This window comes from Catenuloplanes indicus, from assembly GCF_030813715.1.
GTDB lineage: Bacteria > Actinomycetota > Actinomycetes > Mycobacteriales > Micromonosporaceae > Catenuloplanes > Catenuloplanes indicus.
Genome location: NZ_JAUSUZ010000001.1, coordinates 2390557 through 2448227 on the forward strand (window position 1 = coordinate 2390557; position 57671 = coordinate 2448227).

The 57671-nt window shown below is 71.8% G+C and carries 44 protein-coding genes (2 of these 44 only partly in view); 19 read left to right on the plus strand and 25 right to left on the minus strand.

Features of this window, described 5'->3' with window-relative positions; translation table 11 throughout:
• Positions 1-257 carry the 5' portion of an SIR2 family NAD-dependent protein deacylase gene (locus tag J2S42_RS10815; protein WP_307238139.1) on the minus strand. It extends 511 nt beyond the left edge of the window, so the window shows 257 of its 768 coding nt (coding positions 1-257); its start codon is at positions 255-257; its stop codon lies beyond the left edge, outside the window.
• 97 nt (positions 258-354) lie between these two features.
• Between J2S42_RS10815 and J2S42_RS10820 the strand changes: the two genes are divergently transcribed.
• Positions 355-771, plus strand: coding sequence for a hypothetical protein (locus tag J2S42_RS10820; protein ID WP_307238140.1), 417 nt, complete (start codon positions 355-357; stop codon positions 769-771).
• Between the two features lie 89 nt (positions 772-860).
• A complete protein-coding gene (locus J2S42_RS10825) occupies positions 861-1034 on the plus strand; it encodes a hypothetical protein (protein WP_307238142.1) in 174 nt (57 codons plus the stop codon).
• A 14-nt stretch (positions 1035-1048) separates the two neighbouring features.
• Here the strand turns inward: J2S42_RS10825 and J2S42_RS10830 are convergent, their stop codons facing one another.
• The 3 genes from J2S42_RS10830 to J2S42_RS10840 all read right to left on the minus strand — a co-directional run bounded on the left by J2S42_RS10830 (position 1049) and on the right by J2S42_RS10840 (position 6638).
• A complete protein-coding gene (locus J2S42_RS10830; RefSeq protein ID WP_307238144.1) occupies positions 1049-1963 on the minus strand; it encodes a DUF2332 domain-containing protein in 915 nt (304 codons plus the stop codon).
• Between the two features lie 193 nt (positions 1964-2156).
• On the minus strand, positions 2157-4424 hold the full coding sequence (locus J2S42_RS10835; protein WP_307238146.1) for a SulP family inorganic anion transporter: 2268 nt from the start codon (positions 4422-4424) through the stop codon (positions 2157-2159).
• Between the two features lie 255 nt (positions 4425-4679).
• Positions 4680-6638, minus strand: a complete 1959-nt coding sequence (locus tag J2S42_RS10840; protein ID WP_307238148.1) for an anthranilate synthase family protein — start codon at positions 6636-6638, stop codon at positions 4680-4682.
• 250 nt (positions 6639-6888) lie between these two features.
• Here J2S42_RS10840 and J2S42_RS10845 point away from each other — a divergent pair, with 250 nt between their 5' ends.
• On the plus strand, positions 6889-8628 hold the full coding sequence (locus J2S42_RS10845; RefSeq protein ID WP_307238150.1) for an ABC-F family ATP-binding cassette domain-containing protein: 1740 nt from the start codon (positions 6889-6891) through the stop codon (positions 8626-8628).
• Positions 8629-8667: 39 nt separating this feature from the next.
• On the opposite strand, the gene J2S42_RS10850 is transcribed toward J2S42_RS10845, so the two are convergent.
• From J2S42_RS10850 to J2S42_RS10875, 6 genes are all read right to left on the minus strand, one after another.
• The gene (locus J2S42_RS10850; RefSeq protein WP_307238151.1) at positions 8668-9831 is read right to left on the minus strand and encodes an ABC transporter ATP-binding protein; all 1164 of its coding nucleotides are present in this window, start codon (positions 9829-9831) and stop codon (positions 8668-8670) included.
• 6 nt (positions 9832-9837) lie between these two features.
• Complete coding sequence (locus J2S42_RS10855; RefSeq protein ID WP_307238152.1) at positions 9838-10704, minus strand: carbohydrate ABC transporter permease; 867 nt, start codon at positions 10702-10704, stop codon at positions 9838-9840.
• Positions 10704-11600 carry a carbohydrate ABC transporter permease gene (locus tag J2S42_RS10860; protein ID WP_307238154.1) on the minus strand — a complete coding sequence of 299 codons (897 nt, stop codon included), beginning with the start codon at positions 11598-11600 and terminating at the stop codon, positions 10704-10706. Before J2S42_RS10860 ends, J2S42_RS10855 begins: the two co-directional genes overlap by 1 nt.
• Complete coding sequence (locus J2S42_RS10865; RefSeq protein ID WP_307238156.1) at positions 11597-12859, minus strand: ABC transporter substrate-binding protein; 1263 nt, start codon at positions 12857-12859, stop codon at positions 11597-11599. Before J2S42_RS10865 ends, J2S42_RS10860 begins: the two co-directional genes overlap by 4 nt.
• Positions 12860-13008: 149 nt before the next feature.
• A complete protein-coding gene (locus J2S42_RS10870; RefSeq protein WP_307238157.1) occupies positions 13009-13977 on the minus strand; it encodes a Ppx/GppA family phosphatase in 969 nt (322 codons plus the stop codon).
• Positions 13978-14733: 756 nt separating this feature from the next.
• Complete coding sequence (locus J2S42_RS10875; RefSeq protein WP_307238160.1) at positions 14734-16026, minus strand: PA0049 C-terminal domain-containing protein; 1293 nt, start codon at positions 16024-16026, stop codon at positions 14734-14736.
• A gap of 190 nt (positions 16027-16216) precedes the next feature.
• Here J2S42_RS10875 and J2S42_RS10880 point away from each other — a divergent pair, with 190 nt between their 5' ends.
• Positions 16217-16510, plus strand: coding sequence for a hypothetical protein (locus J2S42_RS10880; protein WP_370879376.1), 294 nt, complete (start codon positions 16217-16219; stop codon positions 16508-16510).
• Positions 16511-16552: 42 nt separating this feature from the next.
• Here the strand turns inward: J2S42_RS10880 and J2S42_RS10885 are convergent, their stop codons facing one another.
• Positions 16553-19162 carry an MGH1-like glycoside hydrolase domain-containing protein gene (locus J2S42_RS10885; RefSeq protein ID WP_307238164.1) on the minus strand — a complete coding sequence of 870 codons (2610 nt, stop codon included), beginning with the start codon at positions 19160-19162 and terminating at the stop codon, positions 16553-16555.
• A 130-nt stretch (positions 19163-19292) separates the two neighbouring features.
• Here J2S42_RS10885 and J2S42_RS10890 point away from each other — a divergent pair, with 130 nt between their 5' ends.
• The 4 genes from J2S42_RS10890 to J2S42_RS10905 all read left to right on the plus strand — a co-directional run bounded on the left by J2S42_RS10890 (position 19293) and on the right by J2S42_RS10905 (position 25266).
• On the plus strand, positions 19293-21194 hold the full coding sequence (locus J2S42_RS10890; RefSeq protein WP_307238166.1) for an amylo-alpha-1,6-glucosidase: 1902 nt from the start codon (positions 19293-19295) through the stop codon (positions 21192-21194).
• Between the two features lie 161 nt (positions 21195-21355).
• Entirely contained in the window at positions 21356-22699 is a 1344-nt protein-coding gene (locus tag J2S42_RS10895) for a glycosyltransferase family 4 protein (protein WP_307238168.1), read from the plus strand.
• Between the two features lie 104 nt (positions 22700-22803).
• On the plus strand, positions 22804-24684 hold the full coding sequence (gene glgB, locus J2S42_RS10900) for a 1,4-alpha-glucan branching protein GlgB (protein ID WP_307238171.1): 1881 nt from the start codon (positions 22804-22806) through the stop codon (positions 24682-24684).
• A gap of 87 nt (positions 24685-24771) precedes the next feature.
• Positions 24772-25266: a DinB family protein gene (locus J2S42_RS10905; protein ID WP_307238173.1), complete on the plus strand. Its 495-nt coding sequence runs from the start codon at positions 24772-24774 to the stop codon at positions 25264-25266.
• Between the two features lie 442 nt (positions 25267-25708).
• On the opposite strand, the gene J2S42_RS10910 is transcribed toward J2S42_RS10905, so the two are convergent.
• Both J2S42_RS10910 and J2S42_RS10915 read right to left on the minus strand, forming a co-directional pair.
• Entirely contained in the window at positions 25709-26380 is a 672-nt protein-coding gene (locus tag J2S42_RS10910; RefSeq protein ID WP_307238175.1) for a response regulator transcription factor, read from the minus strand.
• Entirely contained in the window at positions 26377-27903 is a 1527-nt protein-coding gene (locus J2S42_RS10915; protein WP_307238176.1) for a sensor histidine kinase, read from the minus strand. Before J2S42_RS10915 ends, J2S42_RS10910 begins: the two co-directional genes overlap by 4 nt.
• A gap of 228 nt (positions 27904-28131) precedes the next feature.
• Between J2S42_RS10915 and J2S42_RS10920 the strand changes: the two genes are divergently transcribed.
• The 3 genes from J2S42_RS10920 (at position 28132) to J2S42_RS10930 (ending at position 30854) form a co-directional block, all read left to right on the plus strand.
• Positions 28132-28590 (plus strand): DUF1707 SHOCT-like domain-containing protein, encoded by a 459-nt coding sequence (locus J2S42_RS10920; protein ID WP_307238178.1) that lies wholly within the window; start codon positions 28132-28134, stop codon positions 28588-28590.
• 152 nt (positions 28591-28742) lie between these two features.
• Positions 28743-29555, plus strand: a complete 813-nt coding sequence (locus J2S42_RS10925; RefSeq protein ID WP_307238180.1) for a metal-dependent hydrolase — start codon at positions 28743-28745, stop codon at positions 29553-29555.
• Positions 29556-29645: 90 nt separating this feature from the next.
• On the plus strand, positions 29646-30854 hold the full coding sequence (locus J2S42_RS10930; RefSeq protein ID WP_307238182.1) for an outer membrane protein assembly factor BamB family protein: 1209 nt from the start codon (positions 29646-29648) through the stop codon (positions 30852-30854).
• Positions 30855-30878: 24 nt separating this feature from the next.
• Here J2S42_RS10930 and J2S42_RS10935 read toward each other — a convergent pair whose 3' ends face one another.
• Positions 30879-31892, minus strand: coding sequence for an aspartate-semialdehyde dehydrogenase (locus J2S42_RS10935; protein WP_307238184.1), 1014 nt, complete (start codon positions 31890-31892; stop codon positions 30879-30881).
• A gap of 190 nt (positions 31893-32082) precedes the next feature.
• Here J2S42_RS10935 and J2S42_RS10940 point away from each other — a divergent pair, with 190 nt between their 5' ends.
• The 4 genes from J2S42_RS10940 (at position 32083) to J2S42_RS10955 (ending at position 36262) form a co-directional block, all read left to right on the plus strand.
• On the plus strand, positions 32083-33129 hold the full coding sequence (locus J2S42_RS10940) for a DUF4037 domain-containing protein (RefSeq protein WP_307238186.1): 1047 nt from the start codon (positions 32083-32085) through the stop codon (positions 33127-33129).
• A 47-nt stretch (positions 33130-33176) separates the two neighbouring features.
• A complete protein-coding gene (gene lexA / locus J2S42_RS10945) occupies positions 33177-33842 on the plus strand; it encodes a transcriptional repressor LexA (protein WP_307238188.1) in 666 nt (221 codons plus the stop codon).
• Positions 33843-34022: 180 nt separating this feature from the next.
• A complete protein-coding gene (locus J2S42_RS10950; RefSeq protein ID WP_307238190.1) occupies positions 34023-35735 on the plus strand; it encodes a bifunctional 3'-5' exonuclease/DNA polymerase in 1713 nt (570 codons plus the stop codon).
• Between the two features lie 17 nt (positions 35736-35752).
• Positions 35753-36262 carry a DUF2199 domain-containing protein gene (locus tag J2S42_RS10955; protein ID WP_307238192.1) on the plus strand — a complete coding sequence of 170 codons (510 nt, stop codon included), beginning with the start codon at positions 35753-35755 and terminating at the stop codon, positions 36260-36262.
• Positions 36263-36786: 524 nt separating this feature from the next.
• Here the strand turns inward: J2S42_RS10955 and J2S42_RS10960 are convergent.
• From J2S42_RS10960 to J2S42_RS11005, 10 genes are all read right to left on the minus strand, one after another.
• The gene (locus J2S42_RS10960; protein ID WP_307238194.1) at positions 36787-37686 is read right to left on the minus strand and encodes a carbohydrate ABC transporter permease; all 900 of its coding nucleotides are present in this window, start codon (positions 37684-37686) and stop codon (positions 36787-36789) included.
• Positions 37687-37693: 7 nt separating this feature from the next.
• Positions 37694-38602: a carbohydrate ABC transporter permease gene (locus J2S42_RS10965; protein WP_307238196.1), complete on the minus strand. Its 909-nt coding sequence runs from the start codon at positions 38600-38602 to the stop codon at positions 37694-37696.
• A gap of 63 nt (positions 38603-38665) precedes the next feature.
• A complete protein-coding gene (ngcE, locus tag J2S42_RS10970; RefSeq protein WP_307238198.1) occupies positions 38666-40081 on the minus strand; it encodes an N-acetylglucosamine/diacetylchitobiose ABC transporter substrate-binding protein in 1416 nt (471 codons plus the stop codon).
• A gap of 49 nt (positions 40082-40130) precedes the next feature.
• Positions 40131-41051, minus strand: coding sequence for a MurR/RpiR family transcriptional regulator (locus tag J2S42_RS10975; RefSeq protein WP_307238199.1), 921 nt, complete (start codon positions 41049-41051; stop codon positions 40131-40133).
• A gap of 377 nt (positions 41052-41428) precedes the next feature.
• The gene (locus J2S42_RS10980) at positions 41429-42766 is read right to left on the minus strand and encodes a radical SAM protein (protein ID WP_307238201.1); all 1338 of its coding nucleotides are present in this window, start codon (positions 42764-42766) and stop codon (positions 41429-41431) included.
• Between the two features lie 116 nt (positions 42767-42882).
• Positions 42883-46221 carry an ATP-binding protein gene (locus J2S42_RS10985; protein ID WP_307238203.1) on the minus strand — a complete coding sequence of 1113 codons (3339 nt, stop codon included), beginning with the start codon at positions 46219-46221 and terminating at the stop codon, positions 42883-42885.
• A gap of 158 nt (positions 46222-46379) precedes the next feature.
• Positions 46380-47198 (minus strand): ABC transporter permease, encoded by an 819-nt coding sequence (locus J2S42_RS10990; protein ID WP_307238205.1) that lies wholly within the window; start codon positions 47196-47198, stop codon positions 46380-46382.
• Entirely contained in the window at positions 47195-48145 is a 951-nt protein-coding gene (locus tag J2S42_RS10995; protein ID WP_307248695.1) for an ATP-binding cassette domain-containing protein, read from the minus strand. The genes J2S42_RS10990 and J2S42_RS10995 overlap by 4 nt, the downstream gene beginning before the upstream one ends.
• A 122-nt stretch (positions 48146-48267) precedes the next feature.
• Positions 48268-49752 carry a CoA-acylating methylmalonate-semialdehyde dehydrogenase gene (locus tag J2S42_RS11000; protein WP_307238207.1) on the minus strand — a complete coding sequence of 495 codons (1485 nt, stop codon included), beginning with the start codon at positions 49750-49752 and terminating at the stop codon, positions 48268-48270.
• Positions 49749-51056 (minus strand): aspartate aminotransferase family protein, encoded by a 1308-nt coding sequence (locus J2S42_RS11005; protein ID WP_307238209.1) that lies wholly within the window; start codon positions 51054-51056, stop codon positions 49749-49751. The genes J2S42_RS11000 and J2S42_RS11005 overlap by 4 nt, the downstream gene beginning before the upstream one ends.
• A gap of 173 nt (positions 51057-51229) precedes the next feature.
• Here J2S42_RS11005 and J2S42_RS11010 point away from each other — a divergent pair, with 173 nt between their 5' ends.
• From J2S42_RS11010 to J2S42_RS11020, 3 genes are all read left to right on the plus strand, one after another.
• Entirely contained in the window at positions 51230-51949 is a 720-nt protein-coding gene (locus J2S42_RS11010) for a lysophospholipid acyltransferase family protein (protein ID WP_307238211.1), read from the plus strand.
• Positions 51950-52065: 116 nt separating this feature from the next.
• A complete protein-coding gene (locus J2S42_RS11015) occupies positions 52066-53013 on the plus strand; it encodes an acyl-ACP desaturase (protein WP_307238213.1) in 948 nt (315 codons plus the stop codon).
• 318 nt (positions 53014-53331) lie between these two features.
• Positions 53332-54678 (plus strand): MurL-like N-terminal domain-containing, encoded by a 1347-nt coding sequence (locus J2S42_RS11020; RefSeq protein WP_370879377.1) that lies wholly within the window; start codon positions 53332-53334, stop codon positions 54676-54678.
• On the opposite strand, the gene J2S42_RS11025 is transcribed toward J2S42_RS11020, so the two are convergent.
• Entirely contained in the window at positions 54657-56660 is a 2004-nt protein-coding gene (locus J2S42_RS11025; protein WP_307238215.1) for a globin domain-containing protein, read from the minus strand. The genes J2S42_RS11020 and J2S42_RS11025 overlap by 22 nt on opposite strands.
• Positions 56661-56917: 257 nt before the next feature.
• On the opposite strand from J2S42_RS11025, the gene J2S42_RS11030 reads away from it, so the two are divergent.
• Positions 56918-57671, plus strand: the 5' portion of a protein-coding gene (locus tag J2S42_RS11030; RefSeq protein ID WP_307238217.1) for an ATP-binding protein. It continues 4676 nt past the right edge of the window; only the first 754 of its 5430 coding nucleotides appear in the window; it begins with the start codon at positions 56918-56920; its stop codon lies beyond the right edge, outside the window.

The window sequence follows — 57671 nt, forward strand, 5'->3', positions numbered from 1 at the left end:
GCGATCGCGCGGTGTGCCGGGTTCGGCTCCGCGCCCCAGGCCGCGTGGTCCACATAGGTGCGCCAGAACCGCGCGCGGACCTGCGCGTCCGCCATGAATCGGCGGTAGGTGAACGCCTCCGCCGCCGACGGGTCCCGCGTCCACACGCCGTCCGGCCCGCGGTAGTCCGGAATCCCGGACGCGGTGGACACCCCGGCTCCGCTCAACACCGCGACCCGGCTGACGTGCTGTGCCCAGACGGGCGTCGACGCGTTCATGGCCACCGAGGCTAGGGCGCCCGGCGTACCGTGGGCGACGGAATTTCCGGTTATGACGGCCCTTCCCTATTGATGATCCGGGCGGCAGGATGTGCGCATGGGCGAACTCGTGCCGATGCCACGCCGGGGCGATCTCTTCTCCGATGTCCGCGGCGACGGTCGTGTCATGCGGGTCAGTTGCCACGACGAGAGCGGCATGATCGTGCTCTCGCTCTGGGCCGACCGTCATTGCCGCGCATCGTTCCGGCTGGACGGTGCGGACGTCCCGCGCCTGCTCGAGGCGCTCGGCAGCCTGCGTCCGGTCACGCCGTCGCAGCGGCTCGACCCGGCCCGGCAGGACCCGGCCGACCTGCTCTCCTGGGACCCGTCCGGCCTGTCCGTGTCCGCCGAGGCCGAGATCGGCGAGCCGGAGCCGCCACGCCTGCCGCGCACCGGGGCGTACGACGTGGTCGTCCGCCCGATCTCGCCCGCGCCACGCGACCCCGGCCAGTGGCCGCCCGCCGCCGCCGGCTGACCTGAGGGTTACCCTGGGTGATTGTTTCCACCGGTGGCGCGGCGTCCGGCGCGCGCTACTCTGGTGTGGCCGACGTTGGGAGGTCCCCCATGCCGACCCTGATGCTCTGGGTGTCGACGATCGCTCTGCTGGCCGTGGCCGGCCTCGCCTGGCTGTCCGCGCGCCCGCGCACCGGCCGGGTGCCGGTCGTCCGGGTGATCGACCGCGACGGCCGCGAGCGCACCCTCCCGGCCGACGACCCCCGCATCTCCCGCCACCTCTGACCGGGCGACCGGCCTCAGACGCGCCGCATGCCCTGGCCGTGCCCGCGCGTCCAGGCCAGTGGCCGCCCGTCCAGCGCCAGCATGTTGTGGTAACCGGGCGGCGGCCCGGCCGCGCCCGGCGTCAGCACGTCCGGTGCCTCGTTCGAGATCCAGTGCCCGGGTAGCGACCGCACCAGCGACACGAACGCCGCACGCGGCTCCGGCGGCACCAGATAGAGCACGGACGTGTGGAAGACGACCAGCGTCGCACCGGCCGGCGCCCGCGCGGCCAGCGACGGCAGCGCCTCCACCAGGTCACCGCGCACCAGCAGCGGTGGGTCCGCCGCCACGACCGCGGCCGCCTGACGCAGCCGGGTGCGCCGGTGCTCGTGCTCCGGCCAGATCAGCGCGTCCAGCCAGGCCAGATCCGCGGCGGAGCGCACGTCCAGCGGGTTGAGGTCGATGCCGGCCCGCCACACCACCTCCGGTCGCCGGGACGGCAGAAGATCAGATTCACAATGCAGCACCGGTACGCCGTCCCCGAGCGCATGCGGGCCGTACCGGTAGGAGTAGCGGTCCGGATAGAGGCACAGCCCCGCGGACGCGCCCACCTCCAACAGCGCCAGCGGCTGCGGCAGCGACGCCAGCACCGGGAGCAGCAGCGCACACCGCCCGGCCTCGTTCGTCTGCGTGATCCGTGCGCGCATCTCCCGCGCCACCGCGTTCCACCGCTCCACCACGAACGCCCGGAACCCCGCCCACGACTCCACCGGACCACCCAGCAGCCGCACCGTCCCGAACAGCAGGTTCGGCTGCCGCTTGGCCTCCGGCAGCCCGTCGATCAACGCCAGCAGTTCCGCGTCCCCGGCCACAGCGCGCGCCAGTCCCTCATACACCGGCGACACCCCGCACGCCTCCTGGGCGAACGCGGCATATCGAAGATCGGTCATACATAGAGCATCCCCGAGCGCGCGGCGCCCGGGGATGCGGGTGATCTGAGGGTCTGCCTAGCCCGGGCCGATGTAGGTCATGTCGACGTCCCCTCGCAGCGTGTCCCGGCCGCTCCCTCCGGACCGGCCGAGATCTACTCTACGGACGCTCTGAGCTGGGCAGATCACCAAATCGTGCCACCGTGGAAGGTGGCTAGACGGTCACCGGAGCGGTCGGCGAGAGGATGTGCAGGCGCCCCTCGGCGATGTCGAAGTAGCCGCCGCACAGCTCCAGTTCGCCGGCCGCCTCGCGGGCCGCGACCGCCGGGTGGGTGCGCAGGTTGTCCAGTTGCTGCAGCACGTTCTCCCGGCCGAGGCGGTCCAGCCGGCCCGGTCCGTCCGGCCGGGACGAGAGCCGGTCCAGGCTGTGCGAGCCGTGCCGGAGCCAGCCGCTCAGGTACGGCATGTTGCCCGCGCTCCCCGGCGTGAGCAGCGCGTCCATCGCGCCGCAGGCGGAGTGGCCGCAGACCGTGATGGTCCGGATCGGCAGCACCGCCAGCGCGTACTCGATGGCGGCGATCGTGGAGTCGTTCGGGTCGGCCTCGCCGTGGCGCGGCACCAGGTTGCCGACGTTGCGGACGGTGAACAGGTCACCCGGGCCGCTCGACGTGATCATGTTGGGCACCAGGCGCGAGTCGGCGCAGGTGATGAAGAGGTGGGTGGGCCGCTGCCCGTGGGCCAGCTCGCTGAGCAGCGGCTGGACCAGCGGCGCCACCTTCGACTGGTACTCCTCGGTGCCCTCCTCCAGCTGCCGGCGGCCGGAGAGCGTGGTGGCGAGCGGGTGCCAGGCCGCACGGTTGCGGACCGGTGGCGTGCGGCGCACCGGTCGTGGCAGCCCGGACCGGCCCGGCGCGTACCACTGTTCGAGCACCTCGTCGATGCGGACGGTCCCGCCGGCCCGTTCGTACCCGGTGCGCCAGTCGTCGATCGCGGTGACGCCGGCGTGGTCCATGAAATCGATGTTCAAAGAAAGATCAACAACGGCCTTCGCGGGTACGGCCGTGAGCGCGCGGGTCAGCGCCGGCACGCTGAGGAACGTCAGCGACCCGTCCACCGCGACCCGGACCGAGCCGTGCAGCTGCGGCGTGACCTGCACGTGGATGGACGCGAGCCGCCGGATGGTGAGCAGCAGCGCGCAGCCGAGCCCGATCAGCACGCCCTCGAACAGTCCGAGCGCCACCACACCGGCCATGGTCAGCAGGTAGACCGGTAGCTCGCCGTGCCGGTGCACGCCGCGCATGTGGGACAGGTTGACCATCTGCACGCCGATCGCGACCAGCAGCGCGGCCAGCGCGCCGAGCGGGATCAGCTCGATCGCCGGCGCCGCGGCCAGCGCGAGCGCCAGCACCCAGGCGCCGTGCATGACGGTGGAGCGCCGGCTGCGCGCACCGGCCTTCGCGTTCGCGGTGCTGCGCACGATCACACCGGCCACCGGCAGGCCGCCGAGCAGACCGGCGGTCAGGTTCGCGGCGCCCTGTCCGGCCAGTTCCCGGTCCAGGTTGACGCGCGGGCCGTCGTGCAGCCGGTCGACCGCGACCGCGCAGAGCAGCGACTCGACGCTGGCGACCAGCGCGACCGCGACGACCGCGCCGGCGATCGACGTCCAGCTGCCCTCCGGCCACTGTGGCGTGACGAGCGCGCCGAGCGGGTCCGCGGGCAGGTCGACGCGGGCCACGTCCCAGCCGAACACGGCCGCGACGCCGGTACCGGCCGCGATCGCGGCGAGCGGCGCCGGTACGACCCGGAACCGCTCCGGCAGCCGCGGCCAGGCGATCAGCACGGTCAGCGTGAGCAGGCCGGTGGCGACGGTCAGCGAGTGATTGTGAATGAGCTGACCGGGCAGCTCACGAAGGTTGTCCAGCGCGGAGCTCTGCGGCGTACCGCCGAGCACGATGTGCAGCTGGGAGAGTGCGATGACCACGCCGACACCGGCGAGCATGCCGTGGATGACCGCGGGCGAGACCGCGAGCGCGGCGCGGGCCACCCGGAACAGGCCGAGCAGCAGTTGCAGCACGCCGGCCCCGGCGACGATCGCGCAGGTGGCGGCCCATCCGTAGGACTGCACCAGGCCGGCCACGATCACGGTGAGGCCGGCCGCGGGGCCGCTGACCTGCACGGCCGAGCCGCCGATCAGACCACCGACGATGCCGCCGACCACGGCGCTGATCAGGCCGGCGACCAGCGGTGCACCGGACGCGACCGCGATGCCGAGCGAGAGCGGCACGGCGATCAGCACCACGACCAGCGAGGCGCCGAAGTCACCCCGCCAGGTCCAGGCCTTTGTGGAACCGGGTTCGCCGGTAACGGGCGGGCCGTGCGCGCCGTCGGCCGCCGGTGGCGGGTCCGGATCCCCGGCCGGGAGCTTGCCGTCGCCCTGCGCGACAACGCTCCCCGATACCCTTAAATGCTTAAAAATCGCCATACTCCACCTTCTTTACGTACGTAAGGTGCGGTCCTTACGTGCGCACAGAGTAGCGACCAGGGGTTGATGGAGTAGGCGGATCCGCGCCGAATCGTGGCACGTTAACCCGGGATTAATCCCTACGTATCAGCAGAAGCTTGATACAAGCCGCGAACTACCTGATAACTGCCTGAAACCGAAGGTCCGAGCGGGGGCTCTCAAACCCGCCCGGACCTTCGGCGACCCCGGCATCATCAGGTGCCGCTATCAGACCTGCTACCCGCGAACCGCCGGAATATGCGAATCGGAAACCGATTTCTGCGTGGGAGCGCTTCCGGTTTCCAGCAGCGCGGTCAGCAACTGGGTCAGCACGGCCAGGCCGTCCTGGCTGAGCACCGACTCAGGGTGGAACTGCACGCCGGCGAAACCCGGCCCGCGCAGCGCGTGCACCGCGCCGTCCGCCGTGTCCCGGGCCAGCTCGACCGGGCCGTGCGGCGTCGGCAGCAGGTCCACGCCGGACAGAGCGGTGTAGGTGGAGTAGAAGCCGACCCGGCGCATCGTCCCGAAGAGTGAGATGTCACGCTGCATCCCCTGATAGGGCGCGTCCCTGCGGTGCAGGGGCAGACCCAGCATGCTGGACAGCAACTGGTGGGAGAGGCACACGGCCAGCATCGGCCGGCCGCCGGCCAGCCGGTCCGCGATCACCGCGCGCAGCGCCACCGCCGGCGGGAACGCCGGATCCGACGGATCGCCCGGGCCGGGGCCCGGCACCAGCAGGCCGAACGAGTCCAGGTCCGTGCCGGGCGCATGCCAGGGCCGCACGGTCACGTCCAGGCCGAGCGCGCGCAGCTGATGCGCCAGCATGCCGGTGAACGTGTCCTCCCCGTCCACGATCAGCGCGCGCCGTCCCGCGAACAACGGCCGCGGCGCGGCCGAGACCCGGTCCTCGAGCCAGAACCGGGCGAGCCGGTCGTTACGGGCGGCGAGCGCACGCCGTACCGCGGGATGGCCGTGATCGTGGGTCTTGATCTGACCGGTGGCGGCGCGGGGACGGAGGCCGAGCGCGGCCAGCACGCCCGCGGCCTTGGCGTAGGTCTCCGCGACCTCGCCGGCCGGTGTCGAGTGCCGGACCAGCGTGGCGCCGACCGGGACGCGCAGCTCACCCGTGGGCGACAACTCCGCGGTACGGATCAGGATCGGCGCGTCCAGCGACTGACCGCCGTCCGCGTCCCGGCCGAGCAGCGCGAGCACGCCCGCGTAGTAGCGGCGGCCGCGGCGCTCGTGCCGCGCGATCACCCGGGCGGCGTTCTCGATCGGGCTGCCGGTCACGGTCGGCGCGAACATCGTCTCGCGCAGCACGTCCCGCACGTCCAGCGCGGTGCGGCCGGCCAGCAGATACTCGGTGTGGGTGAGGTGCGACATCTCCTTCAGGTACGGGCCCAGCACCTGGCCGCCGGCCTCCGCGACCGCGGCCATCATCTTCAGCTCCTCGTCCAGCACCATGTAGAGCTCGTCGCGCTCCTTCGGGTCGGCCAGGAACGCCCGCAGGTCGCCGCCGCCCGCGTGCCGGAACGTGCCGCTGATCGGGTTCATCATCACCAGACCGCGGTCCACGCTGACGTGCCGTTCCGGCGTCGCGCCGATCAGGTGGCGGGTGCCGGTCCAGACCATGAACGTCCAGTACGCGCCGCGTTCGCCGGTCAGCAGGTTCCGGAACGCGGCGAGCGCGGCCGTGCGCGGCGCGGTCCGGACCGTCGCGGTCCAGGTGCGGTGAATGACGAAGTTCGCGCCCTCACCGCGCCCGATCTCGTCCCGCAGCACCTCCTCGACCTTGCCGGCGTAGGCCTCGTCGCCGACGTCGAAGCCGGCGTCCCCGGTGACGATCGGCGTGTCCGGCAGCGCGCGCAGCACCTCCGCCAGCGGAAGGGCCGCCGACTCCGCGATGCGCAGGCACTCCATCGGCGTGCCGTCGTCGACCGTGTCGAAACCCCGTTCCACGATCTGCCGGTACGGGACGAGTGCCAGTGTCTGCGGCCCGATTCGATCGTCGAGCGGCAGTTGCGCGAGCGAGCCGGCGACGGTCAGCTCGCCGGTGAGGACCTCGACCTCGTCGGCGCCCTCGCGCCGGAGCAGCGCGAACGGCCGCTCGCCAAAGATGATCTCGGTGAACAATGCGGTCTCCCGTGGTTCGGGGCCGTCGCCTCGGCGGACCTCGTCGTGCCACAGGACCTGCATGTGGCGGCCGCCTCGATCGGGCGGCCGCGGTGTGGTTACGCGCGGAGCTGATGGGCCGCCGGGGAGGCGGGCCACCAGAAGTTCGGTCGCGCGGTCATGGTTGAGGAGCGTACCCGGAGAAGTCGCTTGCCGGGGGCGCGGCACGTCGCTACCGTTGATCGCGATGTGATCCGTTGACACCTCCCCGACCCGCGCCCGAGGCCGTTGCCGCCCGGCGGGTTCCCTCTCGTTATCTTCGAGGTGTCCCGGCATGTCCATGCCCGCCCTGCTCGCCCACGACCTCGTCCGTACGCTCGGCAGCCGCCGCGTGCTCGACGGTGTCTCGCTCGTCGCCGCCCCCGGTCAGCGCATCGGCCTGATCGGCGAGAACGGCACCGGCAAGACCACGCTGCTGCGCCTGCTCGCCGGCGCCGACACACCCGACTCGGGCAGCGTGGTCCGGCCGGGGTCACTCGGCTTCCTGCACCAGGAGCTGCCGTTCCCACCGGCCGCGACGCTCACCGACGTGCTCGACGACGCGTTGCGCGAGGCGCGTTCCGCGCTGGCGTCGCTGGACCGGCTGGCTGCCGCGATCGCGGCGGACCCGTCCACGATCGGCACCGCGGAATCCGGCGTGGCCGGGCTCGGCTCGCCGGAGGAGCTGCTGGCCGATTACGGGACCTGGCTGGAACGCGCGGAGGAACTGGCCGCCTGGGACGCGGACCGGCGGGCCACGCTGGTCATGGCCGGGCTCGGGCTCGGGCATCTGGCGCTGGACCGTACCGTCGGGTCGCTGTCCGGCGGCGAACGCGGGCGGCTCGCGCTGGCCGCGCTGCTGGTCCGCCGGCCGGCCGCGCTGCTGCTGGACGAGCCGACCAACCACCTGGACGACGTGGCCGCCGCCTTCCTGGAGGAGGAGCTTCGCGGCCTGCCCGGCACGGTGATCGTGGCCAGTCACGACCGGGCGTTCCTGGACGCGGCCTGCACCGACCTGATCGACCTGGACCCGGCCGCGGACGGCCCGACCCGCTACGGCGGCGGCTACACCGCCTACCAGGCCGCGAAGATCGCCGAACGGGAGCGGTGGCAGCGCCGCTTCGCGGAGGAGCAGGACGAGCTGGCATCGCTGCGCCACGCGGCCTCGGTCACCGCGCAGCAGGTCGCGCACGGCCGGCCGCCGCGGGACAGCGAGAAGATGGGGTACGGCCACACGGCCGGCCGCGTCCAGCAGCAGATCTCCCGCCGGGTCCGCAACGCGTCGCGCCGGCTGGCGGAGCTGGAACGCACCCAGGTCCGCAAGCCGCCGAAGCCGCTGTGCTTCCAGCCGTCCACGCTGGCCGCGACGTCCGCCTCCGGCCTGCTGATCTCGCTGCGCGGCGTGCACGTGCCCGGCCGGCTGTCGCTGGACCGCCTGGACGTCTCCGCCGGTGACCGCCTCCTGATCACCGGCCCGAACGGCGCCGGCAAGTCCACACTCCTCACCCTCCTGGCCGGCCGCCTCCACGACTCCACCGACGCCGCGTCCCGATGCAGCACCGACCCGGGCTTGCCGGCCGAGACCGGCGCTGTGCGCGTGGCCGGCGGTGCGGTCGTCGAGGGTGACGTGCAGCGGCGACGAGGGCTGCGGGTGGCATTGCTGACCCAGGACACGGTCTTCGACCGTCCGGATGTCCTGGCCTGCGATCTCTACGCCGCCACGCTCGGCGCGGAGCGCGCGGAGGCGGTGCCGCTCAGCTCGCTCGGCCTGCTCCCGGCGCGCGCCCGGACGTTGCCGGCCGGCGAGCTGTCGGTCGGCCAGCGCCGGCGCCTCGCGCTCGCGCTGGTGATCGCGGACCCGCCGGAACTGCTGCTGCTCGACGAGCCCACCAACCACCTCTCCCCACGGCTTGCCGACGAGCTGGAGGACGCGCTCGGCACCGCCGGCCCCGGCGCCGTGGTGGTCGCCAGCCACGACCGCTGGCTCCGCTCCCGCTGGCCGGGCCACGAACTGGCCCTGCGGGGCACCGTCTGAGCCGGCCGGGAAGGCCCAGGGCCTTCCCGGCGATCCGGTCTACAGCGTCAGATTACGACCGGTGGCGGCGTCGAACAGGTGCACCTTGTCGAGGTTGAGCCACACCCGGTGCGGCTCGCCGGAGCGGACCCGGGACTCCGCGGAGAAGCGGGTGACCAGGTTGGACGTGCCGGACGGCAGGTCGGCGCCGCCCGCGTCCGCGGCCAGCTCCTCCAGCTCGGCCGAGGTGGCCGTCTCGCCCTCGAGCGTGAAGTAGGCGTACTTGTCCGAGCCCATCGACTCGACCAGGTCGACCGGCGCGGTGAACTCGTGGCCGCGGGCCCGCTGGGCGTCGTCGATCAGCGCGGCGTCCTCGAAGTGCTCCGGCCGGATGCCCAGGATCAGCTCGGACGAGGAGAGCCCGTCCCGTACCCGGGCGGGAATCGTGATCTTTCCGAGCGGCGTCTCCAGTGAGCCGTCCGACACCGCGGCGGGCAGGAAGTTCATCGACGGCGAGCCGATGAAGCCGGCCGTGAACAGGTTGGCCGGGTGGTCGTAGAGCTCCTGCGGGTGGCCGACCTGCTGCACGCGACCGGCTCGCATCACCACCACGCGGTCGCCGAGCGTCATCGCCTCGGTCTGGTCGTGGGTCACGTACACGGTGGTGGTGCCGAGCTGTTTCTGCAGCCGGGAGACCTGGGTGCGCATCTGCACGCGCAGCTTGGCGTCCAGGTTCGACAACGGCTCGTCCATCAGGAACGCCTTCGGGCTGCGGACGATCGCGCGGCCCATCGCGACGCGCTGGCGCTGGCCGCCGGAGAGGTTCGCCGGCTTGCGGTCCAGGTAGGGCGTCAGTTCCAGAACCTTCGCCGCTTCCTCGACCTTCTTCCGGATGACCGCCCTGTCCATCTTGGCCAGCTTGAGCGGGAAGCCCATGTTGTCGCGAACGGTCATGTTCGGGTAGAGCGCGTAGGACTGGAACACCATGGCGATGTCCCGGTCGCGCGGTGCCTTGTCGTTGACCCGCTCACCGCCGATCAGCAGGTCACCGGCGCTGATGTCCTCCAGCCCGGCGATCATGTTGAGCGTGGTGGACTTACCGCAGCCGGACGGGCCGACCAGGATCACGAACTCACCGTCCGCGATTTCCAGGCTCACCTCCTCGACCGCGGTCGTGCCGTCCGGGTACCGCTTACTGATCTTGTCGAGAACGATCTCAGCCATTGACCATCACCCCTTGATCGCGCCGTTCGTCAGACCGGAGACGATGCGACGCTGGAAGAACAGCACGAACAGAATGATCGGGATCGTGATCACCACGGCGGCCGCGGAGATCGCCCCGGTCGGGTCCTCGAACTGGGACTCGCCGGTGAAGAACGACAGCGCGACCGGCACCGTGCGGGACCGCTCGGTGGAGGTCAGCGAGATCGCGAACAGGAAGTCGTTCCAGCAGAAGATGAAGACCAGGATCGCGGTGGTGAACACGCCCGGCGCGGCCAGCGGCGCGATCACCCGGCGGAACGCCTGCCCCTGGGTGGCGCCGTCCATCTTCGCGGCCTTCTCCAGGTCCCACGGGATCTGCTTGAAGAACGCGGAGAGCGTGTAGATCGCCAGCGGCAGCGCGAACGTGATGTACGGCAGGATCAGGCCGGGCCAGGTGTCGAACAGGCCGAGCCGTCGCTCGATCTCGAACAGCGGCGAGACCAGCGAGACCTGCGGGAACATCGCGATCAGCAGCGACACCCCGACCAGCAGCCCCTTGCCGGGGAAGTCCAGCCGGGCGATCGCGTACGCGGCCATCGTACCCAGCACGACCGCGACCGCGGTGGCGATCAGCGCGATGCCGATCGAATTGACCAGCGCGCGGACGAACTGGTCGGTGGTGAAGATGACCCGATAGTTGTCGAGCGTCCACTCCCGTGGGATGAAGTTGCCGTCCGTGAGCGTGCCCGGCGTCTTGAATGACAGCGACGCGATCCACAGCACTGGGAACAGCGCGAACACCACGACGACCACGTCCAGGAGACCCCAGGTGACCTTGGCTCGGGTCTCCTTGCTCAGGCCCGCCCTGGGTTGATCCTGACTGAGCGCGACCATCAGCGCCTCCCGTCGTCGGAGGCACCGGGTGCGGCGGTGCCGAAGAGCTTGACGAAGATGAAGGCGATCAGCGCGACCGCCAGGAAGATCAGCACGGACATGGTGGAGCCGATGCCCAGGTTGAGCCCGCGCAACAGGTTGTTGTAGGCGATCATCGACACCGACGACGTCTCGTTCGCGCCCGCGGTCAGCACATAGATGTTGTCGAAGACCCGGAAGGCATCGAGGGTACGGAAGAGAAGCGCGACCAGGATCGCCGGCTTCATCACCGGCAGCATCACCTTGGTGAACCGCTGCCACCAGGTCGCACCGTCCATCGACGCGGCCCGCAGCAGCTCCTCCGGCACCAGCGCCAGCCCGGCCATCAGCAGCAGCGCCATGAACGGCGTGGTCTTCCAGATCTCCGCCACGATGATGATCGCCAGCGAGCCGGCCCGTTCGGTGAGCGGAGCCCCGTCCGGCGTCAGCAGGTTCGCCAGATAACCGGTGTCCGGCGTCCACGCGTACCGCCAGGAGAACGCGGCCACCACGGTCACGATGCCGTACGGGATCAGCGCAGCGGTCCGCACGATGCCGCGGCCGACCAGCGTCCGGTGCATGACCAGCGCCAGGCCCATGCCGAGCACCAGCTCGATCACCACGGTGACCACGGTGATCAGCATGGTGACGCCGAACGCGGTCCACCAGTAGCCGTTGCTCAGCACGGTCACGTAGTTCTCCAGGCCGACGAACTCGCGCTCGTCCGGGAACTTCAGGTCGAAGCGCTGCAACGACAACCAGACCGAATACAGGATCGGGTACGCCGTGACCGCCACCATCACGAACGCGGCCGGTGCGCAGAGCAGCCAGCCCAGCCGCCGTTCTTGCCTCTTGCCCTCACTCAGGACTTTCGTCACGGCAGCACGCCCTTCGACTCGAGTGCGTCCTGGATCTGCTTCCGGAGTTGCTCCGCGGTCCGCTCCGGGTCGATGTCACCCGGCGGGGACAGCGTCGCCGACATGACCGTGGAGATGTTCTGGTACGCCGGGGAGAGCGGCCGCACCGACGCGTCCTGCAGTTCCGCCAGGATCACGTCCTTCATCGGGTACGCCTCGGCCATCTCCGGCGCGTCGTAGACCGACTCGATGGTCGGCGGCACCCCGTCGTTGATCGCCGCGTACTGCTGGTGCTCCGCGTTCCGCAGGCAGCGCGCCGCCTCGAACGACTCCTCCGGGTACCGCGAGTACGCGCTGACCGCCAGGTTCGTGCCACCGATCGTGACCCGGCTCGGCGTGTTCGCGTCCACGCCCGGGTAGCGCGCCCAGCGCACGTTCCGGGCCAGGTCCGGCGCGGCCTCCTGCATGGCCGGGTAGACGTACGGCCAGTTCAGCTGGAACGCGCCGTTGCCGCCCTGGAACTCCAGCCGAGCCGGGTCCTCCAGCGCGTTCGTGAACGACGGGCTGGTCACCCCGGCCGTGGCGAAGCGCTGGAGCACGTCCAGCGCACGCACCGCGCCGTCGTCCAGCACCGCGGTCCGGCCGTCCTCGCTGAGGATGTTGCCGCCCGCGCTGGCCACCAGCGTGTTGTAGAGGACGACGAGCCCTTCGTACTGGGCGCCCATCGTGATCACCTGGTGCGGCCGGCCGTCGGCCTTCAGCTGCTGGGCCTGGGTGATCATCTCGTCCCAGGTGCGCGGCGGGTTCGGCACCAGGTCGGTGCGGTACCAGAGCAGCTGCACGTTCGTGTTGTTCGGCGCCGCGTACAGCTTGTCCTCGTAGGTCGCGGACTCCAGCGGGCCGGGCAGCGTGCCGTTGCGCACCTCCGCCGCGTCCGCGCCGGTCCACTCCCGGATCCACTCCGCGCCGGCGAACTCCTGCGTCCACGTGACGTCCAGCCCGAGCACGTCCATGCTCTCGTCCTGGGCCGCGAGCCGACGGACCATCTGCACGCGCTGATCGTCCGCACCGCGCGGCAGCACCCGGTAGACGATCTCGTAGCGCCCGTTCGCGGCTGCGTTGCACTCGTCGATCACGGTCTGCATGTTCTCGACCGGCGGGTTGTAAAAGTTGATCGTCGGGGGGCCGCCGCCGTCCTGGCCACCGCAGGCCGCGAGCGGCACGGTCACCAGCACCGTCGCGGCGAGCGCGAACCAGCGTTCCCTCGGGTTGTCTCCCATCCCTGTGCCTCGCCTCCCATGTGGAGATGGCGCGCACCCGCGGTCACCACCGCACGGCACGCGGTCCGGGGGACGACCTCGCGGTCATCCGTACCCCCATCTCCCCCGCCCGGGACACGGCGAAACGCATCGTTAACACGGTGTCCACATCAGGCGGTCTCCGCCGGTGCGGTCAGCGACAGCGCCCGGCCCGACCAGCTGTCCGCCGACTCCACCCGCCGCAGCAGGATCCCCTCCCGCAGTGCCCACGGGCAGATGGTCACCTCGTCCAGCCCGAACATGTCCAACATGGTGTGTGCCACCAGCGCACCGGCCAGCGACTGGCGGGCCCGCGGCGCCGAGATCCCGGGCAGCCGGGCCCGTTTCGCCGCGGTCAGCGCGCTGAGCCGCCCGACCTGCCGGGCCAGCTCGTCCCGGCGCAGCACCCGCGGCACGAACGGGCCCCGGCGCAGCGGCGGGGCGCCACACAACTGCGCGAGCTGCTGAAAGGTACGGGACGTGGCGACCGCGGACCGTGGCGCGTCCCAGTGCATCCGGCTGGCCACCTCGCCCAGCTCGCGGCGCAGGTACCGGCGCACCTTGTCCACCTTCGCACTGCGCGGCGGGTCGCCGCGCAGCCGCTCGCGGGTGATCCGGGCCGCGCCGACCGGCAGCGACACCGCGAACGACGGCGCCAGGTCGTGCCCGTAGGCGATCTCCGCCGAGCCGCCGCCGATGTCGAGCAGCAGCAGCGGGCCGGCCCGCCACCCCATCCAGCGGCGTACGGCGAGAAACGTCAGCTCCGCCTCCTCCGTGCCGGAGAGCGTGCCCAGCCGTACGCCGGTGCGCGCCTCGATCTCGGCGAGCGCGGCGTCGCGGTTCGGGGCGTCGCGGACCACCGCGGTCGCGTAGGCGTACAGTTCCCGCACCTCCCAGCGGCGAGCCTGGGCGACGGCGGCGGCGACGGCCTTCACCAGACGGTCGATCGCCTCCCGGCAGAGCGCGCCGTCCCGGCCGATCACCTCGGCCAGGCGGACCGCCTCCTTGGTGGCGTGGACGGGCAGGGGGACGCCGTCGCCGATGTCGGCCACGACGAGTTGCGCCGTGTTGGAGCCGACGTCGAGCACTCCGATTCGCATGCAGCCAGTTTCCTTGATCATCCGATCCGTCCGCGACGGGTTCCTCGGTTCGACGGCGGTCAAACGGGGGCGAACGGCGGCCAGGCCTCGGTCACCGGTCACCGGTCACCAGTCGTCTTACCGCGCGAAGCGCCCCGGCCGCGCGAAGCGCCCCCGGCCGCACACAACGGTCTCGCCGCCCGAAGCGCACTCACCACGGGAAACGCACTCACCACGCGAAACGCACTCACCAGACGAAGCGCCGTCGCCACGGACAGCGGGTCACGGCGCAAGCCGCTTGGCCGCGCGAGCGCCTCGCCGCGCACGCAGCCATCGGACACGCAAGCGGCATCGCCGCGCCCCACGGGCTTCCCCGCGCCTCGAGGCAGCCTCGCCGCACCTCAAGCCGCCTCGCAGCACAAGCCGCCTCGCAGCACAAGCCGCCTCAGGACACAAAGCCGGATCGGCCCGCAAGCAACCTCGCCGCGCGAAGCCGGCTCACCGCGCAAAGCCGGCTCACCGCGCAAGCCGCATAGCGCCCGCAGGCAACCTCGCCGCGGGAAGCGGCCTCGCCGCACTGGTGTGCCCGCGGCGGGTCCTGGGCCGGTTCGGCTTCGCGGCACGCCGCGGGGCCGAACCGGAAAGATGCCCCAGCGCCGAATCTCCACGTTGATCAGCCGAGGGCCGACCGGAACAGATCGACGTGACCGAGCCCTCACGCCGGCTTCCCGCTGAACGCCGGAACGCGACACCGCGCCGGCGAGGAGCGGCGGACCGTCAGGCCGCGGCGTTGTCCGCGAGGCCGGCGAGGAGGATCGCCGTGGTCTGGGCGATGATCGCGGCGCGGTTGGCCTCGAAGACCGGGTCCGTGATCGCGGTGGCGTTCGCCGGGTCGAAGTCGAGCACCGGCGTGTGGACGTGACCGCCGGGCGGTGCCGACGGCGTCTCGGTGAGGAGCCGGGTCACCCGGTACGCGCTCTCGTTGGACAGATATCCACCGCCGCCCCCGTCGACCGCGATCGACCCGGCCGTCGGGCCGTCCGGCCGGGTGACCGGGATGGTGCTGCCCGCCGGGATCTCCCGGACCGACGTGTTGATGCGCACCGCGAACAGCCCTTCGGCCTGCGACATAGCCTCCATCGGGAGCGTGCTCGGCAGGAACTCCGGCCCCGGGCCGACGTTCGGGAAGACGGCCGGCGCGCTCGGCAGTCCGCCACCCCACAGGTTCAGGTTGTCCGGTACGGCGGTGGACCGGCGGCGGCCGTTGAAGGCCTCCAGGTCGAACGCGCCCGGCCGGCCCTGGCTGATCGTGGTGACCTGATCGGGCCGGCGGGCGAGCGCGGCCCGGTACGCGTCCTCCACGATGCCCTGGTCGAAGTCGGGGTAGCGGACCGGGAAGAGCACGGCCTGGACCTGCACCCGCGTGCCGTCCAGCGCGGTCAGGATCCTGCCGTCGAGCGCCAGCGCGACCGCGCCGGACGGGTTGCCGCGGCGGATCTCCGCGTCCAGCTGGAACGGGTCGAAGCCGGAGATCATCAACTTGCGGACGCCAGGCGCCGGGCGGAACGCGCTGGAGGTGAGGCCGCGCGACGCGTACTCCAGGCGCTTCTCCCAGGCGGCGCGGTCGGACGCGGTGTGGGTGAACGACGGCGTCCACTGCCGGAGCGCACGGGTCAGCGCGAGCCGCGCCCAGTAGAGCGGGCGGTCGTCGTCGGCCGGCAGGGCCGCGCCGATGGTGAGCGAGCGCTGCGCGCGGGCGACCGCGGACTCGAAGAGCAGGCGGCCGATGGCCTCCGCGTACGACCCGGCGATCTGGCCGGACGGCACCGCGCACAGGCCGAGCGTGAACGCGCGGACCAGCCCGTCGAAGCCGCTGTGGTCCAGGATCTCCGCGGGGGCGGAGGCGGTGCCGCCGGGGACCGGGCGGTCGAGCCGCGCCTCCTCGACGGTGAGCGGGACGGTGCCGTCCGCACAGCCGGCCGGGCGTGCCGACGCGGGCGCCGCCACCAGCAGCGAGAACGTGAGAAGCACTCCACAGAGCACGGACAGCGCGCGGGCGAGCCTGGTCACCGATACCTCCTGCAACCGAATGCCTCCTGGGAGCGACGGACCCGACACGAGACTAACGAATATCGACCACCGTGAGGTTGCCGTTCGGCGTCGGATTTTTTCCGGCTCGTGACGTTTGCCGCGCCGTCCGGGATGGGTATCGGGCGCGAGCACGCAGGATGGCGCAATTGGGGGTTCGAACATGTCCGACTTGGACGAGCCGAAGGTCACGCTCGACGTCCGCCAGCTGGGACCGGTGGAGCGGAAGCTGCGCGGCGCGCTGGAGGAGCAGTTGACCTCCGCGCTGCAGGCCGCGACGGAGCGGGTCCGCGACCGGTACGCGGGCGAGCCGGTCGAGGTGGTCCAGCAGCAGTTGCTCGCCGAGACGCGCGCGGGCCTGCATCACGACATCGCGGACGCCTGGCAGCCGGACCCGGCCGAGCTGCATCGGGTCGCGGCGACGATCGCGCGCCAGGACACGATCGCCCACCACGCGGCGCTCTGAGATCAAGCCCCAGCGGGGGTACGCGTACCCCCGCTGGATTCTTCATCGGTAGACGGTCAGGATCAGGTCGCTGACCAGCGCGGTCCAGCCGGTCTGATGCCACGCGCCGAGGCCGGCCCCGTTGTCGCCGTGGAAGTACTCCGGGAAGACGATCCGGTCCTTCCAGTCCGGATGGGTCTGGAACAGTTCGCACTGACCGTAGATCGGCCGCCGCCCGTCCGCGTCCGGCAGGAACAGCGAGATCAGCCGCTGCGACAGATCGTCCGCCACCTCGGTGAGCGTCACCTTCCTACCGGACCGGGTCGGGTACTCCACCAGCAGGTCGTCGCCGTAGAACGTGGCGAACTCGCGGACCGCCTCGATCAGCAGGTAGTTGGTCGGCATCCAGATCGGGCCGCGCCAGTTGGAGTTGCCGCCGAACAGGCCGCTGGTCGACTCGGCCGGCTCGTAGCCGACCGTGAAGTCGGAGCCGCCGAGCCAGATCGTGAACGGCTTCTCCAGGTGGCTACGGGAGAGCGTGCGCAGACCGTACGGTGAGAGGAACTCCTCCTCGTCGAGCATGCGCGCCAGGATCCGCAGCAGCTGCTCCTGACCGACCATGGCGAGCAGCCGCTGCTGCCGTCCGCTGCCGGAGAGCCGCCGGGAGCCGACGATGTCCGCGTACTGCGGCCGGCGGTTCTGGAACCAGCGCACCCGCGCGGCCAGCTCCGGCAGCCGGGACAGCGTGACCGCGGTGAGCGTGCTGGTCGCGGCGAGCGGCAGCAGCCCGACCACGGACCGGACCTTGAGCGGCAGCTTCACGCCGTCCGGCAGCCGCAGCACGTCGTAGAAGAACGAGTCCTCGTCGTTCCACAGGCCCTGCTGGTAGGCGGCCATCCCGATGTACGCGTAGTGCTCGAAGAACTTCGTGGCCACGTCCTCGTAGGTGTGGTCGTGGATGGCCAGCCGGACCGCCATGTCCAGCAGGTTCAGCGCGTACATCGCCATCCAGCCGGTGCCGTCGGACTGCTCCAGCACACCGGCGACCGGCAGCGCCGCGGACCGGTCGAACGGGCCGACGTTGTCCAGTCCGAGGAAGCCGCCCTCGAAGACGTTGTTGCCGTTGACGTCCTTGCGGTTGACCCACCAGGTGAAGTTGAGCAGCAGCTTGTGCAGCACCCGGGCGAGGAAGTCGTGGTCCCAGCCGCCGTCGATCTCGAAGACGCGCAGCGCCGCCCACGCGTGCACCGGCGGGTTCACGTCACCGAACGCCCATTCGTACGCCGGGATCTGGCCGTTGGGGTGCATGTACCACTCGCGGAGCAGGAGCAGCAGCTGCGACTTGGCGAACCCCGGGTCGACGCGTGCGATGGAGACGCAGTGGAACGCCAGGTCCCACGCCGCGTACCAGGGGTACTCCCACGGGTCCGGCATCGAGATGACGTCGAAGCTGTTCATGTGCCACCAGGCGCTGTTGCGCCCGTGCCGGCGCCCGGACGGCGGCGTGGAGCCGGGGTCGCCGGAGAGCCACTGCTCCACGTCGAAGTGGTAGAACTGCTTGCCCCACATCAGGCCGGCGATCGCCTGCCGGGCCACGTTCGCGGCCTCGCGCGGCGCGGCGGCCGGGATCACCTCGGCGAAGAAGTCGTCAGCCTCGGCCGCGCGCAGCCGCATCACGGTGTCGAAGCCCTCGCCGAGATCCAGCGGGGACGCCGGGCCGGGCGCGGTCAGTGAGAGCCGCAGCCGGATCGCGACCTGCGACCGAGCCGGCACGGTCACCGTGTAGTGCAGTGCCGCCTTGGTGCCCTCGCCGTCCGGGTTCACCGTCTCCGCGCCGTCCACCACGTAGTCGTTGATGCCGTCCTTCGGGTACGCGCTGCGTCCCTCCAGCCCCCACAGCCGCTGCGTGTTGGTCTCGTTGTCGCAGGCCAGCGGCTCCGGCTCGCCGGATCCCTCCAGCACGATCTGGCCGAGCCCGCGGTGCTGCCCGATCAGCCGGCTGCCGGAGCCGAGGATGGTCGGCACGTGGTCGCGCCCGGGGATGCCCCACGACCAGGTGTTGCGGAACCACAGCGTGGGGAGCACGTGCAGCGTGGCCTCGTCCGGACCGCGGTTGGCGAGCGTGACCAGCATGCAGTAGTCGGTCGGCGAGGCCTTGGCGTAGTCGACGGTGACGGCCCAGAACCGGTCGTCGTCGAATACGCCGGTGTCGACCAGCTCGTACTCGCTCTCGTCACGGCGCCGGGTGCGGTTCGTCCGGACCAGGTCCTCGTACGGGAACGCGGCCTGCGGGTAGTGGTAGCGCCAGCGCATCCACGAGTGGGTGGGCGTGGAGTCCTCGTACCACCAGTAGTCCTTGACGTCCTCGCCGTGGTTGCCACCGTCGCCGCCGAGCCCGAACATCCGTTCCTTGAGGATGGAGTCCTTGCCGTTCCACAGGCCAAGCGCGAAGCAGAACAGCTGGCGGTCGTCGCAGACGCCGGCCATGCCGTCCTCGTTCCACCGGTAGACGCGCGACCGTGCGTGATCGTGCGGGAAGTAGTCCCAGGCGGTGCCGTGTTCACTGTAGTCCTCGCGGACCGTGCCCCAGGCGCGTTCCGACAGATACGGCCCCCACGCCCGCCACGGCTGCTCACCCGAGTCCGCCTGCGCGAGACGCTCCCGTTCACTCACCGGCGCCCCTCACCTCCTCGTGAATCTTCCATAGGAGAACTTCCCAAGACAAAGTCGATCACACTAAACATTGTCGCCGTGGCGTGTTACCGCCACTCCACCGACGGCGTGAGTGATAGGTGCTGAAATCATGATCCCGATCAGCTTCGGCCCTCAGGTCTGTGGCGCGCTCACCGAGGGCGCCGCGCGCGAGTGGCTGGTCCCGGACGGCCTCGGCGGATACGCCATGGGCACGGTCTCCGGCCTGCGCACCCGCCGCTACCACGGCCTCCTGATGGTCTCCGGCGCGACCGCGGCCGCACGCACGCTCGCGCTGGCCAGCCTGGACCCCGTGCTAACCATCGGCGGTGACGAGGTCCGGCTGGGTGTGCACGAGTGGGCGTCCGGCTCGGTCGCACCGGCCGGGCACGCGTTCCTGGAGCGGTTCTCGCTGATCGACGGTCTCCCCCGGTGGCGCTGGCGGGTCGGCGACGTGGTCCTCGAGCGCGAGCTGGCCATGGTGTACGGGCGCCCCGCGCTCGCCGTGGTGCACCGGCTGCTGGCCGGCGGCCCGGTCCGGCTCGACCTCCAGGCGCTCTGCACCTGGCGGGACGGGCACGGTGAGCGCGGTGCGGGCGGTCCTCCGCTGGACCTACGACCGGCGGCCGGCGGCGTGGTGATCGAGAACGCCTACCGCCTGGACGGCCCGGACTGGCGCGCGGCCGGCACCTGGTGGACCGGCGTGCACCATCGCGAGGAGGCCGTGCGCGGCCTGGCCGCCGACGAAGATCTCTGCCACGCCGGTACGTTCGGCGCCGAGCTGCGCGAGCCCGGCGACGTACTGGAGGTGCGGGCCTGGGCCGGCGCACTGGACGACACGCCGCCGCCGGCCCGCGAGGTGATCTCCGCGGCCCGCCGCCGGAACCGCGCCGTGGTCGCCGCGGCCGCGCCGTCCGACGACGTGGACGCCACGCTCGCGCTCGCGGCGGACGCGTTCGTGGTCCGCACCGGCTCCACACCGGACGTGGTCGCCGGGTACCCCTGGTTCGGCGCCTGGTCCCGGGACACCATGATCGCCTACGAGGGCCTGCTGCTCAGCACGAACCGCGCGGAGGAGGGCCGGCGGCTGCTGCTCGGCTACGCGAGCACGCTCTCCGAGGGCATGCTGGCGAACACCGCGGACACCGGCAGCGTCGAGTACAACACGGTGGACGGCACGCTCTGGTTCCTGCACGCGGTGGCCCGGCACGTGACCGTCACCGGCGACACCGACCTGGCCGAGGAGCTGCTGCCGGCGCTGCGCGACGTGGTGGACGCACACCTGCGCGGCACCCGCTACGGCATCCGCGTCGACCCGGACGACGGCCTGCTCACCCAGGGCGCCGCCGGGGAGGCGCTGACCTGGATGGACGCCCGGGTGCGTGGCGTGCCGGTGACCGCGCGGGCCGGGAAGCCGGTCGAGGTGAACGCCCTCTGGATCAACGGCCTGGCCGGTATCGTGGACCTCGCACGGCGCACCCGGAGTGACGCCGGCGCGGCTCCGGCCGCGCACCGCGCCGCGCTGGCCTCGTTCCGCCGTCGCTTCCCGGCACCCGCCGGGTGGCTCTACGACGTGGTCGACGGCCCGCACGGCGACGACGCGTCGCTTCGCCCCAACCAATTGTTGGCCTGGTCTTTGCCGTACGCACCGATGCGTGCGGATGCACGTGCTCTCCGTGCAATTTCCAAGGGATTGCTGACACCGATCGGCCTCCGCAGCCTGGGCCCTCGAGAAATGGGTTTCCTCGGCGCGCACCGTGGAAATTCCGACGCCAGGGATGGCGCGTATCACATGGGCACGGTGTGGCCGTGGTGGGTGGGGCCATTTATCGATACGTGTGCGAAGTCCGCCGTGTCAGATGGCGAACTACTCTCCAGTATCGAAGGTCATTTGACCGAGTTTGGCCTAGGCTCTGTCACTGAAACAGCGGACGGTGAGCCACCTCACTCGGCTACGGGTTGCCCGTTTCAAGCGTGGTCGGTCGGGGAACTAGTTCGCGTCCGTCGGTGTTGATCAACCTTGGTTACACGACGGCAACCGGGGTGTCTTCGCTGGTTTCCACGGGTAGGGCAAGATAAGGCCATCCCAACGACGCGCTGACACCCTTCTGAACCTGTTTTGAGGGGCGTCCGCTGGCGTGTGCCTAGGGACGAATCTGCGAGGGGGCCGGGCCTATGTCACCAAACGCCGACATCATCGAGATGCGGACCGCGCGTCCGCAACGCGTGCTGATGCTCTCCTGGGAGTACCCCCCGGTGGTGGTGGGTGGCCTCGGCCGGCACGTGCACGCGCTCTCGATCGCGCTCGCCCAGGCCGGTCACGAGGTCACGGTGGTCACCCGGCACGTCGCCGGCGCACCGCTGGAGGAGTACGCGGACGGTGTCCGCATCGTCCGCGCCCCGGAGGACCCGCCGGTCTTCCCGCTCGCCACGCCCTCGCTGCTCGCCTGGACCATGGCCTTCAACCACACGCTCACCCGCGCGGCCCTGCGGGCGGCGGAGTCCGGTGAGTACGACGTGATCCACGCGCACGACTGGCTCGTCACGCACACCGCGGTCACGCTCAAGGAGCACCTCGACATCCCCCTCGTCGCCACGATCCACGCCACCGAGGCCGGCCGTCACCAGGGCTGGCTCCCGGAGGAGATGAACAAGGCGATCCACACCGTCGAGTGGTGGCTCGCGCAGGAGGCGGTCCGCGTCATCGTCTGCTCGGAGTACATGCGGTGGGAGGTGAACCGGCTCCTCGACCTCCCCGCGGCCCGGATGGACGTCGTGCCCAACGGGGTCGACGACACCATGTGGCGTGCCCAGCCCCGCGCCGTCGCCGCCGCCCGCTCCAAGTTCGCCGGTGACGGCCCGCTGATCGGGTTCGCCGGCCGCCTGGTCTACGAGAAGGGCGTGCAGCACCTGGTCAACGCGGTGCCGAAGCTCAAGCACCGGCACCCGGGCCTGCGGGTGGTCATCGCCGGCGACGGTCCGTACCGGTCGGAGTTGCAGGCCGAGGCCGCACGGCTCCAGCTGGACGACACCGTCACGTTCGCCGGCTTCATGAACGAGAAGCAGCTGCCCGCGGTTCTCGCCGCCACCGACGCCACGGTCATCCCGAGCCTCTACGAGCCGTTCGGCATGATCGCGCTGGAGGCCGCCTCGGCCGGCGCGCCGATCGCGGTCTCCTCGACCGGCGGCCTCGCCGAGATCGTCGAGCCCGGCGTCACCGGCGTCACGTTCCCGCACAGCAACCCGGACGCGCTGGCCGACGCGGTCGACTCGCTGCTGGCCGACGAGGTGTTCGCGCGCCGCGTCGCCCGGCAGGCGCGCTCGATGGTCACCGAGCGGTACGGCTGGGGCACGATCGCGGCTCGCACCGCCGCCGCGTACGGCTCGGCGATGCGGGAAGCACCCGCCTTCAACACCAAGCAGGCCGAGGCGCAGCTCGCCGCCGGCCGGCCGAAGGCCGTCGTGCCCGAGGGCAACCTCCTGCACGGCCTGATGAACGCCGCCTCGTCCGCCGTCTAGGATCCCCCCGATCTTCCGGCTCTCTCCGCTGGCCGCCGCCCCTCGCGACGGCCAGCGGAACCTTTTCCGCCATCGAACTCCAGGTTGCGAGGCTTACCGCTCCCGTGTCCGACAGCAACGACAGCAACGACTTCATCGGCGAGATCGACCGCTGGCTGCTCTCCCAGGGGCGGCACGAGAGGCTCTGGACGGTGCTCGGCGCGCACCCCACCGACGACGGCTGCCACTTCGCGGTCTGGGCGCCGAACGCGCGCGAGATCCGGGTGATCGGCGACTTCGCCGGCTGGGGTGCGGACGACGGCATACCCATGCGCAACCTCGGGGACAGCGGCGTCTGGGCCGTCTTCGTGCCGGGCGCGGCCATCGGCCAGCACTACAAGTACAAGATCCACGGCGCGGACGGCTCGTGGATGGACCGGGCCGACCCGCTGGCCGTGGCGACCGAGGTCCCCCCGCGTACCGCGTCCAGGATCTTCCGGTCCGAGCACAAGTGGGACGACGGCGACTGGATGGCCGCACGCGCCGGCCAGACCGAGCACCACCGGCAACCGATGAGCGTGTACGAGGTGCACCTCGGCTCCTGGCGCCCGGGCCTCGGCTACCGCGAGCTCGCCGACCAGCTGACCGAGTACGTGAGCGACCTCGGCTTCACGCACGTCGAGCTGATGCCGGTGATGGAGCATCCGTTCGGCGGCTCCTGGGGCTACCAGGTGACCGGCTACTACGCGCCGACGTCCCGGTTCGGCACGCCGGACGAGTTCCGCTACCTGGTCGACCGGCTGCACCAGGCCGGCGTCGGCGTGCTGCTCGACTGGGTGCCCGCGCACTTCCCCAAGGACGAGTGGGCGCTGGCCAACTTCGACGGCACCGCGCTCTACGAGCACCCGGACCCGCACCGCGGCGAGCACCCGGACTGGGGCAGCCTGATCTTCAACTACGGCCGCTGGGAGGTGCGCAACTTCCTGGTCGCGAACGCGCTGTACTGGCTGGAGGAGTTCCACGTCGACGGCCTGCGGGTGGACGCGGTCGCCTCGATGCTCTACCTCGACTACTCCCGCGAGCACGGCAAGTGGTCGCCGAACGAGCACGGCGGCAACGAGAACCTCGAGGCCATCGCGTTCCTCCGCGAGCTGAACGCGGTCGTCTACCGCGAGCACCCCGGCGCCGTCATGATCGCCGAGGAGTCCACCGCGTTCCCCGGCGTCTCGCGGCCCACCGACTGGGGCGGCCTCGGCTTCGGCCTGAAGTGGAACATGGGCTGGATGCACGACACGCTGGAGTACGTCGAGCGCGACCCGGTCTACCGCAAGCACCACCACGACCAGCTGACCTGGCCGTCCTGTTACGCGTTCGACGAGCAGTTCACGCTGCCGATCAGCCACGACGAGGTGGTGCACGGCAAGAAGTCGCTGATCGCGAAGCTGCCCGGCGACCGCTGGCAGCGCCTGGCCGGGCTGCGCGGCTTCCTCGGCTACATGTGGTCGTTCCCCGGCAAGCAGCTGCTCTTCATGGGCTCCGAGCTGGCCGACGAGCAGGAGTGGGCGGAGCACCGCGGCCTCGACTGGCACGTGCTCGGCGACCCGGCCGTCCAGGGCGTGCACGCGACGCTGCGCGACCTCAACCGGGTCTACCGCGAGTCCCGCGCGCTCTGGTCACAGGACACGGTGCCGCAGGGCTTCCGCTGGATCGCCCACGACGACTGGCAGAACAACGTCATCTCCTACCTGCGTTGGGGCGACGACGGCTCCGTCATGGCGTGCGTCGCCAACTTCTCCGGCGTCCCGCGCACCGGCTACCGCATCGGCCTCCCGCGGGGCGGCCGCTGGGACGAGGTCCTGAACACCGACGCCGCCCACTACGGCGGCACCGGCACCGGCAACTTCGGCGCCGTCCACGCCGACGGCCACGGCTCACACGGCCTGCCGCACTCCACCGAGATCGCGGTCGGCCCGTACGCGGTGGTCTGGTTCCGCCCCGCTGCCTGACGTCTCCGCGGCCCTCACTCGTTCGTGGTGGGGGCCGCGACGCGGATAGGACAGGATCTGTCCGCCTCTGTTCCTACGCTGCATCTCATGACGATGACATCGGAACGAGCCGACCTGATCGCCCTGCTGGACCGGCACCGCGGCTTCCTGCGTTTCACGGTGCGGGGGCTGACCGACGAGCAGGCCGCGTCGCAGCCCATCCCGAGCACCACGCTGTCGCTCGGCGGCCTGATCAAGCACGTGTCCGCGACCGAGCACTCCTGGGTCACGTTCGCGACCGGCGGCGCCGCGGCCATGCAGGCCGAGCCGAACGACTGGGTCAACGGCTTCCGGATGGTCGAGGGCGAGACGCTGGCCGGGCTGCTCGCCGACTACGAGAAGGTCGCCGCGCGCACCGACGACCTGGCCGCGACCGCCGACCTCGACGCCGCCCACGCGCTTCCCGAGGCACCCTGGTTCGAGCCCGGCGCCAGCTGGTCGGTCCGCCGCGTCCTGATGCACATCATCGCGGAGACGTCCCAGCACTCCGGCCACGCGGACCTGCTCCGCGAGGCCATCGACGGCCAGAAGACCATGGGCTGAAAACCTCGCGCCAACTCGGCCCCCGCAGCGGCAACCGGGCGCTCCGCGCCCGAAATATCGTGATATCTCATCCTGGCTGGGGTGTTGCCCGCCAGCGAACGACGCCACTCAGCCCTGTGTGATCAATCAGTGGAGCAAAAGGGATATCAACTTCGCTAAATGACCTCCGTTTCGCTCCACTGATTGATCACACAGGCTTCGCACCCACGGCGGACGCGATCACCAGGTGCGGCGGCCGAGGACTTTATCCGGACATTTCGGGCGCGAAGCGCATTGGCCGGCCACGCAGGCCGGCTCGGCACCGATGGCGCGCTGGCCGCTCCCGCCGAGGCGCAGCCCACCATGCGCGGCCCCGCCATGCGCGGCCCGCGCCTCGGCGCGAGCGGGCAACGGGGTGGATAGTGCTGGGGAAGTGACCGCGCCGGAAACGGAAATATCCGCTTTAATGCAACCAGGTGGGGCGCACCAGCGCGGATTCGTAGGCGAAGACGACCAGCTGGGCGCGGTCGCGCGCGGCGAGCTTGATCATTGCGCGGGAGACGTGGGTCTTGGCGGTGGCGGGGCTGACGTGCAGGCGCTCGGCGATCTCGTCGTTGTTGAGGCCCTCGCCGACCAGCGCGACCACCTCGCGCTCGCGGTCGGTGAGCGGGTCGGCCGAGGGTGGCGGCGGTGCGGGCGTGCTGCGGCCCTTCGTGGCGAACTCCGCGATCAGGCGGCGGGTGACGCCGGGTGACAGCAGGCCGTCGCCGGCCGCGACCGCACGCACGCCGCGCAGCAGGTCGACCGGTTCGGTGTCCTTGACCAGGAAGCCGGACGCGCCGACCCGCAGCGCCTCGAACAGGTACTCGTCCAGCTCGAACGTGGTCAGGATGATGATTCTCGTGTCGGTCAGCGCGGGGTCGGCGACGATCCGGCGGGTGGCCTCCAGCCCGTCGACGCCGGGCATGCGGATGTCCATCAGCACCACGTCCGGCCGGGTGCGCGCGGCCAGCGTGACCGCGGCCAGGCCGTCCGCGGCCTCGCCGACCACCTCGATGCCGGGTTCCGCGTCCAGCAGCGCACGGAACCCGGCCCGGACCAGCGCCTGGTCGTCGGCGAGCAGCACCTTGATCACTTCGTCTCCCCCTCCGGCGCCGGCAATCGCGCGACGACCAGGTATCCGCCGGACGCGGTCGGTGCCGCCTCCAGTGCGCCGCCGAGCGCCTCCGCGCGCGCCCGCATGCCGGGCAGGCCGATGCCCGAGCCCGGCGGCACGGTCGGGTCTGCCTCGCCCGGCTCGTTCTCCACCCGCAGCCCGACGCCGGCCGCGGTGTAGTCGACGGTAACCGTGGTCGCGGCGCCGCCCGCGTGCCGGCGCACGTTGGTCAGCGCCTCCTGCACGATCCGGTACGCGGCACGGTCCACCTCGGCCGGCAGCGGACGTGGCACGCCGCCGACGACGGTACGGCACGGCAGCCCCGCGCCCGCGGTCAGCGCGTCCAGCCGGGCCAGTCCGGGCGCGGGCGTGCGCGGCGCGGACTCGTCCTCCTCGGCCAGCGCGCCCAGCACGGCCCGGACCTCGCGCAGCGCCTCCGAACTGGCCGTCTTGATCGCGGCGAGCGCGGACCGGGCCTGCTCGGGGCGGCTGTCCATCAGGTGCAGACCGACCCCGGCCTGCACGTTGATCAGGGACAGGTGGTGGCCGATCACGTCGTGCAGCTCGCGCGCGATGCTGAGCCGCTCCTCGCTGGCCTGCCGCCGGTTCTGCTCCTCGCGGGCGCGCTCCTCCTCCGCCTCGGCCCGCAGCATCTCCGCGAACTGGATCTCCCGGGTTCGGCCGGCCTCCGCGCCGACCACCATGACTATCGAGATCAACGCGATGATCGCGAGTGCCGCGACCGTGGGCCGGTTGCCCGGCGGGATGCCGAGCGCATCCGCGAAGACCCGGCCGGCCAGCAGGTAGGACAGCCAGGCGGTTCCGGCCACCGCGGCGACCCGGATCGCTCGCTCGGCCCGCACGCCGTGCGCGACCGCGACGATCAGCGCCACGAAGAACGGGCCGCCCGGGTAGCCGGCCAGCGCGTAGACGATCGCGGCCGCGGCCGCCACCACCACCGGCAGCACCGGCAGCGCCCGCCGGAACAGCAGGCTGACCGGCCCGGCGACCAGCAGCGCGACCATCAACGGCGTGAAATCATCCCAGGAGCCGGCCACCAGGCGTACGCCGATCACCTGCACCAGCGCGGCGAAGACCACGATGCCGGCCAGCGAGTCCGGCTTCCGGCGCTCCGGGTCCGTCCAGCGCGGTGGACCGCCGTGGTTGCCGTGCCAGGACGGCTTGCCCGACCGGTGGTGACGGTCGCGCAGGTGGCGCGCTACCTCGCGGCGCATCCGCAGACCGCGTTCGCGGCGGAGGCGCTCGCGCAGTTCCTGACGTTCCCCGACCTCGGCGAGCCGGTCCGCGGCCAGCCCGCGCAGCCGCCCGGCCCTGCCGCGCGGCTCTCCCCCGCTCGCCTCCGCGCCGCGCGGCGCGACACTCGCCGTCTCCCGCGCACCCGGCGTCTCCCGCGCACCCGGCGTTTCCGGCACGTCCGGCGGCGTGTCGGGTCGGGGCGCGTCGGGGCCGGCGTCCGGTGGGCCGGTGGGCGAGTGGGGCACGTTCACGACGGTAGGGCACGGCGGGCCGGACCGGCGTCGGCGGATCGCGGGCTCACCTCGTACCCTCGCGGTCGTATGTCCGCATTTGATCGCTACTCCCGGTGGCGTAGCGGCGGACCACCCCGCCTCCGCCCGGACCGCCGGCGGAGCCTCCCCCGGCCCGACGCGCCGGACCCGGCCCGCGGCGCAGGCTGAACAGCGTCGCCAGCCACAGACCGGGAGGACACCATGGAAGGCACACAGACCGGCCGGATCCGCACGTCCGACGCGGAACGCGAGCAGACCGCCGAGGTGCTGCGCGCCGCGATGGGCGAGGGCCGGCTCCCGCTCGACGAGGGCGAGGCGCGGATGACCGCGGTCTACGCCGCCGTCTACCGCGACGAACTCGCCCCGCTCACCGCGGACCTGCCCGGTCGCGGCCTGCCCGCGCTGGCCCGCACGCCCGAGCGCCGCGCCGCCGCCCGCCGCCGTCTGCGTGCTCACGCGGGCGCGGTCATGCTGGTCAGTGGAGTGCTGATCGCGATCTGGGCGACCACCGGCGCGCACTTCTTCTGGCCGGTCTTCGCCATCGTCCCGCTGCTGCTCAGCGTCTTCAAGCACGCCGCCGTCAACCGCACGGGCGGCACCTGGCACCACCGCGACTGGCACGGCCACGGCCCGTGGGGACCGTACGACCGCTTCCACTGAGTGGTGCCGGACGCGGACTGACGTGCGTTCCGACACGTGTCCCAATTGGACCCGTGGCGGTGTTTGATCACGAAGGGCGGAACTGACATTGTGTGGCGGGCTCGCGCCGACCGTGCGCGCGGGCTCGCACGACCCTGGGGAGGGTACGCACGATGATGGGGCCGCAGCATGCGCTGTCCGGCGCGGCAGCCTGGCTGGCCGGGTGCTGGGCGCTGGACCAGTTCGCGGGCTATGAGCAGACGCCGATCGCGATCGCGGTCGGCACCGCGATGTGCGCGGGCGGTGCGCTGCTGCCGGACATCGACCTCTCCGGGCGGGTGACCAAGAACCGCGGCGGCGCGACCGTGGCCAAGACGTTCGGCGTGTTCTCGCTGTTCGTCGCGGAGGTGGTGGAGAAGTTCTCGCTGGGCGTCTACACCGCGACGCGGCTGAGCAAGGACCCGAAGCGGGACAACGGGCACCGTACGTTCACGCACACGCTCCCGTTCGCGGCGCTGATCGGCTGGGGCACGTCCGCGCTGTGCGACGCGTTCGGCAAGTGGGCGGTCATCGGCATCCTGTTCTTCATGATCGGCCTGGCGCTGCGCGGCCTGTTCGACGAGTGGGCCGAACGCGCCGGCTGGGTCGTGATCACGCTGCTGTCCGCGGCCGCCGCCTGGTTCACGTTCCTGAACCTGCCCGGCGACCGCGGCTACCCGATGCTCGGCGTGGCGATCGGCGTGGGCTGCGTGATGCACCTGTTCGGCGACATGATCACGAAATCCGGCGTCCCGATCCTGTGGCCGATCCCGACCGCCAAGGGCCGCCTGTGGCGCATGATCGGCATCAACGACAAGTGGGCCATCAAGGTCGGCGGCAAGTTCGAGACGATCTGGTTGCGCGGCGCCTTCACCGTGATATCGCTGGCCGCGGCCGCCGCCCTGATGGGCCGCTCCGCACTGCGCTACTTCAACATCGAGATCTAGGAACACCACATCCGGGGGTACGTGGCCGCGCCGCGTACCCCCTTTGTCACTTACACCTCTTTTGTCCGATTTTCGTGATATACGAGGTGCATGAATCGACGCTGCCTGCTAGCCACGCTGCTCATGATTCCCGCGCTAATCCCCTCGCCGGCCGTGGCCGCGCCGGAGACCGGCACCCGTCCGAGCGGCGACTGGACGCACGTGCACGGCGACGCCGGGCGCACCGGTTATCAGCCGGTCACCGGTGGGCTGCACCGGAAGAACGTGGGTGGGCTGCGGGACGGCTGGCGGGTCACCGGGGCGCCGCACGGCACGCTGGTAGCGGCCCGGGGTGCGCTCTACCTGCCGGTGTCCGAGGGCGGCAGCGTACGGATCCGCAAGCTCGACGCCCGTACCGGCCGGGAAATGCCCTTCGGGGTGCGGGCGCGGCAGTGGCTCGGCCGGCCCGCGGCGGTGGACAACACGATCGTGACGGTCGCGTCCGACGCGCCGGACCGGGACGAGGTGCGTGCCTACTCGGCGGACGGCGTGGAGCGGTGGCGGGCACCGGTGCCGGGCGACGAACCCGCGGACGACCTCGCGGTCCACGGTGGACTCGTCTACGTCGGCGGTGGGCACACCTGCCGCTACACCTGTGCGTACACCCGGCTGCGCGCGTACCGGCTGAGCGACGGCGGGCTCGCCTGGGAGCGGGACGTGGTCGGTGACGGGCAGTTCGAGGAGCCGGCCGTGGCGGGCGGCACGCTGGTCTGGCCGATGCGCGACGGGACCGGTGCGCGCACGGTGGCGTTCGACGCGGCGACCGGCTCGCCGCGGTGGGGCGCACCGGCCGGCAGCGTCCAGGACGTGGTGGTCACCGACGACACGGTCTACGCGATCGAGGGCGGCGCGCTGTGCGCCCGGACCGCGGACGGCGGCGGTACGCGCTGGTGCCGGGACGACCTCGACCACGTCAGCCTGGCGCTGGCGCCGCAGCGGGCGGCCGCGCGGGACACCCCAGCCGTGCTGTACGCGGGCGGCGGCGACACGATCCGGGCGCTGGACCCGGCGGACGGCAGCGTGCTCTGGTCGGCCCCGGCCGGTGGCGACCCGCGCCCGCTCGCGGCCGGTGGCGGGCTGGTGTTCGCGCAGGTGTGGAGCCCGCTTGAGACCCGGATCGTGGCACTGGACGCGGCCGACGGGCGGGTGCGCTACGACCGGGTGCTGGCCCGGGAGGGCATCTTCGGCACGGTGGTCCCGGCGTACGGCAGGCTCTTCGCGGTCGACCCGTACGAAGCGGTGCTGGCGCTGGAACCCTGACGGGCCCAGCGCCGGCGGGTCACGTCAGACGAACAGCTCCGCGATCTGCACCGCGTTGAGCGCCGCACCCTTGCGCAGGTTGTCGTTGGAGCAGAAGAACGACAGGCCGTGTGCGACCGTCTCGTCGCCGCGGATCCGGCCCACGTAGGTCGGGTCCTGCCCGGCGGCCTTCAGCGGCGTCGGCACCTCGTCCAGCGCGACGCCGGGCGCGGTGGCCAGCAGCTCGCGCGCGCGATCCGGCGTGATCGGCCGGGCGAAGCGCGCGTTGATCTGGAGCGAGTGGCCGGTGAAGACCGGCACGCGGACGCAGGTGCCGGAGACCTTGAGGCCCGGGATGCCGAGGATCTTGCGGCTCTCGTTGCGGAGCTTCTGCTCCTCGTCCGTCTCGTTGAGCCCGTCGTCCACGATCGACCCGGCCAGTGGCAGCACGTTGAACGCGATGGCCTGGGAGAACTGCCGCGGTGCCGGGAACTCCACCGCGGCGCCGTCGTGGGTCAGCTCGGCGGCCCGGTCCGCGACCTTGACCACCTGGTCGGACAGCTCGGACACGCCGGACAGCCCGGCGCCGGAGACCGCCTGGTAGGTCGCGACGACCAGCGCCTCCAGCCCGGCCTCCTCGTGCAGCGGGCGCAGCACCGGCATCGCGGCCATCGTGGTGCAGTTCGGATTCGCGATGATGCCCTTCGGCCGGTCCTGCGCGGCCTGCGGGTTGACCTCGGCCACGACCAGCGGCACGTCCGGGTCCATCCGCCACGCGGACGAGTTGTCGATCACGATGGCGCCGGCGGCCGCGACCGTCGGCGCCAGCTCCTTGGACGAACCCTTGCCGGCCGAGAAGAGCACGATGTCGAGGCCGGTGAAGTCGGCCGTGGCCGCGTCCTCCACCGTGATCTCGCCGCCCGCCCACGGCAGCGCGCGCCCCGCCGACCGGGCCGACGCGAACAGCCGCAGCTGCTCGACCGGGAAGTTGCGCTCCGCCAGGATGCGCCGCATGACGCCACCGACCTGGCCCGTTGCTCCGACAATGCCAATCCGCATGACGACGAGGTTACCGACCTTTCACCGGTGCTTCGAATCCGGAATCCCACCAGGTGAACGCGGGTGTGCCGGGCGTCGGAGGACTTGTGCGGGGCCGAGCGGCAGGCCGGGTTTTCTGCGGCCGGTGCCGACCCGGGCCGCAGAAAAAATCTGACGCGAATACGCCACATCGGGCTGTCATCATCCGTTCATGGAGTCCGGGATCGCGCTTGCCCACGCGTACCATCGCGAGGTCGTCGGTCCGTTGTTGCGCCGCGAGGCGCCGCGGCTGCCGCACGCGGCCGGCCGGCTCGGGACCGGCTCGGACGTGCTCGGCTTCGACGACGACGTGAGCCGCGACCACGACTGGGGTCTGCGGCTGCAGTTGCTGCTCGACGACGCGGACGCGGACCTGGTGCCCTACCTGGACGAGCTGCTGGAACGGGAGCTGCCGGACCGGTTCCGCGGTCACCCGGTGCGGTTCGCGACCACCTGGGACCCCCGGCCCCGGCACAAGGTCTCGGTGCACACCGTGAACGGCTTCGCGCGGGAGCGCCTCGGCTTCGCCTTCGACCCGGCGGACACAGCCGGCTGGCTGATGCTGACCGGGCAGGCCGTGCTGGAGGTGACGGCCGGGCCGGTCTTCGCGGACAGCACGGCGTGGCTCGGCCCGCTGCGCGCGTCGCTGCGCCACTACCCGGCCGAGGTGGAACGGTACGTGCTGGCCGCGGGCTGGCACCGGCTGTCCCGGCTGCCGCTGCACGCGCGCGCGGCCAGGACCGGTCAGCCACTGCACGCGCGCCGCCTGGCCGGGACGCTCGCCGAGGACGTGATGCGGCAGGCGTTCCGGCTGTGCCGCACCTGGGCGCCGTACGACAAGTGGTTCGAGCGCGCGTTCCAGCGGCTGCCGATCGCGGCCGAGCTGACCGGCCCGCTGACCACGGTGCTGCACAGCGGCGACCCCCGGGTACGCGAGGACGCCCTGGTCACGGCCGTCCGCGTACTGCTTGCCCGGCAGCGTGAGCGGGGACTGCCGACGCCACCGGACGGGGTCGGGCCGTTCTTCACGCGCGCGTCCCGGTCGATCCGGCCGGAGGTACCGGCCGCGCTGCTGGCCGGGCTGACCGACCCGGTGCTGCGCCGGCTGCCGCCGGAGGCCGGCGCGATCGAGCAGTGGCTGGACAACCCGTGGTTGCTGGCCCGGCCCGCGATGCGCGCGCCGCTGGCCACCGCGTATGCGCAGTGGCTGTCCGGGTGACCCGCCGGCGCGGCGCTCCGGCGCGCCGGACGCGGCATCACCGGCGAATGAGGCAAGATCCTCAGGTGCTGTGGGCTGAAGATCTCGACACCTCCGTGCTGGCGCCGCGTCAACGGGCGATCCTGGGCGTCATCCGGGACTGGGTGGTGAAGCACGGTTACGCACCGTCCACCCGGGAGATCGGCGACGCGGTCGGGCTCGCCTCCACGTCGTCGGTCAGCCGGCACCTGCGCACGCTGGAGGACCTGGGCTTCCTGCGCCGGGGCCGGACCGCGACCCGGCCGGTGGACACGCGGATGTTCCTGGACAGCGGCGGCGACCGTACGGCGCGTGACGAGCAGACCGTGGGCGTGCCGCTGGTCGGCACGATCGCGGCCGGCGCGCCGATCCTCGCGGAGGAAGCCGCCGAGGAGACCCTGCAGCTCCCCCGCGACCTGGTCGGCCGCGGCACGCTGTTCAGCCTGCGCGTCCAGGGCGACTCGATGATCGACGCGGCGATCTGCGACGGCGACATCGTGGTGGTCCGCCAGCAGCCGGACGCCTACAACGGCGACATCGTGGCCGCCATGATCGACGAGGAGGCCACGGTCAAGGTCTACCGCCGCCGCGCCGGCCACGTGCTCCTCGAACCCCGCAACCCGGCCTACCAGCCGATCGACGGCGACCACGCCACCGTCCTCGGCAAGGTCGTCTCCGTCCTGCGCCGCGTCTGACACCACAAGAGCCCCGAAGCGGATTTTCCCGCTTCCGGCGTGGTGCGGCCCGCCGGCTCCCGCGGGCACCGGTCCCGCGGTGGCCGGGACGAGCCCGTGCGCTACCGGAAGGCCAGTCGCGCAGACCATAGCGGTGGCCACCGACGGTTTTCTGTCGCACCCGGGGCGCAGAATGAGCGTGTGCTGGTGGCGGCGGTTCCGGGGGAGGACCGCGGCGGGCGACTCGCTCCGCTGCGTGTCTCCGGCGCGCCCGCGGGCCGGGTCACGCCGGTGGCCGACCTGGCCGCGGCTGTCGCCGCGTGGGAGCGGCGTGACCATCCGCGCTGGCTGTGGGCGAGCACCGACGGCATCTATCCGGGGCTGCTGCGCGCCGGGGCCCGCGTCGACCGCTGTCACGACCTGGAGCTGACCGAGACACTGCTGCTCGGCTACGACGGGCGCTGGGGTGAGCCGCGCGCGCTGGCCGCGGCCTGGGCCCGGCTGTCCGGTGGGCCGGTGCCGCGCGACCCGCCGCCCCGGCAGGCCGAGCCGCCCGGCGGTGGGCAGGCCGCGCTCTTCGACACCGGGCCGCCGCCGGCCGAGATCGGCACCGATCCGCTGACCGCAGTCACCGAGGTGTACGCGGACCAGGCCGGCCGGATCGCGCGCACCGCGTACCCCGGCCGGTTCCGCCTGTTGGTCGCGGCCGAGTCGGCCGGTGCGCTGATCGCGGCCGAGATGGGGCGGGACGGGCTGCCGTGGCGGGCCGACGTGCACGACCGGCTGCTGATCGAGCTGCTCGGGCCGCCGTCGCCGGTCGGCGGGCCGCCGCGCCGGCTCGCCGAGCTGGCCGGTGCGATCAACGACGCGTTCGGCGTGCGTGGCCTGCACCCCGAGTCCCCCGCGGAGCTGCTGCGCGCGTTCGCGAAGGCCGGTTTCGACCTGCCCAACACGCGCCGCTGGGTGCTGCGCGACGTCCGCCACCCCGCCGTGCCGTTCCTACTGGAGTACAAGGAGCTCTACCGGATCTGGACCGCGCACGGCTGGGCCTGGCGGGACGCGTGGGTGCAGGACGGCCGGTTCCGCCCCGAGTTCGTGCCCGGCGGCGTCGTGTCCGGGCGCTGGGCCACCCGCGGCGGCGGCGCGCTGCAGATCCCCAAGGTGGTCCGGCGGGCGGTGGTCGCGGACCCGGGCTGGAAGCTGGTCGTCGCGGACGCGGGCCAGCTCGAGCCGCGCGTGCTCGCCGCGGTCTCCGGCGACGCCCGGCTCGCCGCCGCCGGTGCCGCCGGTGACCTCTACGCCGCGCTCGCCACGGACTCGTTCGGCGGCGACCGTGCCAAGGCCAAGATCGCACTGCTCGGCGCCATGTACGGCCAGACCGGCGGCGCCGCGATCCCGGCGCTAGCGGTTCTGCGCCGCAGCTACCCGCGCGCGTTCGACTACGTCGAGGCCGCCGCCCGCACCGGCGAGCAGGGCGGCCTGGTCCGCTCCTGGCTCGGCCGCACCTGCCCGCCCCCGTCCGCCTCGTTCGCCGCGGACGGCACGCTGCTCACCGCGGACTCCGGCGACACCGGCGGCGGCGCCGCACTCGACGACGACATGCCGCGGGCCCGCCCCGATGCCAGGGCCCGCGGCCGCTTCACCCGAAACTTCGTCATCCAGGCCACCGCGGCCGAGTGGGCGCTCGTGCTGCTGGCCTCGCTGCGGACCGCGCTGGCCGGCACCGACGCCCAGCTGGTCTTCTTCCAGCACGACGAGGTCATCATCCACTGCCCCGCCGACCAGGCGGCCGCGGTCGCCACCGCCGCCCAGCACGCCGCGGACCAGGCCGGCCGGCTGCTCTTCGGCGACTCACCGGTTCGCTTCCCGCTCGAGTCGTCCGTCGTGGACTGCTACGCGGACGCGAAACCGTAGCCGGATAGGGTCGCCGCGTGATCGAGCAGAGTTTCGAGTGCGGCCGCTGCGGCCGGCGCCACGACGGCCTTCCGTTCAGCTACGGCGCGGAGGCCCCCGCGTACTGGCGGGAGGACTTCGAGTCGGACGAGCACAGCGTCCTGGACGAGGAGCTGTGCGTGATCCAGGCTGAGCACTACTTCGTACGGGCTCGCCTGATCATCCCGGTGCACGACGCCGCCGACGATTTCGAATGGGGGGTCTGGACCACGCTGAGCCGGCCCAACTTCACCCGCATGGTCGACATGTGGGAGACCGCGGGCCGGGAAGCGGAACCGCCCTACTTCGGCTGGCTCTCCACCGAACTCCCGGCCTACCCGGTCAGCACGCTGAACGTGAAACTCATGGTGCACACCGGCGTTCTCGGCGAACGCCCGCACGTCCTGGTCGAACCGACCGGCCACCCGCTGGCTGTCGAGCAGCGCGACGGGATCACCACGGCCCGGGTACGGGAGATCGCGTCGCTCGTGATGCACGGCGACGCGTGAGTTCCGGAGCGCGTGGCGGGCCATCAGATCGGTTGTGCCGCCGACGGATGCTTCCGGCCGCGTGCGGCGTCCGCCAGCGACACAAGGCCGATGATCTGGCCGGCTTCGCCCGGGCGCCGGCGGACGGGGCAGTCAGGCACACGAGACGAAACCCGTATGACTATGAGGAACGGCCGGGCCGGCGGGACCCGGAACCTTCGCCCTTCCCCCGGTGCCGAGACCCGCCGGAGGCGCTCTGACCCACACCACCGGATGGCGAAAGCCGCCATATAGCGAAATGCCGGGCGCGAAGCGACCGACACTTCCCCTCGCCGAGTTGACGGCGGAAATCGCGTGGTTCTGGGGTTACCCACGACGCGACCGGCTCCGGACGGCGGGCCGGAGCGGAGCCAGCGGAGTCGGAGGGACGCCGGAGGTTTGCCCGCGGGAGCACGCCCGAAGCACCCACGCCGGAAGCCGGAAACGAACTGCAACAAGGAACGGGGACGGCCGAGAGGCCGTCCCCGCAGAACGGAACAACCCGCTTACTTGACCGCCCCCGACGTCAACCCCGACTGGATCTGACGCTGGAAGATGGCGTAGATGACGATCATCGGCAGGATGGCCATCGTGAGGGCCGCGAAGAGCCCGCCCCAGTCCGCGTCGAAGCCCGCGCTGGTCGAGATGTTCGCGATGCCCTGGGTCAGCACCCATTTCTCCTCGGCGCCCTCGCCCTGGAGGAGCGCCAGCGGCAGCAGGTACTGGTTCCACTGGCCGATCACGTTGAAGATCGTGATGCTGATCAGGCCGGATCGCGCCATCGGCATCATCACCTGGAAGAACAGGCGGGTGTGTGATGCGCCGTCCATGACGGCGGCCTCGGCGACCGAGTTCGGCAGCGACTTGAAGAACGCGGCCAGGAAGAACACGGTGAACGGCAGCGAGTACGCGATGTAGACCAGGACGAGGCCGACGTACGAGTTGAGCAGGCCCAGGTTGCGGACCACGAAGAACAGCGGCACCAGCGCCAGGAAGACCGGGAAGGCCAGGCCGCTGACGAACAGGTAGTAGATGGCCCGGTTGCCCCAGAAGCTGTAGCGGGCGAGCACGTAGGCGGCCATCGCGCCGAGCAGCATCGTACCGGCGGTGCTCAGGCCGACGACGAACACGCTGTTCAGGAAGTACTGGCCGACGTGTGCCTCGGACCAGGCGCGGGCCCAGTTGTCGAGGCGGAGTGCGCCGGGCATGGTCCAGGCGTCGCCGAAGATCTCCTCGTTGGTCTTGAACGAGGCGAGGAACGTCCAGATCAGTGGCGCGATGATGAGCAGCGCCCAGACCGCGAGGAACAGGTGGCCGAAGCCGGCCAGCACGTTGACCTCGCGCCGGGTCTTCTCCGGGGAGGGGGCGGCGGACTTCACCGGCGGCTTTTCGAGATCGACTGACATGGCCGCCTCACATCTCGACGGATTCACGCCGGCTGACCCGGAGGCTGAGCGCGGCGAACGTGATGGTCAGGAAGAAGAGCGCCACGCCCATCGCGGACGCGTAGCCGTACTTGGAGTAGGTGAACGCGTTGCGGTAGATCTCCATGCCGATCACGGTGGTGGAGCCGTCCGGGCCGCCCTGGTCGACGGTGAGCGTCTGGACGATGGCGAACGCGTCGAACGCGGCGATGCCCAGGTAGACCCAGGCGACCTGGAGCGTGTCCCAGAGCAGCGGCAGCGTGACCCGGAAGAACATGCTCATCCGGGTGGCGCCGTCCAGCATCGCGGCCTCGTAGATGTCCTTCGGGATGTTGGACATGCCGGCCGAGAAGAGCACGACGTAGAAGCCGACGGCCTGCCAGACCAGCACCGCGATGATCGACCAGAGCGCGAGGTCCGGGTTGATCAGGAAGCCGATCGGCTCCAGACCGATCTTGGTGACCAGGCTGTTGATCATGCCGGAGCCGTCCGGGCGGTAGACCGACTGGAACAGCACACCCAGGATCGCGACCGCCAGCACCTGTGGGAGGAAGAAGACGACGCGGTAGAACTTGGAGCCCCAGACGCCGGTCATGATGCCCTGCTTGGAGCCGCCGCCGACGTTGAGCATGAACGCCAGGAAGAGCGCGATGATGATCGTGACCAGCGGCAGGGCGAGCAGCAGGATCCCGTGGTGCTGCAACGCCTTCCAGAACACGTCGTCCTGGAACAGCCGTGTGAAGTTCTCCAGGCCGATGAACTGACCGGGAGACAGCCCTCGCCAGTTCGTCAACGCCATGTAGAACGCCTGCGCGTACGGCGCGATGACGAAGACGACGTAGATCGTCACGGGGGCCGCGAGGAACCCGATGACGAACGGGTACTTGCCGTGCCGCATGTGGACCAGATCCTCAGGAAAGATGGGCGGGACGCCCTGGTGAGACGCCCCGCCCGGCGAACATCAGCGAGTGAACTTCGTGATCGACGAGTCGGCCTTGATCGCGTCGGCCTTCTTCTGCATCCGCTCGCAGAACTGGTCCGCGTTCTCCCGGCCGAACATCAGCGCGTTCGTGGCGGTGCGCAGCTCGGTGTCGAGCTCCTTGTACCAGCTGTCGAAGCGGTACGAGAAGACGCCGGGACCGGCCGCCTTCAGCACCGCGGACGCACTGGTCAGACCGGGCGAGAGCTGGATGCCCTCCTCCGCACCGGCCACCGCGGTCAGCGACTTGTTCAGCTCGATGAAGCCCTTCGCGCCCTTCGACGACAGCATCTGCCGCATGTACTCCATACCGCCGCGCGGGTTCGCACCCTTGGCGGAGACGAAGTACGGCTCACCCGCGGTCGCGTACAGCCCGGTCGGCAGCGTGGCGCCGTCGGCGGCCGGGACCGGCATGACCGCGTAGTTGAAGCCCTCCGGCGTGGAGGCGGACTGCTCGGCCTCCAGCCACGAACCGGACGGGTAGAACGCGACCTTGCCCTGGTTCTGCTTGAGCTGCACCTCGGTGTGGATCAGGCCCTCGTCGGCCTTGTCCATGTACTTCGCACCGATCTCGGCCCACTGCTGCGCGGCGGTCTTGACCGCGGGGGCGGTCCAGGCGCCGTCGGCCAGGTTGTCGATGTTCTTCAGGATGTCCGGCCCACCGATCTTGGCGGCCGAGGTGAGGATCACCAGGTACTGGTAGTACGGCGCGTTCTTGCCGGCGTACGCGTACGGCGTGATGCCCGCGGCCTTGATCGTGTCGAGCAGCTTGGTGAAGTCCGTCCAGGTGGCCGGGACGGTCCAGCCCTTGTCCTTGAACAGCTTCTCCGAGTACCACAGGCCGTAGACGGTGAAGACGTAGTTCAGCACGTACGGCTTGCCGTTGTACGTGCCCGACTCGACGGTGCCGGCGACCAGCGTGTCCGAGACCTTCTTGGCCGCGTCGTCCACGGACGGCGCCGCGAACAGCTCGGTCAGGTCCTGCAGCTGGCCGTCCTGGATCAGCGTGCCGAAGTCCATGTACTTGGTGCCGGAGTTGTTCACGAAGTCCGGCGGGGTGCCACCGGCGAACCGCGGCTGCAGCGTGGTCGCGATCTCCTGGGTGGCGGAGTGCTTGATCTGCGCGTTCGGGAACTTCGCCTTGTACAGCGGCTCGTGCACGTCGGTGGCGTACTTCTCGCCGTACCCGCCGTTGAAGATGACCACCTCGAGCGGGGCGTTGCCGTCCACGCCGAGCGGGTTCTCCGCGTTCTTCTCGCCTTCCGCCTGGTTGGCCGGCTCGTCCTCGCCACCACCGGTGACGCAGGCGGAGAGGAGGCCCATGGCCGGAGTGGCCATCAGGCCCGCGGCCGCGGTCCGGCGGAGCAGTGTCCGGCGGGTGAGGTCGTTGTCAGACATGGTGTCGCAGCTCCTTGATGACGAACTACATACCTGGGGCGGAGGATTTTTACTCTTTGCGGCCCTTGTGCCCGTCGACTGCCCGGGCGGTGCGCTGAAAGGCCGCGTGGGAACGTTCGGTGGTCCGCTGCGCGACCGCGATGTAGAGCAGGTCCAGCACGACCAGTTGCGGGTGCCGCGCGGAGAGCGCGTCCGGCCGGAACGTGGTGGCCTGCGTCGCGGTCAGCAGGACTATGTCGGCCAGCTCCGCCAGTGGTGCGCGCGGGAAACTGGTCAGGGCCACGGTGGTCGCACCGTGACTGCCGGCCTCGGCCAGCATCTCGATCGTCTCGCGGGTCTGACCGCTGTGCGAGATGCCCAGCGCGACGTCGCCGTCCCGCATCAGCGCGGCGCTCGCCAGCCCGTTGTGCACGTCGGTCCAGGCCCAGGCCGGCACGCCGATGCGGTGCAGGCTGAACTGGAACTCCTCGCCGACCAGCGCGCTGCCGCTGGCGCCGAAGATGTTGACCCGGTTCGCGGTGGCGATCGCGGCCGCCGCGCGCTCCACCTCGGCCAGGTCGAGCAGCGCGGCCGTGTCCTGCATGGCCCGGGTGTCCGCGGCCATCAGCTGGTCGAGCACGCGCCCGAGGGGGTCGCCCGGCTGGATCTCGCGCCCGATGTCGACCGTCCAGCCCGCCGCGCGGGCCCGGCCGGTCTCGGCCGCGATGTCCAGCCGCAGGTCCGCGTAGCCCTCGAAGCCGAGGGCCCGGCAGAACCGGGTGATCGTCGCCGGAGAGGTGCCGCTGCGCTCGGCCAGCTCCACGATCGTGGACCGGGCCGCGACGGCGGGGTCGGCCAGCACCTGTTCCGCGACCCGCTGCAGCGCGCCGGTGAACTCCGGCAGCCGCGAGCGCACGCGCACCAGGACGCCGCCCTCCCGCGCGGAGGCATCCGTCACCGCAGGGACCGCGGTGGTGTCCACCTCCGTCATTAACGCTCCTCCGAAAAGAATGTTTACTGTTTGGTGGTAAAACTTCTTACTGACGCCCCCCTTGTGTCAAGACTTCGGTTGAAGTTTTCAAACCGTTACCTCAACCGCGGTCACCGTACGTTCACACCGCCGTGCTAACAGGACCCTAAAGACATGCAGCAAGCTGCATAAACGCTGCTCACGCTCTGATCACTGGGCGTCAGCATGCCGCCGCGAGACTTAACAAGATCGAAATCCATGAGGGTACGGCCGGCAACCCTGGCCTGGTCACTCGCGATCCGTCGCCCCGGTCCCTGAAAATCCGTCTTACCGGAACACGCACACGAAAAAGCCGGCAACCCGTCCTGGGTTGCCGGCTTTTCGCCGCTGTGCCGGAATCACACCGTCGCGGGCGTCTCCTCCGCGATCGCGGTGTCCGCCGGGAGCGTGTCCATGAACGAACTCACCGAGAAGACCGCGTTGCCGGCGCCGGGCGGGCCGTAGCCGGGCGGCGGCAGGATGCCGTTCGCGTCCATCGTCGCGCGGTACCGGTCGAGCAGCCGGATGTGGTACTCCAGCGGCGCGCCCTCCGGGTTCATCTGGCCCAGCGGCGTGGTCGGCTCCGGGCACCAGGTGGTGAAGCGCGGCAGGATGCCCCGGGACATGAAGTACTGCAGGCCCTCACCGGTCGAGTCGATCGCCTGCTCGACGTCCCGGAAACCGCCGGGCGCGGCCATCTCGATGCCGGCCACGAAGTTCGGGATCACGTTCCGCGGGCCGAAGATCTCCGCCGAGTCGAGGATCCGGCGGTGCCATTCCTCACGGCCGACATAACGCTCCTTGCCCGGGCAGTAGAGCTCGAACAAGCGCTTGTCCCACACCTCGTAATTAGGGTGGTAAATGCGCACGCCGTAGTCGTAGAAACGCTGCACGTCCGCCTTCGGAAGCGCCTGCGCGACCACCTTGCCGATCCAGCGGCCGGGGAACCGCTCCTCGATCGCCTTCGCGTACCGGCCGTAGAAGTCCGCCTCGGCCAGCCCGTCCACCTTGGACGTGACCGAGCCACCGGTCAGCGTGTAGGCCTTGGAGGCGCCCAGCGTGTCGTACTTGTCGATGATGTCGAGCGCTTCCAGCACCTCCTGCACCGGCTTCACCCCGGTGTACGGCCGGCCGGCCGCCTTGTGCTGACGCCAGTTGTGGTTGATGTCGCAGTACTGGCATTCTTCCTTGGCGCCGAAATACTGGCAGACCCGGAAAACGGTCAGGTAGATGAGGTAACCCCACTGAATCGTGGGTGCCACCTCCATCACCGACTTACCGTTCCGCAGCGTGTGCCGGTAATAGTCCGGCATCGGCGGCAGGCCCACGTCGGAGATCGCGCGGCCGTCCAGGAACAGTTTCGCGCGCCCCTCCTCGTCCGCCGCGATCTTGTACGGCGACGCCGGGTTGACCCGGACCGAGACCACGGTGCGGCGCAGGTCGTACGGCCCGCCGGTCAGGATGATCTCCTCCGGCGGGCGGCGCAGCGCGGCCTCGCCCAGCTCCGGCAGCGTGCGGTGGTCGAACGAGAAGATGAAGTACGACTTCGGCTTGACCTCGCCCTCGTCGCCGTCCGTCAGCATCGAGCCGTCGAAGGCGACGCCGCCGCGGAGCAGGTCCTCCTTGATGACGGCCTCTTTCGGGATGTGCGGGAACCTTGCCATCAGGTCCTCGATGACGTCGGTACGCCTATCCATCGCCGCGATCTCCGTCCTGCCGTGTCTGACACCCGGCTCCAGTCTCCACCTCATCACTTGTACTCGGCGAACCGCCCGGGGGCACTTACCGCTGTGCCGCCTGTCACCACGCGTCCTCAGTCCGGCAGCAGCGCGATCGCGGCCTCCCGGGACAGCGACCGGCCGCGCGCCCGCGCGTCCGCGAACACGTCCGCGCCCAGCTCCGCGGTCAGGCGCTCGGTGAGCACCGCGTGGTCCAGGCTCAGCCGGTCCGGGCCGCCCCGGATCGACTCGGCCGCGCCCAGCAGCTCCGCCGCCTCGGCCGGGCGGCCCTCCGCGCGGCGCACGAACGCCAGCGCCACCGCCGTCCGGGCCACCACCGGCACGTCCGCGGTGCGCAGCCCGGCCGCCACCGCGCCCGGGATCAGCGCCGCGGCCGCAGCCGCGTCACCGCGCTCCGCCGCGATCACCGCCAGCCCGCAGTCGATCAGCACGTCGACCTGCGGCGGCGCGGTCCGGGCCACGGCCATCAGCGCGCGCGACCGCAGCAGCTGCGACTCGGCCCGGTCCAGGTCGCCGAGCGCGGCGAACGCGCTGCCGAACGTCACGTACGCGAACGACTGCGCCCGCAGCGAGCCGGACAGGTCGCACTCGGCCAGCACCGCCTCGAACTCGGCCCGCGCGTGCTCCGGGCCGCCCTGCCGGGCCGCGATCAGCGCGCGCCAGATGCGCTGGTGCGCCACGTCGTCGGTCACGTTCAGCGTGCGCAGCAGCGTGATCGACTCGTCCAGCACGGCCAGCGCCGCGTCGAACTCACCGCCGAACGCCAGCGCCTCGGACAGCTCGGTCAGCGTCATCGCGAGCCCCATCCGCTCGCCCAGATCACGGAAGATCCCGGCCGCGGTCTCCAGCTCGTGGCGGCGGCCGGCCGGGTCGCCGTCGTTCTCCCGCACGTGCGACCGGATCAGGTGCATCATGGCGCGCAGCCACGGGTCCGGCCCGGCCAGGTGTCGCTCGATCACGGCCAGCGCGGCCGGCATGTCCTCCGCGAAGATCGGCAGGGCGGCCTCGATCAACGCGAAGAACGGATGCCGCCGCTCCGCGTCGCCGAGCGCGTCCAGCCGGGCGCGGATCTCGGCCACCCCGGCCCGCTGGTCGATCTCGGTGAACCGTGGCATCAGGCGGCCGACCAGCACGATCAGGCGCGCACCGGCCGGTGCCGGACCGGGCAGCGCGCTCGCCAGCTCGCACCACTCCAGCGCCTCGGCCTGCTTGCCGGTGATGATCCAGTACATGCCGAGCGCCGCGGTCAGCCGTACCGTCGTGTCCTGGTCTTTGATCTCCGCCGCGAAGCGCAGCGCCGCGATCAGGTCGTCGTGCGCGCCGTCCAGCCTGGCCAGCCACTCCAGCTGCGCGGCACGGCGCAGGTGCGGCTCGGCCTCCTCGGCCAGCGCCAGGAAGTGCCGCGCGTGCACGACCCGGGTGGCGTGCGTCCCGCCGGACGCGTCCAGGCGCTCCGCCGCGTACGCCGCGATGGTGTCCAGCATCCGGTAGCGCGGCTCGGCCGCGTCCGCCGCCGACGCGGTCTGCACCAGCGACCGGTCGACCAGCGACAGCAGCACCTCACCCGGCACGTCGCCGACCGCCTCCGCGTCGGCCAGCGTGAACGCGCCCGGGAACACGGCCAGCCGCGCCGCGAGCAGCGCCTCGGTCTCGTCCAGCAGGTCCCAGCTCCAGGAGACCACCGCGCGCAGCGTGCGGTGCCGGGGCAGCGCGGTGCGGCTGCCGCCGGTCAGCAGCGCGAACCGGTCGTCCAGCCGCCGCACCACCTCCTGGATCGGCAGCGCCCGCAGCCGCGCCGCGGCCAGCTCGATCGCCAGCGGCATCCCGTCCAGCCGGCGGCACACCTCGACCACCGCGTCCACGGTCGTGGCGTCCACCGCGAAGTCCGGCCGCACCGCGACCGCCCGGTCCCGGAACAGCCGCACCGACGCCCAGCCGAGCGCCTCCGCCGCGGTCACGCCCGCCCACGGCGGAGGATCCAGCGGGGGTACGGGACAGAGCGCCTCCCCGGCGATCCCGAGGCGCTCCCGGCTGGTCGCGATGATCCGCAGTCGCGGGCAGCTGCCGAGCAGCTCGTCCGCCAGCCGGGCCGCGCCGGCCACCACATGCTCGCAGTTGTCCAGCACCAGCACCGCGTCGTGCGGCGCCAGCAGCTCCACCAGCCGGTCGACCGTGCCGCCGGGCGCCCGCGCCGCACCGAACGAGGCCACCCGCAGCTTCTGCAGCGCCCCGAGCGCGGCCTGCGCCACGTCCCCGTCCGCGGCCACCGGCGCCAGCTCCACCAGCCAGACCCCGCCCCGCGGGCCGCCGTCCTCCGGCCGCTGATCCCGCGCGGGCTCCCGCGGTGCGACCGCGGTCCCCGGGTGCCCGTCGCGCCCGTCACCGGCTCGCCCGCCGCCGCCCTCCCGTGCGCGCCCGTCGCCGGCCGCGGCCGGCCGCGCGGCGGCCACGGCGGTGAGTGCCGGCGTGGTGGCGCCGGTTCCGGCGTGGATCTCGTGGGCGACCGTGGTGGCCAGCCGGGTCTTGCCGGCGCCGCCGGGGCCGACCAGCGTGACCAGGCGTCCCTCGGTCAGCTGCTTGATCAGCAGCGCGCGCTCGGCCCCCCGGCCGACGAAGCTGGTGATCGGCGCGCGCAGGTTCGTCCCGGCCACCGGCGTGCCGGCCGGCTCCGGCCGCTGACGCAGCGCCGCCAGGTGCACCGCCTGCACCTCCGGCGACGGGTCCACGCCCAGCGTGCCGGCGAGCCGTTCGCGCAGCTCCGCGTAGCCGGTGAGCGCCTCCGCGACCCGGCCGTCCGCGATCAGCGCACGCATGCGCAGCGCGTGGATCCGCTCCCGCAGCGGGTGCGCGGCCTCCAGCTCGCCCAGTTCCGCGATCAGCTCGGCCGGCACGCCCGTGTCACCGGCCGCGGTCAGTTCCGCCTCGGCCCGGTCCTCCGCGGCCGCCAGCCGCAGCTCCTCCAGCCGGGCCGCCGCACCCTGCGCGTAGGGCGCGTCCGCCGCGTCCGCGAGCGCGGCACCGCGCCACAGCCGCAGCGCCTCCCGCAGCACCGCACCGGCCTCCGCCGCCCGTCCGGCGCGCAGCTCCCGCCGCCCCTCCGCGACCAGCCGCTCGAACCGCACCGCGTCCACCGCGTCGGCCGGGAGCTCCAGCACGTACCCAGCCGGCGTCGAGCGCAACACGCCGCCGTCCGGCAGCGCCCGCCGCAGCCGCGACACCAGCTGCTGCACCGCCCCGACCGGATCGCCCGGCGTCTCGTCCCCCCACAGCGCGTCCGCCAGCGTCCCGACCGACACCGCCCGCCCCGGGTCCAGCGCCAGCCTGATCAGCAGCGCGCGCAGCCGCCCACCGGCCACCTCGACGGCCACCCCGTCGGCGGCCACCTCCAGCGACCCCAGAATCCCCACCCGCACCAGGCCACTGTCTCACCCCGGCACCGCGCCCGGCTCCCCCGACGGGAGCAGCCCGCCCTCATCCCCGGGGCGTAGCGGCTCCCCTCGGCGCAGACCACGCCGAAGCGGGAGACAGGTGCTGTCTCCCGCTTCGGCGGATGTGGTGTGCGAGTGGGACGTCAGGTGCGGCGGCGGTAGGCGCGGACCGCGAGCGGAGCGAAGACGATCAGAAGCGCGAAGGACCAGGCCAGGGTCTTGAGAACCGGGGCGGTGGCGTCGGGCGTGCCGAGCATCAGGGCGCGGGCGGCCTCCATCGCGTGGGTGGCAGGGTTGATCTTGACCCAGGCCTGCAGCCAGCCGGGGAGCGTGTCGGTGGGGACCATCATGTTGGTGCCGAAGGTCAGCGGGAACATGACCAGGAAGCCGAGGCCCTGGACCGCGCCGGGCGACCGGACGAGCATGCCGATCAGCACCGAGACCCAGCTCAGGCAGAACCCGAAGGTCATGGTGACGAGCGCGGCGGCGAGCAGCTGGAGCGGGTCGGTGCCGATCCGGAAGCCGATCGCGTAGCCGAAGGCCAGCAGGACCACGATCGCGACCACGAAGCGGATCAGGTCGCCGAGCACGGAGCCGACCAGCGGCGCGGACCGGGCGATCGGGAGGCTGCGGAAGCGGTCGAAGACGCCCTTCTCGATGTCGGTGTTGAGGTTCGTGCCGGTCACCGTGGACGCGAACATGATCGTCTGCACCATGATCGCCGGCAGCAGGAACTGCAGGTAGTCGTGCGTGGATCCGGCGATCGCGCCGCCCAGCAGGTAGACGAAGATGACGACGAACAGGATCGGCTGCAGCGTGACGTCCAGCAGTTGCTCGGGCGTGCGGAGCGTCTTCAGCAGGCTGCGCCGCGCCAGTTGCAGGCTGTGCCGGGCCAGGCCGAACGGGCGCGGCTGGGGCCGGGCCGGTACCGCGGGCGCGCCGACCAGGGTGGAGGTGCTCACGCCGCCACCTCCGCGAGCTCGTGCCGGCCGGTCAGGCTGAAGAAGACCTCGTCCAGGCTGGGCAGGCGCAGTGCCAGTTCCAGCACCGGGATGCCGGCGGACTCCAGTTGCCGGACCACGTGGCCGAGCGCGGCGTCGCCGTCGACCGGCACGGTGAGCACGCCGCGGCTGGGCGACTCCGGCGTCACACCCGCGATGCCGTGCAGGATGTCCGCGACCGCGGGCACGTGCTCCGGGTCGAGCGGCCGGACCACCACGGTCTGTCCGCCCACGATGTGCTTGAGCTGCGCGGGCGTGCCGTGCGCGATCACCCTGCCGTGATCGATCACGGAGATCTCGTCCGCGAGCGCGTCCGCCTCCTCAAGGTACTGCGTGGTGAGCAGCACGGTCACGCCCTCGGTGACCAGCCGGCGGACCATCGCCCAGACGTCGTCGCGCTTGGCCGGGTCGAGGCCGGTGGTGGGCTCGTCCAAGTAGATCACGTCCGGCCGGCCGACCAGGCTCGCGGCCAGGTCGAGGCGGCGGCGCATGCCGCCGGAGTACGTCTTGACCGGCCGTCCTCCGGCGCCGGTCAGGTCGAACTGCGCCAGCAGCTCGACCGCGCGGGCCTTCCCCTCGGCGGCACCGTAGTCGAGCAGCGCCGCGATCAGCTGCAGGTTCTGCAGGCCGGTCAGGTCCTCGTCGACGGACGCGTACTGACCGGTGAGCCCGATCAGGCGGCGCACCTTCACCGCGTCCTTGACCACGTCGAAGCCACCGACGGTGGCGCGGCCGCCGTCCGGGCGGAGCAGCGTGGCCAGGATCCGGACCGCCGTCGTCTTGCCGGCGCCGTTCGGCCCGAGCACGCCGAGCACGGTGCCCGGCTTGCCGATCAGGTCGACGCCGTCCAGCGCGGTCGTCTCTCCGTAGCGTTTCACCAGGCCCTCGGCCTGGAATGCGGCGGTCATGGTCACCCCTCGGGTCGTCTTGGCGGTGTTGCTCACCGAAGACTCCGGGACGCCGCTGACAGCGCGGGCACAGATCCCTGACACGACCCGGGCGGATCGTGTCAGGGAGGGCTCGGCCAGCGTCAGGTCTGGGTGGGGAAGCCCAGGTTGAGGCCGCCGTGCGACGGGTCGAGCCAGCGGCTGGTGACGACCTTGCCGCGGGTGAAGAAGTGCACGCCCTCCAGCCCGTGCGCGTGCGTGTCGCCGAACAGCGAGGCCTTCCAGCCGCCGAACGAGTAGTACGCCATCGGCACCGGGATCGGCACGTTCACGCCGACCATGCCGGCCTCGACCTCGTGCTGGAAGCGCCGGGCCGCGCCGCCGTCGTTCGTGAAGATCGCGGTGCCGTTGCCGTACGGCGAGTCGTTGACGAGCTTCAGCGCCTCGTCGTACGACGGGACCCGGACCACGCACAGTACCGGGCCGAAGATCTCGTCCGTGTAGATCGACATGTCCGGCGTGACGTGGTCGAAGAGCGTCGGGCCGAGCCAGAAGCCGCCGGCCTCGCCGTCCACCATCGGGTCGCGGCCGTCCACCACCGCGGTCGCGCCGGCCTCGACGCCCGCCGCGACGTAGGAGGCCACCCGGTCGCGGTGCGCGCCGGTGACGAGCGGGCCCATGTCGCAGTTGCGCCGTCCGTCGCCGGTGCGGATGCCGGACATCCGGGAGGCGATCCCGGCGACCAGTGAGTCGCCGACCGGGTCGACGGCCACCACCACGGAGATCGCCATGCAGCGCTCACCGGCCGAGCCGAAACCGGCGTTCACCGCGGCGTCCGCGGCCAGGTCCAGGTCCGCGTCCGGGAGCACCACCATGTGGTTCTTCGCGCCGCCGAGCGCCTGCACCCGCTTGCCGTTCGCGGTGCCGCGCTCGTACACGTACCGTGCGATCGGGGTTGATCCGACGAACGAGATCGCCTTGACCGTGGGGTGGTCGAGCAGCGCGTCGACCGCCTCCCGGTCGCCGTGCACCACGTTGAGGACGCCGTCCGGCAGGCCGGCCTCGGCGAACCACTCGGCCATCAGCACGGCCGCGCCCGGGTCCTTCTCGGACGGCTTGAGCACGACCGCGTTGCCGGCCGCGATCGCGATCGGCACGAACCAGAGCGGCACCATCGCCGGGAAGTTGAACGGCGAGATGACCGCGACCACGCCGAGCGGCTGGCGGATCGCGTACGAGTCGACGCCGGTGGAGACGTTCTCGCTGAAGCCGGCGCGCAGCAGCGTGGGGATACCGCACGCGTACTCGATCACCTCGATGCCGCGCTGCACCTCACCGGCCGCGTCGGAGAGCACCTTGCCGTGCTGCGCGGTGATCACGGCGGCCAGTTCGTCCCGGCGCGCGTTCACGATCTCCCGGAACGCGAACAGCACGGCGGACCGCTTCGTCAGCGACGCGTCCTTCCAGCTCGTCGCGGCGGCCGCGGCCACACCGACCGCCTGATCGACATCAGCGGCGGAGGCGAGGAGGACCCGGTCGGCGACCGTGCCGGTCGCCGGGTCGAAGACGTCGCCGGTACGGGTGGAGGCGCCTTCCCAGCGCTTGCCGCCCACGAAATGGGAGATCATCGGATCACCGCCTCCGCGTCGACCGTCGCGATCGCGTTCACCAGGATCCCGAGTCCTTCGCGGGCCTCGTCCTCGGTGAGCGTGAGCGGCGGGCCCATCCGGAGCACGTTGTTGTAGAGGCCGCCCTTGCCGACCAGCAGCCCGTTGCGGCGGCACTCGTCGAAGACCCGGACGGTCGCGGGCGCGTCCGGCTCGCGCGTGCCGGGCCGGACGAACTCCAGGCCGATCATCAGCCCGCGTCCGCGTACCTCGGCCAGGATCTTGAACCTGGGTTGCGCGGCGCGGAGGCCGTCGAGCAGGATCGCGCCGGTGCGGGCCGCGTTCGCTTGCAGGTCGTGGTCGAGCAGGTAGTCGAGGACCGCATTGCCGGCCGCCGTGGAGATCGGGTTGCCGCCGAACGTGGAGAAGCTGACCGCCGGCACCGCGTTGATCACCTCGGCGCGGCCGACCACACCGGCCAGCGCGAACCCGTTGCCGATGCCCTTCGCGAAGGTGAGCAGGTCGGGCACCACACCGTGCGCCTGGTAACCCCAGAAGTGCTCACCGGTACGGCCCCAGCCGGTCTGCACCTCGTCGGAGATGAGCAGGATGCCGGTCTCGTCCAGCACCTTCTTCAGCGCGCCGAGCGTGCCGTCCGGCGCGTGCACGAAGCCGCCGACGCCCTGGATCGGCTCCGCGATCAACGCGGCCACGTCACCCGCTGTCTGCGTGGCGAGCACCTCGCGCAGGTCCTCGACCGCCGCGTCGATGTGATCGGAATCGGACAGCCCCGCCAGCAGACCGCGCACCCGGTCGCCGGAGTGCAGCCAGGAGACGCTCAGCGGGTTGAGCGAGCTGGCCGACCAGCCGCGGTGCCCGGTGACGCCCATGGTGGCGAGCGTGCGCCCGTGATAGCTGTTCCGGATCGCCAGGATCTGGTGGGAGCGGCGCAGGTTCGAGGCCATCAGCAGCGCGGTCTCGTTCGCCTCCGAGCCGGAGTTGGTGAAGAACACGCGCGCGTCCGGGATGCCGGAGACGCGGGCGATCTTCTCCGCCAGCTCCACCTGCTGCCGGATGAGGTATAGCGTCGAGGTGTGCACGACGCCGGTGGCCAGCTGGCGCTCCACCGCCTCGCGGACCTCCGCGACGTCGTACCCGATCATGTTGGTCAGCACGCCGCCGAAGAAGTCCAGGTAGCCGCGGCCGGCCTGATCCACGACCCGGCGGCCGGAGCCGGAGACGATCTCGATCGGATCGTCCGGGTAGTAGATCGGCACCCACGACGGCAGCACCGCACGGTGGCGGGCCAGGAGGTCATCGCCCATGACCTGCACGCTTCCACCGCTCGGGCACGAAGACAACTGGCACGCTGTCATCCAGCGGGACCGGTCACCTGACACATCGCCAATGAGATCAAAATCGGTCACCGGGTACGGCGTGAGCACCCACCCACCGGACAGAGGAGGCGTCGCACAGCCGGGGCGGCTACCGTTACGCCATGTCAGAAGTGGTGTACCCGCCCGTCATCGCAGCGTCGAAGCTGATGTTCAAGGTTCTGGACCTCAAGATCCGGGTCGAGGGCGCGGACAACGTGCCCCGCGAGGGTGGCGCGGTGCTGGCCAGCAACCACATCGGCTACCTCGACTTCATCTTCGCCGGTTTCGGCGCACACCCGTCCCGGCGCCTGGTCCGTTTCATGGCCAAGCAGGAGGTCTTCAAGCACCGGATCTCCGGCCCGCTGATGCGCGGCATGAAGCACATCCCGGTCGACCGCGACTCCGGCATCCAGTCGTTCCGGGACGCGCTCACCGCGCTGAAGAGCGGCGAGGTGGTCGGCATCTTCCCGGAGGCGACGATCAGCCGCTCGTTCACCGTCAAGGAGGTCAAGTCCGGCGCGACCCGGCTGGCCATGTCCGCCGGCGTGCCGCTGATCCCGGTCGCACTCTGGGGCACGCACCGGCTGTGGACCAAGGGCCGGCCGCGCACGCTCACCCGCCGGCACACGCCGATCACGATCCTGGTCGGCGAGCCGATGGAGGTGAACCGCAAGGACGACATGAACGCCGCCACCGCGGAGCTGCGCCGCCGGATGACCGTGCTGGTCGAGAAGGCGCAGCGGGAGTACCCGGACAAGCCGAAGGACGACGCGGACCGCTGGTGGCAGCCGGCGTATCTGGGCGGCTCCGCGCCGCAGCCGGTGATCGCGCCCGCCAGCTGATCTTCCGCAGGGCATCGGTCCTGGTTACCGGCCGGTTTTCCGGCTTCCCGGGTGGTGTCGAAGCCGCGAACCTACGGTACCGTAACCGTAGGTTCGCCATCCCCTCTGGAGGTCCTGTGACCGTCGACGAAGCAACCACGCGAGCACTGCTGCTCGATCTTGAGCCCGTGGTGGAGACCAACCTGAACCGGCACATCGGCCTGGCCAAGGAGTGGTTCCCGCACGAGTACGTCCCGTGGTCCGACGGCACGAACTTCGACGGCCCGCTCGGCGGCACCGCCTGGGAGCCGGAGCAGTCCAAGCTCTCCGAGGTCGCCCGCACCTCGCTGATCGTCAACCTGCTCACCGAGGACAACCTGCCCAGCTACCACCACGCGATCGCGTCCATGTTCGGCCGCGACCGGGCCTGGGGTGACTGGGTGCACCGGTGGACCGCGGAGGAGGGCCGGCACGGCATCGCGATCCGCGACTACCTGCTGACCACGCGCGCGGTCGACCCGATCGAGCTGGAGCGGCTGCGCATGTCGCACATGTCGGTCGGCTTCGAGAACGAGCACGACCAGAGCATCCTGCACTCGATCGCGTACGTGTCGTTCCAGGAGCTGGCCACCCGCGTCTCGCACCGCAACACCGGCAAGTTCTCCGGCGACCCGGTCTGCGACGCCATGCTGGCCCGGATCGCCACCGACGAGAACCTGCACATGGTCTTCTACCGCAACCTGCTCGAGGCGTCGCTGAAGCTCTCCCCGAACCTGGCGATGCGCGCGATCACCGACGTGGTCAGCTCGTTCCAGATGCCCGGCCACACCATCGAGAACTTCTCCCGCAAGTCCGTGCAGATCGCCATGGCCGGCATCTACGACCTGCGCATCCACCACGACGAGGTGCTGATGCCGGTGCTGCGCAAGCTCAGGGTGCTGGAGACCGACGGCCTCACCGACGACGGCGCCAAGGCCCGCGACGAGCTCGGCGAGTTCCTGGAGAACCTGGACAAGCAGGCCACCCGCTTCACCGAGCGCCGCGACGCCAACCGCGCCCGCCAGGCCGCCCGCCAGCAGTCCTGACCCCTTCCCCGGAGCCCGCCGCAGCCGCCCACCGCCGCTCGGCGGGGCTTCCACCCGCGGCCGGTTCCCGCCCACGGCGAGGTACCAGCCCACGGCGGGCTTCTACCCGCCGAGGGTTTCCCGCCCGCGGCGGGCGTCCGGCCGAGTAGCACGAAACGCGCCGCCCGCCCGGCCGCGCGACCCGCCGGGCGGCGAGGTGCGCTCGGCGGTGGCGTGAGGGCTCGGGTGGCGTTGGTGAGCGTGGGAGGGCGGGCGGGGCTACCATTGCGGCCGGCCGGGGGACGGCCGGAGGCACAGCGAAGGGCTGAATCGGTGGCGTTGAGCGCGGATGAGATCCGGGACCGGGATCTGTTCACGGCCGAGGGGTACGACCTCGACGTGGAGACCGGTGTCGTGGCGCTGCGCTACGCGCTGACCGGGCCGGGGGTGGAGCCGCTGCGGTTCACCGAGACCGTGACGCTGCCGGTGCCGGAGCGCGCGCCGGGTGCGGACGCGCTGGTGCGCACGCACCGGGTGCTGGAGCTGCTGCTGATCGCGGCCGGTGTCTCCTACTACAAGGTGGCGGCGCCGGCCGCGATCGTGCTGCCGCACCGGCTGGGTGACCGCGCCCGGGAGTTCGCCGCCGCGGTCTACACCAAGGGGATGGGCGAGTTCGCCTATCGCAACGGGCTGCCGCACGTGCTGACCGTGGCGATCACGTCGCCGGACGGCGTGCCCGAGCCCGTACCGGCGCATGCCCTTGATCTTGATCTGCGGCCGCTGTCCGCGGTCGGCGGCGGCAAGGACTCGATCGTCACGCTCGAAGCGCTGCGCGCCGCCGGGCGGGAGCCGGTGCCGTTCTCGGTCAACCCGAACGGTGTGATCAAGGCGGTCAACGCGGCCTCCGGGCTCGAGGCACGGGCCGCCCGGAGAAAGATCGACCCGCTGCTGTTCGAGGTGAACAAGGCGGGCGCGCTGAACGGGCACGTGCCGGTCACGGCCGTGAACTCGCTGATCGCGGTGGCCACGGCCGCGTTCAACGGGCTGGGCCCGGTGGTGATGTCGAACGAGCGGTCCGCGTCCGATCCGAACCTGGTCTGGCACGGCGTGGAGATCAACCACCAATGGTCCAAGGGCGTGGAGGCCGAAGGGCTGCTGCGCGACGCGCTGGCCGAGCACGCCGGGCTGACCAACGCGTACTTCTCGCTGCTGCGCCGGCTCTCCGAGCTGCACATCGCCCGGCTGTACGCAGAGACCGACCGCTACGACGACGTGGTGACCAGCTGCAACCGGGCGTTCCTGCTGCACGGCGCGACCGCGCGGTGGTGCGGCGACTGTCCGAAGTGCCGGTTCGTGTTCCTGGCGATGGCGCCGTCGATGAGCCGCGACCGGCTGCGCCGCATCTTCGGCACCGACCTGCTGGCCGACGAGGCACAGATCCCGGGCTTCCTGGAGTTGCTCGGCGTGGACGCGCACAAGCCGTGGGAGTGCGTCGGCGAGGTCGAGGAGTGCACGGTCGCGCTCGACCTGCTGCGGAAGAGCCCGGAGTGGCAGGACGAGCCGGTGGTGAAGGCGCTGGCGGACGCGGTGCCGGCCGCCGCGTGGCAGACCGCGTCGCACTCGAGCGTGTTCACGCCCGGCGGGCCCGCGTTCGTGCCGGACAGCTACCCGCGCGTCGGCGAGTAGAGCCGCTCGAATACGCCGGACAGCGCGGCGACCAGCGCGGGTGGGCCGTCCACGTAGACGTCCCAGTCCGCCCAGTCGGCGGCACCGGCCACCACGTGCGCCAGGCTGCCGCCGAGGAACCGGCCCTGCGGGCCGGCGGCGACCACCACCTGCACCTGCGCGTCCAGGCACTCGGCCGCGATCGCACGCAGCGGCTCCAGGTCGTAGATCTCCGCAACCGTGCGCACGCCCACGAACAGCCGCACGGCCCGGCGCTGCCGCCGCCACGCGACCTCGGTCAGCAGCGCCTTCATGGTGGCGACGCCGGTGCCCTCAGCGATCAGCAGCAGGTCCCGGCCGGACGCGCGGTCGACCGGCAGGTGCTCCACGGCCGGGTGCAGCCGGACCCGCTCCCCCGGCTCGGCCTCGCGCAGCAGCGCGGTGCCGGTGTAATCGGCCGGCCGCGCCTCCACGTGCACCTCGATGGTGTGGTCCGGCGTGGGTGGGTTGCCGATCGGATAGCTGCCGGTGCCGCCGTCCGCCTCCAGCACCGCGCGCTGCCCGGCCCGGTGCGGGTACGGCAGGTAGGTACGGATCCACAGGATGGACAGGTCGTCGCGCCAGTCCTGCCGGGCGACCACGGTGCCGAGCCAGGTCAGTGGCGCGTACCCGGCGTCCTCCTCGCCCTGCTGCAGCCACTGCGCGGCCAGCTTCCAGGTGGACCGCCAGGCCACGTCGTGCTCCGGGCGCCAGGCACCGGCCATGCTGGCGCGCAGCGCGTCCAGCATGGCCATCCCGAACGCGTCTATGTGCGGCCGTTGCACGCCGAACTCGCGGAGCACCGGGCCGAGCTGGCCGCAGCCGGCCGCCAGTACCTGCGGGTTGTCCAGGTTGTCGACCAGCCAGCCGAGCGCGTCCCGGAGCTGCTGCTTGTGCACCTCGGCGCTGGGCGGGAAGAGCGGTCGCAGCTCCGGGCGGGCGGTGAACAGGTGCTCGTCCAGCAGCTGCACGGCCTCGTCGACGGAACCGACCAGCTGAAGCGACTCGCGGAGCCGGGTCTGCAGCGCGTGCAGCGCGGACTCCTCGCCGGGGCGGAAGCCGTCGACCAGCACGCCCCGGGCCGCGGTGGGGCGGCTCTGCGGGCCTACCCGGATCGGCACGACCGCTTCCCACGCGGGCATGCCCCCGGCGGGGGCATAGGGCAACGACGCCGCGGGGGTACGGGTGTCAGCGCCCGGATACGGGCAGGCGGGGGCGTTGACGGGCGGGCCGGGGATGTGCGGGGCGGGGATCGTGGTGCCGGGGACGACCGCCGGCGGCATGCCGGGGATCACGGGCGGCGGGGTACCCGGGGGTGGCGGGGCCGCGGTGGTGGGTGGTCCGGGGATCGTGGGCAGGGCCGGGTTGCCGGGGGTGGGCCGGCCCGCCTGACCGCCCGGGTCGCCCGGCGTTCCCGGCATGGGCCGGCCCGGCTGGCCGCCCGGGCTACCCGGCGTCTCGGGCACGGGCTGGCCGGGCTGGCCGCCGGAGCCCCCCGGCATGCCGGGCACGGGCCGGCCGGGGTGGCCGACCGGGCCGGGCACCGGGGGAAACGGCACGGCCGGGCCGGCCGGGAACCCACCGGTTCCGGGCGCACCTCCGGGGGCCGCACCGGGAGCCCCCGCCGGGGGTGACCCGCTTCCCGTACCCGTGGTGTATCGCCCCTGGGGTGCCGCGTTCCGGGGTGCGGTCCCGCCGCGCGAGAGGCTCGGCGGCGGGCCGGCCGCGCTCTGCTGCGTACCCGCCTGCTGGGTCGCGGTCTGCTGCGCCGCCTGCTGGGCCGCGCCGCCCCCGCCCATCGGTACCCAGCCCTGCGCGGCCGGCTGCGGCGGCGTGTGGGTGGCCGGTGCGGGCGGGCTGACATTACTGTGTGCGTTCGGCAGCTGCTCGACGACCTTGCCGACCCGTAACGCGTGCAGCAGCGCCTGCAGGTCCCGGTGTCCGGCTCCGCCAACGCTGATCACCCTGTGCATTCTCCCGAAAGCGAGCCCTCCTCGGGAGTGATCTAGCCCGTTAGCACCCGGTTTGCACCGCTTACTCGGAGGCGACGAGCCACCGAGGTGTCGGTTCTCTCCATGTAGAGTTGTCGGGTTCCGACAAATTGGGACCGTGTCCAGTGGCGGGTCCAACGGTTCCATACCGCCCGGTAACGACGAAGCTTGTTGACGGGGCCGATCGAGGGCTCCGCAACGTTGTGTACGCACTTTGGGAGGCTCGGTCGGTGTTCAACCGCATCGCCATCGTCAACCGCGGAGAGGCCGCCATGCGGCTCATCCACGCCGTCCGCGAACTGAACGCCGAGACGGGAACATCGCCGATCGAGACGGTCGCGCTCTACACGGACGGTGAGCGCGGCGCCACGTTCGTCCGCGAGGCCGACCGGTCCTACAACCTCGGGCCCGCCTCCGCCCGGCCGTACCTGGACCACGCGGTGCTGGAGCGCGCGCTGGTCGCGACCGGTGCGGACGCGGCCTGGGTGGGCTGGGGCTTCGTCGCGGAGGACCCGGCGTTCGCCGAGCTGTGCGAGAAGATCGGCGTTACGTTCATCGGCCCGAGCGCGGACGCGATGCGCAAGCTCGGCGACAAGATCGGCGCGAAGCTGATCGCCGAGGAGGTCGGCGTCCCGGTCGCGCCGTGGAGCCGCGGCGCGGTGGAGAGCCTGGAGGCGGCGAAGGAGGCCGCGGCCGGGATCGGCTACCCGCTGATGCTCAAGGCGACCGCGGGCGGCGGCGGGCGCGGCATCCGCGTGGTGCGCAGCGACGACGAGCTGACCGACGCGTACGAGCGGACCAGCCTGGAGGCCGCGCGCGCGTTCGGCAGCGGCATCGTGTTCCTGGAGCGCCTGGTCACCGGCGCCCGGCACGTCGAGGTCCAGGTGATCGCGGACGGTCAGGGCAGCGCATGGGCGCTCGGCGTCCGCGACTGCTCCGTGCAGCGCCGCAACCAGAAGGTGATCGAGGAGTCCGCCTCCCCGG

Bases quoted from the DNA above. Each gene is read 5' to 3' on its own strand.
- J2S42_RS10820 (WP_307238140.1), top strand. From the start codon at position 355: ATGGGCGAACTCGTGCCGATGCCACGCCGGGGCGATCTCTTCTCCGAT.
- J2S42_RS10825 (WP_307238142.1), top strand. From the start codon at position 861: ATGCCGACCCTGATGCTCTGGGTGTCGACGATCGCTCTGCTGGCCGTG.
- J2S42_RS10830 (WP_307238144.1), bottom strand. From the start codon at position 1,963: ATGACCGATCTTCGATATGCCGCGTTCGCCCAGGAGGCGTGCGGGGTG.
- J2S42_RS10835 (WP_307238146.1), bottom strand. From the start codon at position 4,424: ATGGCGATTTTTAAGCATTTAAGGGTATCGGGGAGCGTTGTCGCGCAG.
- J2S42_RS10840 (WP_307238148.1), bottom strand. From the start codon at position 6,638: ATGCAGGTCCTGTGGCACGACGAGGTCCGCCGAGGCGACGGCCCCGAA.
- J2S42_RS10845 (WP_307238150.1), top strand. From the start codon at position 6,889: ATGTCCATGCCCGCCCTGCTCGCCCACGACCTCGTCCGTACGCTCGGC.
- J2S42_RS10850 (WP_307238151.1), bottom strand. From the start codon at position 9,831: ATGGCTGAGATCGTTCTCGACAAGATCAGTAAGCGGTACCCGGACGGC.
- J2S42_RS10855 (WP_307238152.1), bottom strand. From the start codon at position 10,704: ATGGTCGCGCTCAGTCAGGATCAACCCAGGGCGGGCCTGAGCAAGGAG.
- J2S42_RS10865 (WP_307238156.1), bottom strand. From the start codon at position 12,859: ATGGGAGACAACCCGAGGGAACGCTGGTTCGCGCTCGCCGCGACGGTG.
- J2S42_RS10870 (WP_307238157.1), bottom strand. From the start codon at position 13,977: ATGCGAATCGGAGTGCTCGACGTCGGCTCCAACACGGCGCAACTCGTC.
- J2S42_RS10890 (WP_307238166.1), top strand. From the start codon at position 19,293: ATGATCCCGATCAGCTTCGGCCCTCAGGTCTGTGGCGCGCTCACCGAG.
- J2S42_RS10895 (WP_307238168.1), top strand. From the start codon at position 21,356: ATGTCACCAAACGCCGACATCATCGAGATGCGGACCGCGCGTCCGCAA.
- J2S42_RS10905 (WP_307238173.1), top strand. From the start codon at position 24,772: ATGACGATGACATCGGAACGAGCCGACCTGATCGCCCTGCTGGACCGG.
- J2S42_RS10920 (WP_307238178.1), top strand. From the start codon at position 28,132: ATGGAAGGCACACAGACCGGCCGGATCCGCACGTCCGACGCGGAACGC.
- J2S42_RS10925 (WP_307238180.1), top strand. From the start codon at position 28,743: ATGATGGGGCCGCAGCATGCGCTGTCCGGCGCGGCAGCCTGGCTGGCC.
- J2S42_RS10930 (WP_307238182.1), top strand. From the start codon at position 29,646: ATGAATCGACGCTGCCTGCTAGCCACGCTGCTCATGATTCCCGCGCTA.
- J2S42_RS10935 (WP_307238184.1), bottom strand. From the start codon at position 31,892: ATGCGGATTGGCATTGTCGGAGCAACGGGCCAGGTCGGTGGCGTCATG.
- J2S42_RS10940 (WP_307238186.1), top strand. From the start codon at position 32,083: ATGGAGTCCGGGATCGCGCTTGCCCACGCGTACCATCGCGAGGTCGTC.
- lexA (WP_307238188.1), top strand. From the start codon at position 33,177: ATGAGGCAAGATCCTCAGGTGCTGTGGGCTGAAGATCTCGACACCTCC.
- J2S42_RS10960 (WP_307238194.1), bottom strand. From the start codon at position 37,686: ATGTCAGTCGATCTCGAAAAGCCGCCGGTGAAGTCCGCCGCCCCCTCC.
- J2S42_RS10965 (WP_307238196.1), bottom strand. From the start codon at position 38,602: ATGCGGCACGGCAAGTACCCGTTCGTCATCGGGTTCCTCGCGGCCCCC.
- ngcE (WP_307238198.1), bottom strand. From the start codon at position 40,081: ATGTCTGACAACGACCTCACCCGCCGGACACTGCTCCGCCGGACCGCG.
- J2S42_RS10975 (WP_307238199.1), bottom strand. From the start codon at position 41,051: ATGACGGAGGTGGACACCACCGCGGTCCCTGCGGTGACGGATGCCTCC.
- J2S42_RS10980 (WP_307238201.1), bottom strand. From the start codon at position 42,766: ATGGATAGGCGTACCGACGTCATCGAGGACCTGATGGCAAGGTTCCCG.
- J2S42_RS10995 (WP_307248695.1), bottom strand. From the start codon at position 48,145: ATGACCGCCGCATTCCAGGCCGAGGGCCTGGTGAAACGCTACGGAGAG.
- J2S42_RS11000 (WP_307238207.1), bottom strand. From the start codon at position 49,752: ATGATCTCCCATTTCGTGGGCGGCAAGCGCTGGGAAGGCGCCTCCACC.
- J2S42_RS11005 (WP_307238209.1), bottom strand. From the start codon at position 51,056: ATGGGCGATGACCTCCTGGCCCGCCACCGTGCGGTGCTGCCGTCGTGG.
- J2S42_RS11010 (WP_307238211.1), top strand. From the start codon at position 51,230: ATGTCAGAAGTGGTGTACCCGCCCGTCATCGCAGCGTCGAAGCTGATG.